At 50.1% G+C, this 57,671-nt stretch carries 53 protein-coding genes and 1 pseudogene (1 of these 54 running past the window's edge); 19 read left to right on the forward strand and 35 right to left on the reverse strand.

Annotated features, from left to right (window positions below):
- Both NTV65_03700 and NTV65_03705 read right to left on the reverse strand, forming a co-directional pair.
- The coding region (locus NTV65_03700; GenBank protein MCX6114309.1) for an AAA family ATPase at nucleotides 1-1,817 on the reverse strand (1,817 nt) is incomplete at its 3' end.
- Nucleotides 1,804-2,979: a DNA repair exonuclease gene (locus NTV65_03705; GenBank protein MCX6114310.1), complete on the reverse strand. Its 1,176-nt coding sequence runs from the start codon at nucleotides 2,977-2,979 to the stop codon at nucleotides 1,804-1,806. The genes NTV65_03705 and NTV65_03700, both read right to left, overlap by 14 nt.
- Before the next feature lie 166 nt (nucleotides 2,980-3,145).
- Between NTV65_03705 and NTV65_03710 the strand changes: the two genes are divergently transcribed.
- Nucleotides 3,146-3,676, forward strand: a complete 531-nt coding sequence (locus NTV65_03710) for a hypothetical protein (GenBank protein ID MCX6114311.1) — start codon at nucleotides 3,146-3,148, stop codon at nucleotides 3,674-3,676.
- Nucleotides 3,677-3,725: 49 nt separating this feature from the next.
- Nucleotides 3,726-4,883 (forward strand): acyl-CoA dehydrogenase family protein, encoded by a 1,158-nt coding sequence (locus NTV65_03715; GenBank protein MCX6114312.1) that lies wholly within the window; start codon nucleotides 3,726-3,728, stop codon nucleotides 4,881-4,883.
- Between the two features lie 14 nt (nucleotides 4,884-4,897).
- Here the strand turns inward: NTV65_03715 and NTV65_03720 are convergent, their stop codons facing one another.
- Nucleotides 4,898-6,304, reverse strand: coding sequence for a hypothetical protein (locus NTV65_03720; protein MCX6114313.1), 1,407 nt, complete (start codon nucleotides 6,302-6,304; stop codon nucleotides 4,898-4,900).
- A gap of 196 nt (nucleotides 6,305-6,500) precedes the next feature.
- Between NTV65_03720 and NTV65_03725 the strand changes: the two genes are divergently transcribed.
- From NTV65_03725 to NTV65_03735, 3 genes are all read left to right on the forward strand, one after another.
- On the forward strand, nucleotides 6,501-8,963 hold the full coding sequence (locus NTV65_03725) for a hypothetical protein (protein MCX6114314.1): 2,463 nt from the start codon (nucleotides 6,501-6,503) through the stop codon (nucleotides 8,961-8,963).
- Nucleotides 8,964-9,119: 156 nt separating this feature from the next.
- Nucleotides 9,120-9,377, forward strand: coding sequence for a hypothetical protein (locus NTV65_03730; protein ID MCX6114315.1), 258 nt, complete (start codon nucleotides 9,120-9,122; stop codon nucleotides 9,375-9,377).
- 164 nt (nucleotides 9,378-9,541) lie between these two features.
- Nucleotides 9,542-11,032, forward strand: coding sequence for a hypothetical protein (locus NTV65_03735; protein ID MCX6114316.1), 1,491 nt, complete (start codon nucleotides 9,542-9,544; stop codon nucleotides 11,030-11,032).
- A 95-nt stretch (nucleotides 11,033-11,127) separates the two neighbouring features.
- On the opposite strand, the pseudogene NTV65_03740 reads toward NTV65_03735, so the two are convergent.
- Together NTV65_03740 and NTV65_03745 are read right to left on the reverse strand one after the other, a co-directional pair.
- Nucleotides 11,128-11,415: pseudogene (locus tag NTV65_03740) on the reverse strand (RNA-binding protein).
- Between the two features lie 525 nt (nucleotides 11,416-11,940).
- Nucleotides 11,941-13,551, reverse strand: a complete 1,611-nt coding sequence (locus NTV65_03745) for a M12 family metallo-peptidase (protein MCX6114317.1) — start codon at nucleotides 13,549-13,551, stop codon at nucleotides 11,941-11,943.
- A 373-nt stretch (nucleotides 13,552-13,924) separates the two neighbouring features.
- On the opposite strand from NTV65_03745, the gene NTV65_03750 reads away from it, so the two are divergent.
- Nucleotides 13,925-15,148 carry a murein transglycosylase A gene (locus NTV65_03750; GenBank protein MCX6114318.1) on the forward strand — a complete coding sequence of 408 codons (1,224 nt, stop codon included), beginning with the start codon at nucleotides 13,925-13,927 and terminating at the stop codon, nucleotides 15,146-15,148.
- A gap of 3 nt (nucleotides 15,149-15,151) precedes the next feature.
- On the opposite strand, the gene NTV65_03755 is transcribed toward NTV65_03750, so the two are convergent.
- From NTV65_03755 to NTV65_03790, 8 genes are all read right to left on the reverse strand, one after another.
- Complete coding sequence (locus NTV65_03755) at nucleotides 15,152-15,655, reverse strand: hypothetical protein (protein ID MCX6114319.1); 504 nt, start codon at nucleotides 15,653-15,655, stop codon at nucleotides 15,152-15,154.
- 339 nt (nucleotides 15,656-15,994) lie between these two features.
- Nucleotides 15,995-16,657 (reverse strand): phosphate signaling complex protein PhoU, encoded by a 663-nt coding sequence (gene phoU / locus NTV65_03760; protein MCX6114320.1) that lies wholly within the window; start codon nucleotides 16,655-16,657, stop codon nucleotides 15,995-15,997.
- Between the two features lie 60 nt (nucleotides 16,658-16,717).
- Nucleotides 16,718-17,488: a phosphate ABC transporter ATP-binding protein PstB gene (gene pstB, locus NTV65_03765; protein MCX6114321.1), complete on the reverse strand. Its 771-nt coding sequence runs from the start codon at nucleotides 17,486-17,488 to the stop codon at nucleotides 16,718-16,720.
- Nucleotides 17,489-17,580: 92 nt separating this feature from the next.
- Nucleotides 17,581-18,495 carry a phosphate ABC transporter permease PstA gene (pstA, locus tag NTV65_03770; protein ID MCX6114322.1) on the reverse strand — a complete coding sequence of 305 codons (915 nt, stop codon included), beginning with the start codon at nucleotides 18,493-18,495 and terminating at the stop codon, nucleotides 17,581-17,583.
- On the reverse strand, nucleotides 18,496-19,395 hold the full coding sequence (pstC, locus tag NTV65_03775) for a phosphate ABC transporter permease subunit PstC (GenBank protein MCX6114323.1): 900 nt from the start codon (nucleotides 19,393-19,395) through the stop codon (nucleotides 18,496-18,498).
- Nucleotides 19,396-19,417: 22 nt separating this feature from the next.
- On the reverse strand, nucleotides 19,418-20,431 hold the full coding sequence (locus NTV65_03780; GenBank protein MCX6114324.1) for a PstS family phosphate ABC transporter substrate-binding protein: 1,014 nt from the start codon (nucleotides 20,429-20,431) through the stop codon (nucleotides 19,418-19,420).
- Between the two features lie 92 nt (nucleotides 20,432-20,523).
- A complete protein-coding gene (locus NTV65_03785; protein ID MCX6114325.1) occupies nucleotides 20,524-21,894 on the reverse strand; it encodes an ATP-binding protein in 1,371 nt (456 codons plus the stop codon).
- Between the two features lie 48 nt (nucleotides 21,895-21,942).
- Entirely contained in the window at nucleotides 21,943-22,626 is a 684-nt protein-coding gene (locus NTV65_03790; GenBank protein MCX6114326.1) for a response regulator, read from the reverse strand.
- Nucleotides 22,627-22,760: 134 nt separating this feature from the next.
- On the opposite strand from NTV65_03790, the gene NTV65_03795 reads away from it, so the two are divergent.
- On the forward strand, nucleotides 22,761-23,159 hold the full coding sequence (locus NTV65_03795; protein ID MCX6114327.1) for a Rid family detoxifying hydrolase: 399 nt from the start codon (nucleotides 22,761-22,763) through the stop codon (nucleotides 23,157-23,159).
- Nucleotides 23,160-23,182: 23 nt separating this feature from the next.
- On the opposite strand, the gene NTV65_03800 is transcribed toward NTV65_03795, so the two are convergent.
- Together NTV65_03800 and NTV65_03805 are read right to left on the reverse strand one after the other, a co-directional pair.
- Complete coding sequence (locus tag NTV65_03800; GenBank protein MCX6114328.1) at nucleotides 23,183-23,863, reverse strand: DUF4397 domain-containing protein; 681 nt, start codon at nucleotides 23,861-23,863, stop codon at nucleotides 23,183-23,185.
- A 1-nt stretch (nucleotide 23,864) separates the two neighbouring features.
- The gene (locus NTV65_03805) at nucleotides 23,865-24,569 is read right to left on the reverse strand and encodes an SGNH/GDSL hydrolase family protein (protein MCX6114329.1); all 705 of its coding nucleotides are present in this window, start codon (nucleotides 24,567-24,569) and stop codon (nucleotides 23,865-23,867) included.
- Between the two features lie 133 nt (nucleotides 24,570-24,702).
- Between NTV65_03805 and NTV65_03810 the strand changes: the two genes are divergently transcribed.
- On the forward strand, nucleotides 24,703-25,443 hold the full coding sequence (locus NTV65_03810) for a metallophosphoesterase (protein MCX6114330.1): 741 nt from the start codon (nucleotides 24,703-24,705) through the stop codon (nucleotides 25,441-25,443).
- Here the strand turns inward: NTV65_03810 and NTV65_03815 are convergent.
- Nucleotides 25,415-26,611, reverse strand: a complete 1,197-nt coding sequence (locus tag NTV65_03815; protein ID MCX6114331.1) for a class I SAM-dependent rRNA methyltransferase — start codon at nucleotides 26,609-26,611, stop codon at nucleotides 25,415-25,417. The genes NTV65_03810 and NTV65_03815 overlap by 29 nt on opposite strands.
- A gap of 215 nt (nucleotides 26,612-26,826) precedes the next feature.
- On the opposite strand from NTV65_03815, the gene NTV65_03820 reads away from it, so the two are divergent.
- From NTV65_03820 to NTV65_03840, 5 genes are all read left to right on the forward strand, one after another.
- On the forward strand, nucleotides 26,827-27,414 hold the full coding sequence (locus tag NTV65_03820; protein ID MCX6114332.1) for a hypothetical protein: 588 nt from the start codon (nucleotides 26,827-26,829) through the stop codon (nucleotides 27,412-27,414).
- A 179-nt stretch (nucleotides 27,415-27,593) separates the two neighbouring features.
- The gene (locus NTV65_03825) at nucleotides 27,594-29,339 is read left to right on the forward strand and encodes a CTP synthase (GenBank protein ID MCX6114333.1); all 1,746 of its coding nucleotides are present in this window, start codon (nucleotides 27,594-27,596) and stop codon (nucleotides 29,337-29,339) included.
- Nucleotides 29,336-30,151, forward strand: coding sequence for a 3-deoxy-8-phosphooctulonate synthase (kdsA, locus tag NTV65_03830; protein MCX6114334.1), 816 nt, complete (start codon nucleotides 29,336-29,338; stop codon nucleotides 30,149-30,151). Before NTV65_03825 ends, kdsA begins: the two co-directional genes overlap by 4 nt.
- Before the next feature lie 9 nt (nucleotides 30,152-30,160).
- The gene (lptC, locus tag NTV65_03835) at nucleotides 30,161-30,793 is read left to right on the forward strand and encodes an LPS export ABC transporter periplasmic protein LptC (protein ID MCX6114335.1); all 633 of its coding nucleotides are present in this window, start codon (nucleotides 30,161-30,163) and stop codon (nucleotides 30,791-30,793) included.
- A gap of 10 nt (nucleotides 30,794-30,803) precedes the next feature.
- Complete coding sequence (locus NTV65_03840; protein MCX6114336.1) at nucleotides 30,804-31,532, forward strand: hypothetical protein; 729 nt, start codon at nucleotides 30,804-30,806, stop codon at nucleotides 31,530-31,532.
- An 18-nt stretch (nucleotides 31,533-31,550) separates the two neighbouring features.
- On the opposite strand, the gene NTV65_03845 is transcribed toward NTV65_03840, so the two are convergent.
- The 3 genes from NTV65_03845 to NTV65_03855 are packed head-to-tail and all read right to left on the reverse strand — an operon-like array spanning nucleotide 31,551 to nucleotide 33,969.
- Nucleotides 31,551-32,570, reverse strand: a complete 1,020-nt coding sequence (locus tag NTV65_03845; GenBank protein ID MCX6114337.1) for a ketoacyl-ACP synthase III — start codon at nucleotides 32,568-32,570, stop codon at nucleotides 31,551-31,553.
- Between the two features lie 58 nt (nucleotides 32,571-32,628).
- Nucleotides 32,629-33,423: an SDR family oxidoreductase gene (locus tag NTV65_03850; GenBank protein MCX6114338.1), complete on the reverse strand. Its 795-nt coding sequence runs from the start codon at nucleotides 33,421-33,423 to the stop codon at nucleotides 32,629-32,631.
- A 48-nt stretch (nucleotides 33,424-33,471) separates the two neighbouring features.
- Nucleotides 33,472-33,969 carry a single-stranded DNA-binding protein gene (locus tag NTV65_03855; protein MCX6114339.1) on the reverse strand — a complete coding sequence of 166 codons (498 nt, stop codon included), beginning with the start codon at nucleotides 33,967-33,969 and terminating at the stop codon, nucleotides 33,472-33,474.
- 170 nt (nucleotides 33,970-34,139) lie between these two features.
- On the opposite strand from NTV65_03855, the gene NTV65_03860 reads away from it, so the two are divergent.
- On the forward strand, nucleotides 34,140-34,697 hold the full coding sequence (locus NTV65_03860; protein MCX6114340.1) for a DUF177 domain-containing protein: 558 nt from the start codon (nucleotides 34,140-34,142) through the stop codon (nucleotides 34,695-34,697).
- 8 nt (nucleotides 34,698-34,705) lie between these two features.
- Here the strand turns inward: NTV65_03860 and NTV65_03865 are convergent, their stop codons facing one another.
- From NTV65_03865 to NTV65_03875, 3 genes are all read right to left on the reverse strand, one after another.
- Nucleotides 34,706-35,719 carry a hypothetical protein gene (locus NTV65_03865; GenBank protein MCX6114341.1) on the reverse strand — a complete coding sequence of 338 codons (1,014 nt, stop codon included), beginning with the start codon at nucleotides 35,717-35,719 and terminating at the stop codon, nucleotides 34,706-34,708.
- Entirely contained in the window at nucleotides 35,685-38,129 is a 2,445-nt protein-coding gene (lon, locus tag NTV65_03870) for an endopeptidase La (protein MCX6114342.1), read from the reverse strand. Before lon ends, NTV65_03865 begins: the two co-directional genes overlap by 35 nt.
- A 201-nt stretch (nucleotides 38,130-38,330) precedes the next feature.
- Complete coding sequence (locus NTV65_03875; GenBank protein MCX6114343.1) at nucleotides 38,331-38,624, reverse strand: hypothetical protein; 294 nt, start codon at nucleotides 38,622-38,624, stop codon at nucleotides 38,331-38,333.
- Nucleotides 38,625-38,792: 168 nt separating this feature from the next.
- On the opposite strand from NTV65_03875, the gene NTV65_03880 reads away from it, so the two are divergent.
- Nucleotides 38,793-40,127, forward strand: coding sequence for an AAA family ATPase (locus tag NTV65_03880; protein ID MCX6114344.1), 1,335 nt, complete (start codon nucleotides 38,793-38,795; stop codon nucleotides 40,125-40,127).
- 65 nt (nucleotides 40,128-40,192) lie between these two features.
- Here NTV65_03880 and NTV65_03885 read toward each other — a convergent pair whose 3' ends face one another.
- Complete coding sequence (locus NTV65_03885; protein MCX6114345.1) at nucleotides 40,193-40,885, reverse strand: DUF2490 domain-containing protein; 693 nt, start codon at nucleotides 40,883-40,885, stop codon at nucleotides 40,193-40,195.
- Between the two features lie 301 nt (nucleotides 40,886-41,186).
- On the opposite strand from NTV65_03885, the gene NTV65_03890 reads away from it, so the two are divergent.
- Together NTV65_03890 and NTV65_03895 are read left to right on the forward strand one after the other, a co-directional pair.
- On the forward strand, nucleotides 41,187-42,356 hold the full coding sequence (locus NTV65_03890) for a Fic family protein (GenBank protein MCX6114346.1): 1,170 nt from the start codon (nucleotides 41,187-41,189) through the stop codon (nucleotides 42,354-42,356).
- 236 nt (nucleotides 42,357-42,592) lie between these two features.
- Nucleotides 42,593-43,342, forward strand: coding sequence for an alpha/beta hydrolase (locus NTV65_03895; GenBank protein MCX6114347.1), 750 nt, complete (start codon nucleotides 42,593-42,595; stop codon nucleotides 43,340-43,342).
- 292 nt (nucleotides 43,343-43,634) lie between these two features.
- On the opposite strand, the gene NTV65_03900 is transcribed toward NTV65_03895, so the two are convergent.
- The 4 genes from NTV65_03900 to NTV65_03915 form a co-directional block, all read right to left on the reverse strand.
- On the reverse strand, nucleotides 43,635-45,533 hold the full coding sequence (locus NTV65_03900; protein ID MCX6114348.1) for a penicillin-binding protein activator: 1,899 nt from the start codon (nucleotides 45,531-45,533) through the stop codon (nucleotides 43,635-43,637).
- Between the two features lie 141 nt (nucleotides 45,534-45,674).
- Nucleotides 45,675-46,811, reverse strand: a complete 1,137-nt coding sequence (gene dnaJ, locus NTV65_03905) for a molecular chaperone DnaJ (protein MCX6114349.1) — start codon at nucleotides 46,809-46,811, stop codon at nucleotides 45,675-45,677.
- 113 nt (nucleotides 46,812-46,924) lie between these two features.
- Nucleotides 46,925-48,835 (reverse strand): molecular chaperone DnaK, encoded by a 1,911-nt coding sequence (dnaK, locus tag NTV65_03910; GenBank protein ID MCX6114350.1) that lies wholly within the window; start codon nucleotides 48,833-48,835, stop codon nucleotides 46,925-46,927.
- A gap of 30 nt (nucleotides 48,836-48,865) precedes the next feature.
- Nucleotides 48,866-49,414 (reverse strand): nucleotide exchange factor GrpE, encoded by a 549-nt coding sequence (locus NTV65_03915; GenBank protein ID MCX6114351.1) that lies wholly within the window; start codon nucleotides 49,412-49,414, stop codon nucleotides 48,866-48,868.
- Nucleotides 49,415-49,526: 112 nt separating this feature from the next.
- Between NTV65_03915 and recO the strand changes: the two genes are divergently transcribed.
- Nucleotides 49,527-50,159, forward strand: coding sequence for a DNA repair protein RecO (gene recO, locus NTV65_03920; GenBank protein MCX6114352.1), 633 nt, complete (start codon nucleotides 49,527-49,529; stop codon nucleotides 50,157-50,159).
- Nucleotides 50,160-50,168: 9 nt separating this feature from the next.
- Here the strand turns inward: recO and NTV65_03925 are convergent, their stop codons facing one another.
- Both NTV65_03925 and NTV65_03930 read right to left on the reverse strand, forming a co-directional pair.
- Nucleotides 50,169-50,558 (reverse strand): zinc ribbon domain-containing protein, encoded by a 390-nt coding sequence (locus NTV65_03925; protein ID MCX6114353.1) that lies wholly within the window; start codon nucleotides 50,556-50,558, stop codon nucleotides 50,169-50,171.
- A 406-nt stretch (nucleotides 50,559-50,964) separates the two neighbouring features.
- On the reverse strand, nucleotides 50,965-51,603 hold the full coding sequence (locus tag NTV65_03930) for a DTW domain-containing protein (protein ID MCX6114354.1): 639 nt from the start codon (nucleotides 51,601-51,603) through the stop codon (nucleotides 50,965-50,967).
- Nucleotides 51,604-51,642: 39 nt separating this feature from the next.
- On the opposite strand from NTV65_03930, the gene NTV65_03935 reads away from it, so the two are divergent.
- Nucleotides 51,643-53,070: a cytosine permease gene (locus tag NTV65_03935; GenBank protein ID MCX6114355.1), complete on the forward strand. Its 1,428-nt coding sequence runs from the start codon at nucleotides 51,643-51,645 to the stop codon at nucleotides 53,068-53,070.
- Here NTV65_03935 and NTV65_03940 read toward each other — a convergent pair.
- The 6 genes from NTV65_03940 to rodA form a co-directional block, all read right to left on the reverse strand.
- Nucleotides 52,986-53,714 (reverse strand): YggS family pyridoxal phosphate-dependent enzyme, encoded by a 729-nt coding sequence (locus NTV65_03940; GenBank protein ID MCX6114356.1) that lies wholly within the window; start codon nucleotides 53,712-53,714, stop codon nucleotides 52,986-52,988. The two genes, NTV65_03935 and NTV65_03940, sit on opposite strands and share 85 nt — an antisense overlap.
- Nucleotides 53,715-53,728: 14 nt before the next feature.
- Nucleotides 53,729-54,298 (reverse strand): Maf family protein, encoded by a 570-nt coding sequence (locus tag NTV65_03945; protein ID MCX6114357.1) that lies wholly within the window; start codon nucleotides 54,296-54,298, stop codon nucleotides 53,729-53,731.
- A complete protein-coding gene (locus NTV65_03950; protein ID MCX6114358.1) occupies nucleotides 54,291-54,698 on the reverse strand; it encodes a hypothetical protein in 408 nt (135 codons plus the stop codon). The genes NTV65_03945 and NTV65_03950 overlap by 8 nt, the downstream gene beginning before the upstream one ends.
- 48 nt (nucleotides 54,699-54,746) lie before the next feature.
- The gene (locus NTV65_03955; protein MCX6114359.1) at nucleotides 54,747-56,258 is read right to left on the reverse strand and encodes an IMP dehydrogenase; all 1,512 of its coding nucleotides are present in this window, start codon (nucleotides 56,256-56,258) and stop codon (nucleotides 54,747-54,749) included.
- A gap of 87 nt (nucleotides 56,259-56,345) precedes the next feature.
- Nucleotides 56,346-57,413 (reverse strand): hypothetical protein, encoded by a 1,068-nt coding sequence (locus NTV65_03960; GenBank protein ID MCX6114360.1) that lies wholly within the window; start codon nucleotides 57,411-57,413, stop codon nucleotides 56,346-56,348.
- Nucleotides 57,414-57,431: 18 nt separating this feature from the next.
- Nucleotides 57,432-57,671, reverse strand: partial view of a rod shape-determining protein RodA gene (gene rodA, locus NTV65_03965; protein ID MCX6114361.1) — the 3' portion only. Its footprint extends 912 nt past the window's final position; the window shows 240 of its 1,152 coding nt (coding positions 913-1,152); its start codon lies off the right edge, out of view — the gene reads right to left on this strand; the stop codon is at nucleotides 57,432-57,434.

The following is a 57,671-nucleotide window of genomic DNA, read 5'->3' on the forward strand; positions in this document are numbered from 1 at the left end:
ACCCGCTTGGCCTCGCCGTCCTCAACTACCGTAGGGGTAAAATCCTCGGCTAATTCAACTGCCGAGTAGCGCCCATCGGTCAGGTCAGCCAAGTATTCACTGGCAAGTTCAGCCATACGGGGCCGAATCGAAGAGTTCACGAACTTTCTAAAGTCGGTCATAACGCGGTCGCACTCATCAAAGATACGAACCTGCCTGCGTAGCCGCTCAACCTCACCGCTGCGCTCATCGAATCGCACGATTTCAGCCCTTGTACGTTGCAGCATCGCCTCGTGCGTGTTCACCTCGCCCTCAAGGCGAACACGTTGCAAACGCTGCACCTCTAACAAGCGTTGCGATACATCGTGCGCGCCTTTCTCCTTTAGATATCCCTCTTCAGAGAAGCGCATAGCCACAAGATTCTCCTGGGCCCGCGCAAGGCTCTCTTCAACTAAGGTAAGATCTACCTTGATAGCCGACTGCTCCCTGCTTAGATCTTCACGCCGTGCTTGAAGTTGTTGGCAGAGATTAAGCTCATGCAGCTTGGCATCTAGATGCTGAATTGATAGTTCAAGCTCACTACGCTCACGAACTAACCTCTCAAGCTCCGCGGGTCGTACTACCTTTTCACTAACCAGGGTATCTAGCTCTTTAACTCTGCGCATGAGCTCACGCTCTTCAGCTGCAAAGTGCGCCTGAACCTGCTCAAATGACTCCCCCAGCGCTTGCCCACAGGTTGGACAATCCCCCCCGGCTTCAAGCGCCTCTGCTTTCTTTACCCGCTTGGCGAGCTGCTCAATCTGCCCTGTAACCGCATCACGTGCCGCCTCAGCTTTAGAGAGGCTACCGCGCCATATTAGCTCTATATCACGGGCTGCTTCTGTTAGCTGTGTAAGCGCCTGGCGCTTTTCAAAGCTTCTGAGCTTTACAGTAGCAAGGGACTCCTCAAGATCTAGCCCCCCTGTAAGGGGCTTAAGCTCGCGTGCCAACTGCTCTTCGGCCAGAGCGCACGCATCGCTTAAGGCACGCAGGCGCTTCTCGCGCTCCTCGCGCCGCACCGTCAGGGCCTGTAGCCCCTCTCTTGATTTTAGAAACTTAGCGCGCAGATCATCATGCTTTACCATGCGCTCACGCAAAGTTGCGAACTCCTGCTCAATTCTTTGAAGCGCTGCGGCAACCTCATCGTGCTTAGATCTAATAGCCAGTAGGCACTCCTGCTCAGTAGAGCTTCGTTGCTCAAGCTCCTGACGGATGCCAAGACTCGCCTCGTAGCCTGTTAGTACAGCACGCTTATCTTTTCTATCTGCCCTTAAGAGATCCTGCATTACCTCGAGGCGATCGTATCCCATCATGCGCAAAATAAACTTCTCTCGCTCTGTAGCGCCCTTCTTTCCACTTAGAAACTCAAGCCCCTTCTGCTCCGTGCAATAAGTTGAGATAAATTCATCGTACGACATTCCAACTATCGTTGCGATTTTCAGGGAGACCTCCCTATTGCCTGACGTCACCGGCGTTGACTCGCCCCCCACATATAGCAGCGCATCAGAGAGGGTACGCTCAATTCGAAAGAGAACACCCTCATGCTCTAGGGTTAGCTCAACGCGCGGCTCCTGTTCCCTCTTTCCCCTGCCACCCTTAGTTGGAGCAAAACGTGTTCGTACATCCTCGATGCGCCCCCTAAGAGCACGTGAGCCAAAGATTGCAAACCCTATCGCTTCAACTATGGTGCTCTTTCCAGCTCCGTTAGGCCCAATAACGCCGATTAGCCCGTCCGGAAACGAGATAAAACTCTCTGTATGCTGTCGAAAGAGGTGCAACGATAGGCTACGAAGCTTCATATTTCGCCTCAACCTTTGAGAGATAGCTCCCTAACACCTCTGAGATCTCATCCGAAGAGACCCCGGGAACCGCACAGCTCTTACTGAACTCAATTAACTGCTCCTTAAGCAGCCCCTTGCCAGGCTTACCTAACCGTTCAAGATCGGGTCGCACGGTTGAAAAAACTATATCAAGGGTTAGGTTAAGCGCCTTGGCGCGCAGTGCCCGGATCTCCCTATGATCGAGATTTCTATAGGTCTCACGCGACACGTTGTGAATAGCAAGACGCACTATCTTACCATCAAGCCCACCCGCCATACTGGCAGAGAGATCGGCTATCCTTGTGCTAAGCGCCTGCGGTTCAAGATCCGTAGCATCGATAGGGGGCAATACAACCACCTCGCGTGGTGAGGTTAGTGGATGAAATGTGCGCTTGGCTCCGGGGAGCCGAACTTCAAGAAAACCTTTGAGCTCGCTGGACTCGCCCCAGATATTAGCGGAGGTGTGCTCAATTGAGCCCGAGTACGCGGCGTTAAGACCAACCGCACGTTGAATATGCACATGCCCTAGTGCGATATAGTCCCACTCATGTGGGGAGAGCGCCTTGAGCTCAAGCTCTGCGCCACCAAAGTCGCTTATCCATTTTTCATTGACCTGTGCATGCACAACCAGCACGTTATGATTAAAGCGATCATCTGCCCGTAATTCGAGCTTGTCGCGCCCTATAATAGCGGCGTGCGGAAGACAGGTTACAGCGAGGCTCTGCTCCTTAAAGGTAAAGGTCTCAAGTGTAGCATCTGCTACATAAACCCCATCTATCTCGCTAAAGAGTTGCAGCACCGAGCCGGTATCAGCCCGCTTCGGGGTTTCGTGGTTACCACCAACGATAACAACCGGCCTGCCGCTCTCTTTTGCGAGGCGACGTAGCTGCCTAAAGCAAAACGTAACAACCGTATTAGATGGACGGACCGCATGAAATAGATCGCCAGCTATAATGGTAACATCTGGCTTCAGGGAGATTATACGGGTAATCGCCTCCTGAAAGGCTACGTTAACGTCAGCCTCACGTTGGTTAATCCCCCCCTTGGAGAGCCTATTATAGCGGCGATACCCGAGGTGCACATCGGCCAGGTGGCAGATACGCAGGGAGGGCTTTATAGGCAGGGGTGGAGGGGAAACCATAGTGCAAAGATCTACCCCAGCGGACTACTAACTTCAATTGGTAACTAGTCAGCATAACGGGTACCTATCAACCTCCTCTACACCCTGGTCTAGAGATTGCACTCGGCAGAGACAATCAACACCTTGAGAACCTGTGTTGCTAAAAATAGCAAGGAGATCAAATACTTTGCAGATATCATCAAAAGGTTTCCAAGGCACAGATACGCAGCTTTTGCAGAGCGGCGCACATATCTTACCTAAAGGGTGCGTACTGCTTGGGGTTTTAAAGTCAATTGAAAATGAGCTGCGCAAACGTGAGATGCTCGGAATTAGCGGGCAACCTACTACACCGCTTTGGTTTCTGGCGGAAACAGAAAGAAATATATTCCTGTGGAGAAGCGGCAAAAGCCTTGATGATCAACGTAATTACTCGTTTTGGATTAACGTTCCAGCTTTAATAAAAAAACGGCGCCACCAGCTTAAAAAACCTCAGGGTCTAAACCCATTTACTAACCCGCTCTGGGGTATAGCTGCGTTTGAATATAAGTTAGTCGATCAGGAGCGGGATTACCTCGACTCATTCGAGGATCTTGCGGACTCTGTGCTCAAGCACGCAGAGGCACTCAGCGTCGCAAGTGAAACTATCCGGAGCGAGGTTGCCCCAGGGAGCCTACAGAGGCCCCCTGTAGTGCTTCCAAGCGTGTTAATTGCTAGATGACAATCTTCTGCTATTCACCCTGAGATACAAGAGGTATTATCTAGATACTATGACCATACAAAGCCCCGATCCCCTTATTATTGAAACCATCGAGCGTGTCTGCCGCGCTGAGATCCATAAGTATCAAGATGAGCGCTTCTATAATACCGTACCGCGCCCCCTCTTTCGGGCCTTTGGCGATGCGGGGCTAGCGGGCCTCTCAGTTCCAGAGAGCTACGGCGGCATCTCAGCCTCTGCAACTACCTGTGCGGCCGCGTTTGAGACGATCTCTCGCTACGATCTGGGGCCTGCTATCTTCCTCTCAGTTCATACGATGGTGTCTAGGCTTATTACAGGTCACGGTACACTACAGCAGAAACAGGAGCTGCTGCCCAAGATCGCTGCGGGCGAGCTGCTGTGCGCATTCGCCCTAACTGAACCGCACGCCGGGTCAGATTCACAGGCCCTTACGACCACAGCAACTAGGAATGGGGACTCCTACCTCCTAACTGGAAGCAAATGCTACATCTCAAGCGCTGGATTTGCTGACCTATATATCGTTTGTGCAAAGACCGCCGATACTGCAGGCTCCGGCATCTCTGCCTTTATAGTGCCTAGCTCAACACCTGGGCTAACGATCGGCAACCCAGAGAGGAAGATGGGGGGTGAGCTTTCACCGATCGCTTCCCTCTTTTTTGATCAAGCGCCCCTGCCGGCCTCCGCTCTCTTGGGCCCCCTGCACCACGGCTTTAAGGTCGCCCTCTCTGGTCTAACAAGTGGGCGAGTCAATATCGCAGCGTGCGCAAACGGACTATCTGCCGCAGCGATCGAAAGCGCGCTCAAGCACCTCAATACGCGTCAACAGTTCGGGCACCCCCTAGCTGACTTTCAGGGGCTACAGTTTATGGTGGCCGATATGTATGTAAAACTTGAGGCGGCAAGGCTCCTCACACTTAAAGCAGCCGAGGATCTTGATGCTACGCATACTGCAGGGGTTAATAATAAGCTTAATACTAAGCTCTCTGCCTCTGTCGCTAAATGTTTTGCTACCGACACTGCAATGGCTATCACGACCGATGCGGTGCAGTTGCTTGGGGGTGCGGGCTACCTCAAGGATTATGCGGTTGAACGCTATATGCGTGAGGCCAAGATGCTGCAGATAGTTGAGGGCACGAACCAGATTCAGCGTATGATTATCGCACAAGAGATCCTGGCCGACACAAATTAAAAGGTGCGCCTACATTAGCATGAGGTGCTATTAACGCACTGATTGGCAGTTATCGGGCCGAAGCAAACTCCACCAAAGTTCATATAAATAGTGGCGCTACCGGTGTTGCGACGTGCCTTATCTGCCACTGCAACTCCATTGAGCGGAGTGCTAATTCCACAACCGATGCCGGCATAGTAACGCGCCTCCCAACCGGCGCCCCTTGCATAGAGCCCAAGCGAGGCCAGCACGTTGCCCTCGGTATCGATAGCCTTAACGCATGATGGGAACGGTCCCCGTGCGCCCTCCTTGAGGATCACTCCTATAGTGTTACGCCTAATATCTGAGAAGTGTGCGGAGCCGATAGTTTTATAGATATGTCCACCTGGCCAGGCAACGATCTGGGAGCACTGCGAAATAGACCCTCCTGAATTGTCTCCATTATCTCCGGAGCCATCATCTGGCGGGGTCGGAGTTGGGGTCGTCCCTACCGTATTTAGATTTATCTCATCAACTGCCACACCACCCAAAAATTCATCCTCTCGCACCTCGGCTGAAATTGGATTAAATATCCCACTCTCCTTTGCGCCCTGAAAGGCTAGCTCGTAGCCATTCCCTTCGATAAAATCCCCCACTACGACCTCACCGCTACCCTCAAAATTGGTAGAGGAGATTAAGCTCCCCGCCAGAGAGAATACCTTGAGCGTGGTGTTCTTGCCCTTACTTACCTGGAACCCCAATAGATCGGCGCCGGACTCCTGACGAATCGGAATGGCGCGCGGCCTAACTCCGGTTGAAGCGAATTTCGGCATCCTGGTAAACTGTCGCACCTCGCCCGTTACGAGGTTCTTCATCCGAGCGATTGAGCGATTACCGCTACCCTTTCTCATCACACCGATCCAGTCCGTAACCTCTTGATCGATACGCGCAAAAAACACCCTATCACCGGTCCGACCAAAGGTAACAGTTTCGGGTGTGCTAGCAGCGTTACTAAAGAGATCATACGAGATCTCCCAAACCGCCTTGCCCGCTGTTAGCCGCACAACTACGGCATCGGTTGCACCATCACCGTTAAAATCACCCCCTGCTATGGCCAGATCTCCGCTCTTACCGAATGTTCGTTCGATCGTGGCTCCTGAAGCCTCGATTATGGTCCATGTAAGCGTATTGTCGGCGGTATTGCTTGTGACCGTCCCGATCTGAGTTGCGCTACCATGCCACTGCCCCATAATAACGTGACTGCCCGAGCTTCCAAGAGAGCCTAACTCCTCACTCTCCCCTGTGGAGGAGAGCTTGGCGGTCCATGTCAAACTCTTGTCATCCTCTATCGTTATCTTTGTTAGATCGGATCTTCCGTCTCCATCAAAGTCGGTTGGAACCTGGGCCTCAAGTACGGAAACAAAGGCGAGGCAAGTGATTGCGATAACGATACATTTATTCATAACCACCAAGATTCCAGACGTTAATTGGATCAGGATATTAGCACCGGATTAAGGCCTGACGAAGTTAAAGATCGCCCGGTTTGCGATTACCTCTGAATCCTAGGGTGTTAACCTTCAAGGGTTATGCCAAAGGCCGGCCCCCATATTTTATGTGAGATACTATTAAGTTCTAAGAATCTCTGCCGATGTTCATTTTATGCAAAATAATGAGCTTTTGAGGATCATTACAAAACATGCGACACTCCTAGGGGCGCTGTTTCTACTTCAAATATCAGCTGCCATGGCTCAAGCTGGGTGTCCAACCACTAGGTGCCGACCAAATCCAATTCCTGGAAATGGTGGCTGGCCGATGATGCATAGCGAGTTTAATGGCTGCCCTAGCAGCCATCCCGTTAATGCGGGACCTCTAAATTTTGGACATGGGCAGGCCTTTTTTCACGTAACGCTCTCTGCAGACTATAATATTATAGGACCAGTGCCCTGCTTTGGTAGAACAGACCTCCCATTCTGTTCCGACCCGGGTAAGAGTGGTTTTATATACGCTACGGATCTAGCTGGTGAACGAATCACCGATGCAGAAGCAGGAACAGCGTCGTTACGCATCTGCTGCAATGGTGTTATCATGACTGGCAATACCTGCCCGGCCCCACCCCAAGCGCCTGCACCACCACCACCTGCAGCACCGGCACCTGCAGCACCTGCACCACCACCACCACCTGCAGCATGTGCAGACGGCTCGGATAATGACGGTGATGGCCTAATAGACATGTCAGACCCAGGTTGCTCCTCGCCGCAGGACAATAACGAAGGTGATGGCACATCCCAGTGTCAGGACCGTTCAGATAACGACGGTGATGGCCTAATAGATCTGCTCGACCCAGGTTGCTCTTCGCCGCAGGACAATAACGAAAGCGATGGCACCTCACAGTGTCAGGACCGTTCAGATAACGACGGTGATGGCCTAATAGATCTGCTCGACCCGGGCTGTTCCTCACCACAGGACAATAACGAAAGCGATGGCACCTCTCAGTGTCAGGACCGTTCAGATAACGACGGTGATGGCCTAATAGATCTGCTCGACCCAGGTTGCTCTTCGCCGCAGGACAATAACGAAAGCGATGGCACCTCCCAGTGTCAGGACCGTTCAGATAACGACGGGGATGGCCTAATAGACATGTCAGACCCAGGTTGCTCCTCGCCGCAGGACAATAACGAAAGCGATGGCACATCCCAGTGTCAGGACCGTTCAGATAACGACGGTGATGGCCTAATAGATCTGCTCGACCCAGGTTGCTCTTCGCCGCAAGACAATAACGAAAGCGATGGCACCTCACAGTGTCAGGATACCTTAGATAACGATAACGATGGAGCTATAGATTTTCCGAATGACTTTAGTTGCACCAGCAGGCAGGACAACGATGAGACTAATATCAAATCGCAGTGCCAGGATGGCCTTGATAACGATACCGACGGCCTAATAGATCTTGTTGATCCTGGCTGCTCTAACGCTCAGGACAACAACGAGAGCGACGAGCCAACACAGATTACAACAGCGGTCGAATGCGTATTTAACAATCAGGACGGAACAAAAACCGCCTACTTTAGCTACACCAACACTACCCAATCTGAGATTACGGTAGTTGCTAATAGTAACGGTTCTACCGTTAATAATTTTATATCAACCGGTGGAATCCCGGCTATTAGCGACTCCAAGCTTACCCTCTTTAAACGGGGCACTGTGAAGGGCGCTGCAAACGCTACCTACCGCGGCGATGCAATAGCTTGGATATTGCGCCCACCTGGAGCTGCTTTATTAATAACAACAACAAAGGCAGACTCTCCAACCTGCCAGCCAGTTGAGCCTAAATTTAACTGCCAGGGCCTAAAGACAGGTGGTATTTTGCGGATTAAGGTCGGATACAGTAATCCAAACCCATTTGAGGTTAGCCTCCCAATAGGTGTACTAAACCGCTTCAGTCCTGGCCCTGCCGATCTGGGACAACCTAACAAACTCTTTGCCGGACTGAACCAGGGCGCCTTTGAGGTAAACCTGAGTCCAGACGTAGCAAGTATACCGGACCCTCTAACATGGAACCTAAACGGTAGCTCCGTCGCCCTCACTACACAGGTACCAGTGTGTACAGGGGAATGTATAGACGCTCCGATTGGAAGTATTAGAGGAGAGCTCAACCAGATCGCGATAAAGCTCGGAGCTTTAACCAAAAAAGCTGCTGCCGTACTCGCTGCTGCCGCAACCAATGATGTGAATAAAATCACTAAAAAGGACACGCGATCGGCAAAAAGCAAGATCCAGTCGGCTGAGAATAACTTTGACGATGCGGAACGATCCGCCATTAAAGCTGATAAATTCATAGAAATCGTACAGACGCTTTTACTTGAGTTCCCAGAGGTATCAAAGAGCTGTCCTGAGGCGCTGCGATTTTGCAAGACCGTAGATAGGCAGCCTACCATAGCTGCGCTCCAGAAGTTATACGGAGATACGCGCAACGCCATAAAACGTATCATGGCCAGAGCAAACTTTAGAAAGAACGGCGAAACATCGCGTAATGACCCCTTGGTTATTAAGGCCAAACAACTAGAAGCATCGGGGCTTGCCGAGTTGGCCAAGATTCCCCGCTTTGCCGAAGATTGCAAGTAGCCTGGGGAGTTGTTCCAGGTACCGATCTGTTCGAGTCTGTATATTTTAGGTGCAAATATCGGCAATCATAATCTCTACAGATAGTACTGATTAACCGTACCACAAAAAGATTACCTATACAGAGCGGTACTGATCTACTACTGTCTGTTCAACGCTATGGTGCACGAGCCGGAAGATACATCAATCGTCCAAAATACATTTACTACCAAAGCTAGCGAACAACGCTACCTTCTGAACGTAGTGGATGCTTGCTTTGAGATGTTCTCAGCCAGGGAGCTACGCAATCCTGGATTAATACTTCCGGAGCTACTTAGCGCATTCCCTGAATTCTCAGAACAGGATCTTTTAAAAGCCGTGGCACTTGCTCTCTCCTGGAAACGCCTCTTACGAGCCGCTGGTAGGCCGATCCACTAGCCCCTAGCAACTTGGATCCTCGCGCCGTTAAATAACCGCCATTATTCAAGTATTTAAAGTTCCAGTTACTGGCATTAAAGTTATTTCTATTACTATCCGATTATACAAACTGAAAGAGAGGAATACTCTCAGTTGAGCAACGAACCAGTTAATGGGTAGTAAAGATGGTTTTTTCAAACGATAAAAGATCCGAAACACGGCTTAATAGAGCCCTAAACCATGTAAATAACCTCTGGTTCCCATTCAATCCAACCGTCATTAGTCAATTGGAAGAGGGCTTTAAGGACGAGGCCTTTAGCGACGATCCAGATCAGTTACTAACTATCCTTAAGCAGGACTTTGCTTTATTTACCTATGTGATTAAAGAGCTAATGCACATAGCAACATCGGAACAAATTGATCCGGTTACTATCTGCAACCCGCTTAAGTTAATTAGATGGGGTGGTCCTACTCGCATCAAGCAAATAGTAGTCTTAAACAAGAAGCTTCCGTCCACTCATGCGCTTAGCTTAAGTGAGAATTTTCAAACCGATCGTCTACGTGAAACGGCCATTATCGCATCGACAGCCGAGGTCTTAAGCGAGAATGCTAATTTGGATCCAGATATGGGATTCTGCCGCGGAGTCATGCGAGAGATCGGTCTTAACTTGATCGCATGGAACTACCCATTACTCTATGCTCGAATCATCAAGGCTATACCTTCTGATTCCAGCCTTGATGATGAGCTCACAAAGGAGCTTGGGTTTTCTCCAATGATGCTTGCTATGCGAATTATGCAACCAACTAACGTAAAGGTGTCGTTGGCAGATATCACAATATTTGAACAAGAGTGGCAAGTTTATGATAAACTCTGCGCTGTCGGTGAAGCTCTTGCGCACGCTAGTAATCCAAATACCTATCCATCGGCGGAACACGATTGGTACATAGCTCAAGAGTATCTCATACGAAACATCGGAGCAGATGGACTTGAGCAGATTAATAAAAAGTCTGCTGATAACTCTACAAGCTATACACAGGCACTGCCCTCAACCTTTGAGGATCTAAAGAATTTAGATCCTCAGGCAAAGATCTTATCTCACACGAATGCGATTAGAGCATGTAACAATAGCTATGTGCGCCAATGCCTGCCTGAGATTCAAGATGCGCTGCGAGCCCTCTATAGCGAGATGCCAATTAACTCCGTTAACAGCACGGCCCTTGAGCACCTGATTAAAGATCTTATCCCTAAGGCTGGTTTTACCGGAGGCTGTGTATTCATAGTTGATCCATCAACATTAACACTCTCTCCTCGCACCATTATCGGACAGGTTGGAGGTCGTAAGATTAATAAAATTATCCTTCGCTCTACCGCAACAAATGTACTGGTCTTGGACTCATCGGTTGAGGATCTACTCGCCGCTGCCATTGGTCACGAAGACGTTATTGCGAATGCATTCGCCTGCGAGCAACCAATTATCATACGAGAACAGGGCAATCTCTCAGATAAACAGGGCTATTTTGAAGATAAGTTAACAACCATCTGCAGCTCTCTAGGACGAAAGCGCCGTATCGGGGTGCTCTATTTAGAGAAACCAGAAAGCACAGATGATTCCAGAACGATAGGAACCTTTAAGGCGCTGCGACAGGCGCTTTGTGATGCGCTCCTACTTGAGTAACACAGACCCAAGAAAAAACGTTAGGAAGGATTTACCCTCTTGGCGTTTCGTTTATACGGTTGTGTTATATAGAGACGACCGTGCTAGCGCCGTCGACCACCACCACTACCACTACCACCACCATCGCGTGGTGGTCGCTCTCGGGCGATATCAACAACTATCGTACGACCCTCTAGCTCCGTGCCATTAAACTTGTCAACAGCCGCCTGAGCCTCTTCATCGCTCGACATCTCAACGAAGCCAAAGCCACGTTTGCGCCCCGTAGCTGGATCCAGCACAACACGAGCTGATGCGACGGTACCAACCTGCGCAAACAGTCTTGAAAGGTCAGGATCCTCTATCGAGAAGGGCAGGTTTCCTACGTATAACTTATTATTGGCCATTTCATTTCTCCACGGCACAAACAATTGAGGTAAGCCGCAGGAACTCAGCATCGATAGCGCACACTACTTACCTTTGCGCTTTGCGCCAGTGTAACTAAATTCACCAGAGCATCCCCGGAGCGGTAACCAGATTAGGTCAATACGATACCAAGCTCTTGACAGGGTGGTCAACGAGAAGTTGATGAAGCACAGGTGCTTAGCTGTAATGTATTGAAACTATAGCAACTATCCACAGCCCCTACGGGGTCGATTTGCGGAGCCCGTCCAGCAGCGCAAGCTGCTGGCGCAGCAATGCGGTGGGGGTGAAAGCAACCCCTCAGGGGTCGATTTGCGGAGCAAATCGGGGGTGACAACGTTAACTGGTCACAAAATCTGCCGTCCCCAATCAGGGGACGACCAATCGAATTACCTATCAAACTTCGCCGTAATCTGAGTAGCTTAAATCTCTACATTAAACTACGGTGACCAGTTACCTTGTTGGTACTTAAACGGACTTAGTCTTGCTGGTATCACTCTGGAATCACGCTAGCTGCGCCTGCGTCCAGAGCTCTTCAACTTTGGACTAGTTTTGCCGAGCCATAGGAAATTTGAGTAGATCTCTCCCCCGATGGTTTCCGCATACATGTAGATCTTTTTGTCTTTGGGAAGTGTTAGCCGAACGAAAAACTTGAAATTTCCCTGCTCGTCACTAACGGCATCCCCAACAGGCTCCCCGGCTGCAAACAGCCTTATCCCGACAGCGCTGATTGGAACCCCCGTATTTGATACAAGCTGGCCTAACATTCTCACCACCGGAGCATTGGCATCGCCAACCCGACTCTTTGTGATAGTGAGCTTCGCCGTATTAAGATCCGGATGCTCGGGTGGAGTTGGCGTTGGAAATCCTGGCGTAATATCTGGTCGCGGTACGACCTGCTCAATGGAGATGCATGAGCCACTCTGTGTAAGGTGCTGATTGATCTCTTGCAAACTAGCCTCAGAGAAATGATCGGAGGGTGGTATCGATATACTTGGGTACATCAAACTACCGCGTGTTGATGTATCGTGATTCGCGCCAAAGTTATGCCCAAGCTCGTGGGCAAATATGCCAGAGTCAGCAGACTCCACATATGATTGAGTAATGCCGTACGAAAGGGTTGGCACTGAACAAACAACCCCTATGTATGCGATCCCGATTACGCTTCCATCGAAATTCTTACCGGTAAAGAGGTGCTTGATATCAACGTCCTGATGAAACGTCGCGGGGGTTTCACTGAGATTATATGGATTTTCAACGTTACCAGTAAACGCATTCAGAAGACGGATCGGCTCAGTTGTATTATATGGTGAGCTTTCTGAATACACATGTTGGCGCACGACTCGGAAGCGAATTCCCAACTGCCTAGCATAGATCGCCTCGGCTGCATTAATGATGGATGCAATCACTGCGTTACTACTATCGCCGTACTTGGCATACCACTCCTGATCAGCATCGGTACTGATCGTAACTACCTTAGAGAGTTCGGCGACACCGTTCTCTTCCTCACTTTTAATGGGTTGTACAATCGGCGCATCATGCTCCTGTGTATTCATACTGTCCGTTGATGCACCACAGGCCCCACGACGCCGCGCCGATGAGGGTATACTGGATATGCGCGCACTAACTAAGATAGCGCCGTCAATGGTCATAGTAATCGTGTAGATCCTCTGCAGGGTTCCCCTCGAACCTTTTGCTCGACCGGGAAACGTAAGCTTTAGCTTACTGCCGATGATTGAGGCAGCTGTAGGCATGATTCGACGACCAGACCTCGTTAAGCCCCCTCCGATCGCTACTGAACCCCGCAGCAATACGGGCTGGAGTTGGTCCTCCTCCTCCCTGCCGTTACGTCGGATAAATGAGCGCCAGGTTTTATTGCGTTTGGTAGTTAGGTGTAGGTCGATATTTCCAGCCGCATAGATCCGCCCCCTAACACGAACGGTTGGAATCTTTTCTAGCTCTGTAGTGGATCTCTCTCTAAGGCTCGGATTATAAATACCTTCTAGCGCAACCATCGCGCGATACGGTGTTATTTTTTGGGCATTTCCGTTTCGACAGGAAACTACCAGGAGAGTAACGAGGACAGCAAAGATGCGCAGGTAGGCGCTAGTACCACTCATACATCACCTCTTAAAACCGAGAGGGATGCCCCCTCTAAAAACCGTTGGAACCTACAGCAACCTTCCTTACGATGCGGAGCTACGGCTTAAGTTTCAAATTTCTTAAAATACTTTGAGGTTCTTCAGGCAATCTTAGTGCCTAGCCAGAAGAGGCTAGGAACTTCGTATAGTTAGCAAATCTGGGCTCTGCTGGTAGGAAGCCGGCTTCCCTTAAAGCTGCAAAAAGTAGCTGATAAAAGGGGATGTTTTGAATTGATTTATGATTTATCGGGAGGGGTCTTTAATCACCGCTATATAGTAGGGTCTTCAATTCTTGTATAAATACTACTTTGAGGCTCTTGCCTCATAACAATAGCCCCCCTACAACTCTTATGTGACAAACAGATCAGGCCTAACATCCTCCAAACAGCTCTTAGCTCTGCTACTCATCTCCTTAGGATCTTTTATCTTAAGCGCCTGTGGTAGAAGTACTGCGCCCAGCCCTGAAACCGCCTTTAGAGCTGTCGCTGCGCCGACCCTCTCTGATGACTTAAACCTAAAAGATCTAGCGAGCGGTATCGCCACTCAGAGATCTGCTCTCAGCAGAAATCCCGACTCAGCCATGCAGTTTGGGCCGGTATCGATCACGCGCGGCAAATACGTACAGGCCCTCGATCGTCTCAGCAGTGAGCTAATAAGCTCGCGTAGCAACTCAGAAAAGTTAGAATATATACGCAATAATTTTTTATTTTATGAGATATACGGCGCGCAAGATTGGGGTGCGATCCTCCTTACGGGTTATTTTGAGCCGCTTATACGTGGAAGCCTGCGGCCAACCTCCGCCCTCTCGCAACCGATCTATCGCCGTCCAGATGACCTTATTACGATCCCTCTCGGAGCATTTTCGCAGCGCTTTAAGGAGGAATCAGCACTCAAGGGAAGGCTCGCTAAGGGGCGAGTAGTTCCGTACTACTCACGAGAAGATATAGATGGAAAGCATACCCTTAAGGGTCGCGGATTAGAGATCTGTTGGGTTGATCCGATCGATGCGTTTTTCCTCCAGATTCAGGGCTCAGGCACAATTGAGCTCAAAGATGGCTCTCAATTTTTTGTTACCTATGCTGAAAAGAACGGACATAAGTACGAGGCGATCGGGAAATTCTTAAAGGAACGGATAGCTCCTGCTGCTATCACGATGCAAAGCATCGTGGCGCTGCTTAAAACTATGCCAGAGAGCGAACGCTCCGAGCTCCTTTTCCGTAATCCGAGCTATGTATTTTTCAATCGCTCGCCGCAACGTGCCATTACATCGCTCGGCATACCAGCAACCTCCGGCCGCACGATTGCAGCAGACCCGAAGTTTGTACCAAAGGGTGCCTTAGCTTTTATTACCTTTAACAAGCCGGTCTTTGATACAGAAGCCGCTCCAAGCGATCTGCCACAAAGTAGCATTGAGGTGGGTCGCTTCGTCCTTGATCAGGATTCCGGGGGCGCCATTACCGGAACCGGTCGGATAGATCTATTCTGGGGACGTGGAGATGATGCAAAACGCTACGCCGGTGTGCTGCAGAGTCCTGCTCGTATCTGGTACTTAGTTCCGAAAGGGTCCATCAACTAACAGCTACTGATCATCCTCTTCAAGATCTAGCGGCTGCGCTATACCTGCCTGGCTACGACCGGGAGGTTGCGGCGGGATCTGATTGGGAGCTAGCTCTATCTGTGCGTTGCGCGACTGTGGAGGCTCTACGTAGGGCGCATCAGCTGCTGCCGGAACCTCGCGCGCAATATCACCCACGATATCTGCGATATCTCCCGCTGGTTTATCCGTTGTTGAGGTTGTAGCCGCTACCTTCTGCTCAGATCTTGGCCCCCGTCCCCGCAGCGAGCGCCAATCAATTACCCGACCATCCTTAAAAAGCACATATGCACCATGCGAATAGCTCCACAGTACCTCACGCTTAACGTTGCGCTCGATCTTCTCTAGCGGCTGACCCCAGCCCTGTATTACTTCAGGCAAAACCGCCCCTATCGTAAGATCTTCATAGGCGTTATCGGCATACGCCGATCCAGACGATAGCCCTAGTAATAGGATCTGTGAAAGAAAGAGGGATCTTAAAGAGCTCATCACTGTTTCCCTGGACTATCCGCAACTATTCACCCCGGTATAAACTTGTCGATGGCTAAAAGAATTCGATCTTGCGATCGGTCCTAAAGACCCACCTTTCTTGACGTCCCCTGATCGGGGACGCTCATTTTAGGGGTGAATAGTTATTGTCTCCACCCCAGTTTGCTCCGCAAACTCGCCCCTTGATAGGGGCTAACGCACACTAATCTGACCCGGTGAATAGTTACAAACTATTTATATAAATAAGATTTCAAACCACATCTCAATGAATAACACACCTATTTAGAACCGGAAACTAGGAACTATTCATTCCAGTACGAAAACTATAAAACTGCGCTCTTATTGCACCTTAGAGTGCCTAACAATTTCGCCACGAATCATGTACAGAACATCTTCGGCGATATTTGTCGCGTGATCGGCTATGCGCTCAAGGTTCTTTGATACCGAAAGTAATATAATAAAGCGCTCGACATCGTTTGGATGCTCACGGGTAGCCTGAATAACCTGCTTGTGGATACTACGATTAATATCGTCTATAGCATCATCGGAGCTGCAGACGCTTTTAGCTATCTCTTCGTTAAGATTCACTAAGGACTCGAGACTACGTCGCAGCATCTGCTGCACCTTTGATTCAAGATCTTGAAAGTCAATTAACGCCTCAGGTTGGGTCTTAATAGCGCTTAATTTTATCGCTCGACTGGCGATATTAACCGCCAGGTCACCGATACGCTCTAGATCGTTGTTAATCTTAAGAACTGCCACGATAAATCGCAGATCAGCGGCAACAGGCTGATGTAGTGCTAGAATTTTAAGGCACTCCTCCTCTACCTCGACCTCTACCATGTCAAGCTGTTGATCCCCCTCTATTACCTCACGCGCCAGCTTTTCGTCTCGTGCTTCAACGGCCTTAACAGCCTTGTATACGCTCTCTTCAACTAGCGCGCTTAATCCAAGGATCCTTTTCTTTAACTCATCTATCTCTCGATGTAGGTGAAATGACATATCTATTCCTTACTGAACTGACTCAACATAGCGCCGTTAATAACTTAAGCACCAAAAACGTTATCCAAAACGTCCGGTAATATAATCCTCTGTGTGTTTCTCCTTGGGCTTTGTAAAGAGCTCCTTTGTGATCCCGAACTCAACTAACTTACCCTCATAAAAGAAGGCCGTACGATTCGAAACTCGCGCCGCCTGTTGCATGTTATGTGTTACAATAATGATGGTGTACTGAGAGCGTAATTCACCGATTAGATCCTCAATCTTTGCAGTCGATCTGGGGTCAAGCGCCGAAGCTGGCTCGTCCATAAGAAGCACCTCTGGGTCTACCGCCAGTGCACGCGCGATACAGAGCCGCTGCTGTTGGCCCCCAGATAGATCAAGGGCGCTACGATAGAGGCGATCCTTTACCTCCTTCCACAGGTCCGCGCGTATTAGGCTCCGCTCGACGATCTCATCAAGCACGGCACGATCTCGCACCCCATGAATACGGGGACCATATGCGACGTTCTCAAAAATACTCTTTGGAAACGGGTTGGACTTCTGAAAGACCATGCCAACCCTCTTTCTGAGCCTAATCAGGTCGATATCGGGAGCATAAAGTTCCTGGCTATCAAGCCTAACTTGCCCCTCTACACGCACACCATCTATCAGATCGTTCATGCGGTTAATGGTTCGAAGAAAGCTAGATTTACCGCAACCGGATGGTCCGATCAGGGCAGTTACCTCCCTGGCAGGTATCTGTATTGAGATCTCGTGCAGGGCCTGGTAGTCCCCATAGAACAGGCTCAGTTTATTTACCTCAATCTTAACCTGATCTTGGGCTGAACTCATCTCACTCCATCCCTCACTACTAATTGCTAACTGACGCGCCACGTTCATCTATTGACCTAAATTAGCTCCTAAACACAACCATCTAGAATACCTTACCTCTGCCTACGCTGAAACTTGGACCGCACGATTATTGCGACCGTATTTATAACCAGCATAATCACGAGCAGAACGGTAATGGCAGCAGCAGCGTTAGCATGAAACTCACTCTGTGGACGCGACAACCAATTAAAGGCTTGAATTGGCAGCGCCGTAAAGGGTGCAAAGATTGAATCTGGCACCTGCGCCACATAGGTAAGAGCCCCGAGGGTCACAAGTGGCGCAGTCTCTCCAATAGCTCTTGAGAACGCTAGGATACACCCGGTTAGAATGCCAGGGAGCGCTACCGGCAACACCTGAGTCCAGGTCGTCTGCCACTTAGTAGCGCCTAGCGCCAAAGCCCCCTCTCGGTAGCCCTTCGGCACCGTCCTTAAAGCCTCCCTTGAGGCCATAATGATTATAGGAAGCACCAGCAGCGCCAGCGTTAGGGCGCCTGAGATTAGGCTCCGATTGAATCCAAGCGTGCGCACAAAGAGCTGTAGCCCTAACAGTCCGTATATAACCGAGGGCACCCCGGCCAAGTTCGCAATACAGAGCTCTATGATCCTCGTTATCCTACCCCTTGTGCTGTACTCCTCAAGATATATCGCTGCACCAACACCAACTGGAAAGGCGAATGAAATCGTAAGTCCGATCAGATAGAGGCTGCCGGTCCATGCCGCAAGGATCCCGGCCTGCTCAGCTTTACGAGATGGGAAGCTCGTAAAGAATTTGAAGCTCAGCCGTTCTACACCATCCCCTATAATATCAACCAGCAGAGCTAGCAGAATAAGCATCGCTGAGTAGATCATAAGGCGTGCGAGAAACACAAAGGCCCGCTCGGTTCCCGGACGAGCTAAGAGCGGCAACCGCACATCTGTGCGCCTCCTTAAGGTGTCATTCTGTGTTGTGGTGGTCAGTACAACTCCCATTTAACGAAACATCCTTTTAAATCTATCGCGTACAGCCATGCTCGCCATATTGAGGGTAAGGGTAAGAAGAAAAAGCATCATCGCAACAGCAAAGAGCGTGTGATACTCAATGGTGCCGTGCGGAGTGTCTCCAAGAGAGACCTGTACTATGTATGCGGTCATGGTCTCCACAGGTTGCAGCGGATTAAAGTGTAGCAGCGGCTGCTGTCCGGCGGCGATCGCAACGATCATCGTCTCTCCAACTGCTCGTGATGCAGCCAGGATAAACGCTGCCGTGATTCCACCGATGGCGGCCGGTAATACACCACCAAAGATCATCTGCAACTTTGAGGCGCCCAGCGCGTAGGCTCCCTCACGCAGGTTCTGGGGTACAGTATAAATCGCATCTTCGCTGAGCGATGCCACCATCGGAAGGACCATAATCCCCATCACTAAGCCGGCACTCAGGGCATTAAAGGAGCCAAGTGCTGGTAAGAATAGTTGTAGCAACGGGGTAATAAATAGAAGTGCGAAGTATCCGTATACGATGGTTGGAATACCAGCCAGGATCTCTAGCACCGGCTTAATAATCTTACGGCTGCGCTCACTGGCGAACTCACTGAGGTAGATAGCGATAATAAGGCCTGCTGGAACCGAGAGCGTAAGAGCGATCACAGAGGTCAGCACCGTTCCGCATATAAGCGGCCAGATACCGAAATGCTTCTCCATGAAAAGCGGGGTCCACTCAGTATCGAAAAAAAACTGGCTCAGCGATACGTTCTCAAAGAACAAAGCGCTCTCGACCACCAGCACCAGGATAATCCCTATCGTTGTAAAGATAGAGAGCGCCCCACACGCCAGCAAGAACGCCTCAATGGCTTTCTCGCCGACGGTTCTTGATGAGCGTGCGAATGAGAACAATGTTACCCCTCCCTACCCTACTCTACTGCTTTAAGATCTGCTCAAGTGTTGCAACACCCGTAACCTTGCCATTAAAGAGTGTGCCAGTTACCGCTCGATCAAGGCGGGACTGCACAAGGCTCATGATACTCTCAGGCAGCGCAATGTACCCCACCTCCTGTGCTAGTAGCTCTACATTCTTAAGGTAGTATGCAACGAATTCACGAACCTCTGGACGCTCAAGCGAGTCTTTTTTTACATAGATAAAAAGAGGGCGTGAAAGGGGTCTGTAGCTACCTTTTGTAACGTTGTCCTTAGTTGGAAACTGTGGGCCGCTGCCATTAGTAGCATCCTCGTCATCGATCGGAACAACCTTTAACTTATCCATGTTGCTATTATAGTAAGCAACGCCGAAGAACCCGAGCGCACCCTCATTACCAGAGACGCCGGTTACTATCACGTTATCATCCTCACTACTTGTATAATCACCGCGACTGGCCTTCTCCTTGCCAACAACCGCCTCGGTAAAGTAGTCAAAGGTGCCGGAATCTGTCCCGGGCCCAAAAAGGTGTAGCGGCTTGTCAGGAAAGCCTGCGCGCACATCGCTCCACTTTGATATCTTGCCACGCGACTCAGGCGCCCAGATGACGGCGAGCTCCTTAACGGTCAACTGCTCTACCCAGGAGTTCTTCTTATTAATCACCACCGACAATGCGTCGTACGCTACAGGCAATTCGATAAAGTTAATGCCGTTCTTAGCCGCTTGCTCCAACTCGATGCTCTTGATTGGTCGCGATGCGTTGACGATATCAACCTCACCTGCAACTAATTTCTTAAAGCCTCCCCCTGTTCCTGAGATACCTACGGTTACATTAATGCCCCGATGCTCAAGTTGAAACTCCTCGGCTACCGCCTCAGAGATCGGAAATACTGTGCTAGATCCATCGATCTTGATTACACCTGGAGACCCCGCAGGAGCTGCGAAGCCCTCCCTTGCTAGCACTATGCTGCTCAGGATCAAAATAGGGGTAAATAATACCTGCAGGATTCGCTCCATGGCAAAGATTCCTTTCAATAAAAAAGATCGACCGAATTGTAACATCCTTAGGCTAGATTACCTACTACTTCACTTTAGAGTTTGGTTAGGTCCTATGCTTTTAAGAGCAGCGAGAAAGTTGTTCCACTCCCAGGAATACTAGCCACCTCGACCCGCCCACCATGAACCTGTGCAATATGTTTCACTATTGAGAGCCCCAACCCCGTGCCACCAATTTGCCGGCTACGCCCCTGATCAATTCGGTAAAAGCGCTCAAATAGGCGCGTGAGATGCTGCTTCTCTATCCCTGGCCCAGTGTCAACAACGGCTATTCTTATAAAACCATCCATCTGTTCGACTTTAATCTCAACCGTGCTACTTGGATCGGAGTACTTAATCGCGTTATCAATTAAATTAACGAGCGCCTGCTCTATAAGGTTGGGCTTGGCCATCACCTTATACCCGCCAGCCTCCTGGATATGCACAAGCGTGCCACGTTCAGATGCGCGGTGCGCGCAGGCCTCTACAGCAGCCAAAACGATCTCCTCTACCGCGCACGATTCAAACTCCAGTTGTCCGCGCTCTCCCCTTGCCTCAAGTTGCGCTAGGGTTAGCAGGTCAGAAACGATCTCATTCAATCGGTCCGCATGTCGCCCAATAATACTGAGGAACTTTTTCAGCGATTCCGGCTCATGCATTGCTCCATCCAAGAGGGTCTCTACGAAGCCTTTAATTGAGGTAATGGGGGTACGGAGCTCATGCGATACGTTAGCGACGAAATCCGTACGTACGTGCTCTAGCCTCTGAATCTGCGTCTTATCGTGAAACACAAACAGCGTTCCAGTAGGGGCGCTACCCTCCTGTATCAGGGGAGATGCGTATACCTCCAGCACCTTTTCATCTATCCCATTGATCGTAATGACCTCAGAGCTAGCCTCTGGCGAGTGCATCACCCGTGAGATAACCCGCTGCAGTCCCGCATGATGAATAACCTCTGGAACAAGTCTATTCTCACACTCCTCAAGTGAAATATCTAGCAATACTCGAGCGGCCTGATTAACACGCTTAATTCGCCCATCACTATCAACGGTTACCACACCCTCAACCATACTGCGCAGGATCGCATCCTGTTCAGCACTTAAGAGCCTCAATCTCTCAAGCCGCTTCTGAATAAGGCTCGCCATAGTATTGAACGACTTTGATAGATCGACCAATTGAGATAGTCGTGGAGGATAGACCCGTGCCGTCAGGTCTCCCTCGGCAAAGCGCTGCGTTACACCCTCAATTCGATCAAGCGACTGCCCGATTCGACCGGCTACCAGGATACTCCCAATAAGGCAGATTACTAAGGAGATAGAGAGCGCAATCAGCAACACAGTACTTAGCCCTCCCTGTATGGTTGCTACGATAAAGATCGGAGCCACGCTAGAAAGGACGAGCAATATGTAACTGGGGGTCAGCCCTGCAAAGAACGTACGAATCATCACAGGGCTAAGTTCTACAGTAGAATGGCGTCGATTGCACGAGAGTAGTTAACCCTTAAATCGGTACCCTACTCCCCGCACCGTTTCGATATGATCCCCATAAATATTGAGCTTTTTACGGAGGCCAACCACCTGAACATCTACGGACCTATCGGTCACAGGATAATCATCCCCATGCACTCCCTCAACTATCTGATCGCGCGTAAACACAACTCCCGGCCGTTGAATCAGGAAGTGCAGCAGCTTAAACTCGGTATTAGTTAACTCTGTAAGAACGTTTTCAATATGAACCTCCCATCTGAGAGGGTTAACAACAAGCCCATCAACTTGAACCACCGCCTGCCGATCAAGCGGCGGCGCCTTACCACGACGCAACACGCTCTTAACCCGCGCCATAAGAACTCGTGGGCTGAACGGCTTGGCGATGTAATCGTCCGCTCCAAGCTCAAGACCAGAGACAACATCGGGCTCCTCGCCGCGCGCACTCACCATAATAATAGGGATACCCTTAAGAAGAGGCTCGCCCTTTAGCCTACGGCAGACCTCTAGGCCATCGATCCCAGGTAACATTAGATCAAGGATGAGGATGTCGGGCCTAACCTTAGCGACGATAGCTAAGCACTCCTCCCCACTCTCGGCACAGGTAACCCGGTAACCATCTTTCGATAGGTTGTACTGAATCAGCTCGCGAATATCCTCTTCGTCATCAACAACTAAAATCGACTCTTTCATAGCTTGCAATCCTAATCTTGGCCTGATAATACCAATTTTTATAACGGATGTACCTCTTTAAATGCACATTCACAGAAAACTAACATCAGAGGGCCCGTCCAATAAAACGCAGCTATTAAACGAGGCTACCTGCTATGAGTAACGCTATTACCCTATACGAATCCTTTCCTGATGCCCCTAAAGCAGTTGGACCATATTCACCAGCGGTACGGGCTGGCGGCATGGCCTTCCTATCAGGGCAGGTTGGGCTTAATCCGCAAACTATGCAACTTGTTGGCGCTGGCATTGAGGAACAAACTGAGCAGGTGTTAAGAAACCTGCTCGCTGTACTATCCGGGATGGGGCTTGCATTCAAGGATGTCGTTAAGACAACCATCTTTCTTACAGATTTGAGTCATTTTCAAACGGTCAACAAGATCTACGGCGAGAGGCTAGAGGGTCATAAACCAGCACGCTCTACGTTTCAGGTAAGCGCCTTACCGCTTGGCGCTATAGTTGAGATTGAGATGACAGCGCTTGATCGAGCTGCATAAGGATACCTAGCTCCGGTAGAGCTTTAGTTATCAGAAAATACTACACCCTTTGCATAGTAACCAACCTCTCCGGCAATTAGCACCGTGTAGGCGCGCCCCTCCTCTACCGTCAGGGCGTTTGTTGTTACGATTGCGCCGTCCAGAGCTACGCGGGACACAACCTGCACTACCCCTGGAGTCGCGTTCACGTACTGAGAGCTTGCTCCAAAGTCAACGGTAAGGCTATCTGTCGGTGTTGAGACCGACAATGCTGCGGCTCCCGTCGCACCATTAACGATCCTAATAAGCCCACCTGTAAAACTCTCTGGTAGTTGATCGTTTAGAAGTTTAGTTTGGGTACCACGGCTCTGATTATCACCGTAAAGCACAATTGAGTGCCGACTATCAGAGCTCACATCTAAATTAAGTGTTGCGATAACCTGGGTGCTATTAAATGCAGTGGTAAGAGATAGAACCTGCGTGCCGCTCGGCAATGAGCGGTATGAGGAGCTTACTGCAAATACAGCTTGCGGAACGATAACGCCCTCCTTTGCGGTCGAAATAACATCAACAGGCACCACATCTATTGCAGCGTGTAGTACACGTATTCCAGTTCCGACCTCTCCTCCAGCACTACTACCGCCGCCGCCACCACCACCTCCACCACAGGCAGTCAACATGCTTGCTAAAATAATCAGGGAACAGAAACTGCTTTTTTTAAACATGCTAATTTCCCGACACCGCAAGCGCCATAGCCTCTGCGATAGCATCGTATCCTAGTGTATTGGGATGCAACCCCTCAGGAATGTTATAATACGAACAGATCGAGAGGTCCGGGCAAGCCTGGTAGAAGGTCTGCTCAATATCTGCCAATGGAAGTGAGTTGATAGCTGCAAGCCGTCGCACCGCTACAGAATATGCGTTCGCAAAAGGTGCGAGCGATGAATGAAACTCCGTCGGTGGGGCTATGGTAGCCAGCACAACATCCTTGTTCTCGGCCCGTGCTACATTGATCGCTCTCTGTAACGTATTGGAGTAAACGCTAGCTGTAACCTGGTGTGCGGCATCATTAACCCCCTCCATGATTATGACGGTATCAGCACTTCCGCCAATTACCAACCCTGGAAAGCGATCGATCCCGGTCCGTATCAACTCCTCTCCAGGTAGCCCCGCATTATCGACTGCAACACCGATTAGAGATGATAGTCTTAAAGGGTATCCACGTGGGGCTCCCGCATCGTAAATCTTCCCAACATAATCCCCCGGAGCGCTTCCATCACCTACGCCATAGGTAATGCTATCCCCGAAGGCTAGGATCTCGACTGCCCCATCTCCGTTACGATCAGAAAGCTTGAAATCTGCCGCGAGGGTCTGTGCGCTATACCCTGCCACTAAAAAGGCACCCAGATAAATTACAGCTCGTCGAACCATACAACGCTCCCTCTCTACGGACCAAGTAATTATATAAGGTAACTATTCATACCCTGTCAATTGCTGCTGGGTACGCCTAGCCCTAACACGCCGAATTGGGTTATCATAGGAGCCTCTAATTAAAATATCCACTATGAACACCACCCCTGGAGAAAAAGGATTCGTCATCTCGGACCTACATATGTTCTCCTGCGTCTCGCTCTATGAGTGCTACCTCCCCGTGCTTGAGGCGGCTGCTGCACATTATAAGGTGGTGGTGCTAAACGGGGACACCTTCGATTTTAAGCGCTCCCGTTTCTCCAATCACGCTACAACGACCCGCCACGCTATCGAATGGCTAACGGCCTGTTTAGAACGGCATCCTAACACGACCTTCTTCTACCTCTTAGGCAATCACGATTGCAACGATCTCTTTGTAGCAGAGCTAACTATCCTCGCGCAGCGTGTTAAGAACGTGACGATCATCGCCGATGTGCTTCAGATCGGCGCATGCCTCTTCCTACACGGAGATGTGTGTGACCTACCTATTGGGGTGCATGACATCTCCCAGGTGCGAAACCGCTATCGCTCAGCGCCCAGAAGTCTTACGAGTATCGTTTTTGCTCAGGTCATCACCCACCTGCGTTTAAATGTAGCAGAGTACCTACGTCATCGACGCCAGACCCTCTCAGAACGTATCATGCAATACCTACGCTCCGTTCATCCTGAAAAGATCGGATCCGTCACATGCATATACTTTGGACACACACATGTGCCCTTCAAAGATTTTGCCTACGATGGAATTAAATTTAACAACACCGGATCGGCCATTCGCGGCTTGCGCCTAAATCCTATGGAGTTCCCGCTTATTCTACGTACAGAACCAACCCCTTAAGATAATCCCCCTCTGGATGAAAGATGCTGGTTGGATGACAGGGCGCCTGATGCAGCACCTCTACAATCCTGACCGACCTTTCAGCTTGGGCCGCCGCCCTCATCACTGCATCTCGAAAGAGCTCACGCGATACGAGTTGCGAGCAGGAGAACGTCACAAGCAAACCGCCCGGCTTAATATGCTTTAGCGCAAGTGCATTTATCGTTTCGTATCCATGTAAGGCGCGCTGAACTGCGCGTTGATGTTTTGCAAATGCCGGTGGATCCAGCACAATAAGATCAAAGGTATCTGGAATCTGCGTAAGATAACTAAAGCAGTCGGCAACCTCTGAGTGGTGCTGCACACTCGCAAAATTAGCGACCACGTTTTGTCGACATAGATCGATCGCTGACTTAGAGGCATCGACCGATACCACCGATTCAGCGCCCCCTGCGAATCCATAAACCGAGAATGCTCCGGTATAACAGAACGCATTGAGCATATGCTTGCCCTTTGCATATCCCCGAATCTTTGCGCGATTTACCCGCTGATCTAGAAAAAATCCCGTCTTTTGTCCGTTTGTAACATCGGCAATAAATCGCAATCCATTTTCAGAAAACGCCACAACCTGCGGTGGTTCAGGGATGAGCATCTCAGGCTGCTTGCCCTCTTCATCGAGATCCAATTGAGCTTCAACACGACGAAAAACTACCTGCTTAATTTTGAGCTGCTGCTCGGCCCGTAAAAGCTCATCTATCGACTCCTTTAGTCTCCACATACCGTGCGAGTGGCCCTGCACAACCGCGGTCTCTCCGTAGAGATCGATCACTAAGCCCGGCAGCTCATCGCCCTCTCCGTGAACAAGGCGAAATCCTGTAGTCTGCGGATCCTCGAGTAGGCCAATTGCGCGGCGAAAATTAATGGCAGAGGTAATCTTCTCCCTGATTAGCAGCAGCTCGTCCTCGGACTCTCTGAACGAAAGCATACGCACGGCGATTCCACGTGTGCCCCAGTGTCCACAACCGAGTAAACTGCCATCCTTTGAACGAACCTCAACCAAACATCCGTTCTGTAGGGTGCCCTGTTTCTCTGCTATGGCACCAGAAAAAACCCATGGATGTCGACGCCTTACGGATATATCTCGGCCTTGGCGTAGCACAACAAGGGGATTGGTACCTTTGGTAGACATGCGATCCTGCTTAAAGAGAAAATACGGTTAAGTCACAGTAGCGGCTAAAAACCCCATATAATGGTATGGGTGAAGTCCTTAGCCTACCCCCCATTCATGTGGGAGTACATCGGTTTTGTACGGCAAGCTAAGAGGCTATCCGCAAAGAAATCAGATCTTAGGGTAGTAACAAACGTAGTTATTCTCGGTTGTTAGTCGTATTAATGAAAGCTTTTATGCGTATTACCGAAGAAAAACGAGCTCCACTTAAAGAAACGAGCCAACTCTCTGGTCCAGTTGGGTTGCCAGCTATCTCACCTCTCACGCTATTAAACGCCGAGATTGATATCCGTCTTAGTCCATGGAAGGGCCTAGTAGGAGGCCGAGACTTACCGATCAATCGCGCTGATGTTACAAAGGCTCTCGCCCTCATCGACCCTGATCTTCGCCCATTTAAAGACCCTAGCCTAATTACCTGTGGGGCCCGTGATAGGGTTTGGAAGAGCCTCTCTCAGGGTGAGGTAAAGGCGGCCCTAATCGCTGCAATGCTCTGTTTTGAGGCGTTCAGTCGCATCTCAAACCTCAAAGAGATCAATAAATTCAACCTCCCATCCTCCGATTTTGTTATCGGGGTTATTGAAAGCACCACTATTGATCCCGATACCAAGGGACTGGCGGTTCTCATCATGCTACAGCAGCAGATAGGCACCCTTGGGATCCAGGCTCTAAGACAATTAAGCTCATTGGGCCAGCCCTCAGAGTTCCTTTCAAGCACCATGGAGGCCGCAACTCGCCGCCTGAATAACGCGCTAAGAGCGGTCTAAATATCGCCTCCCCCTGAAGTCTTACACTACATCCTGTATCCGGCCCTGCAAAGTTGTACATGTGCCGAATATCGTTGCAATAATTCGCACTAAAATCCTACTCTCCTGAATTGTCTTAGCCCTCCATACAGGCGATACTGATCTGGAGTATAAAGCCTGTAAGGATCAGCGTACGCTTTATGGAATCTCGCCCAACTAAATACATCTTTGTCACCGGGGGTGTCGTCTCATCTATCGGTAAGGGACTTACAACTGCCTGTATCGGAGCTCTACTTGAAGCGCGTGGCTTAAAGGCCACCGCCATTAAGCTTGATCCGTACATCAACGTAGACCCCGGCACGATGAGTCCATTTCAACACGGTGAGGTGTTCGTAACGGACGACGGCAGCGAAACCGACCTAGACCTCGGCCACTACGAGCGCTTTATGGGAACCCGCATGTCGAAGCTCAACAACTTCACATCGGGCAAGGTGTACGAGACCGTTATTGCAAACGAGCGCAGGGGTGATTATCTCGGTGGCACCGTTCAAGTTATCCCGCATATTACCGACGAAATTAAACGGCGCATTAAGCTCGCTGCCGAAGGCTTTGATATCTGCCTAGTTGAAGTAGGAGGAACTGTAGGTGACATAGAAAGTCTGCCGTTCCTTGAAGCGATTCGGCAGATGCGCACCGATGTAGGGGCGCAGAACACCCTCTTTGTTCATGTAACCTTAGTTCCATTTATAGCAACGGCTGACGAGTTTAAGACTAAGCCAACCCAACACTCCGTAAAGGAGTTAACTGGATACGGCATTGTGCCGAGCATTATCATCTGCCGATCAGAGGAGAAGCTCGATGAGAAGCTCAAGAATAAGATCAGCCTCTTTTGTAACGTCAGCCCAAACTGCGTTATCAACGCCCCTGACGTTCAGACGATCTACGAGCTACCCCTGGTGCTACACCAGGAGGGGCTCGATCAGCGCTGTGTGGAGTTACTAAATATCTGGACCGGTGCTCCCAAGCTCGAGCCCTGGTCAAAGATCGCAGCCTCACTTACCGATTCAAGCCGTGAAACGATCACTATCGCAATGGTTGGCAAATACGTTGACATGACTGAAAGCTACAAGAGCTTGAGCGAGGCGCTAATCCATAGTGGTGTGGCAAATAATTGTAAGATTAAGATCGTATACGTCGATAGTGAAACTCTCGACACCTCTGAAATAGAAAAATCGTTCCGTCAGGCCAATAATGGCCAGGACATTGATGCAATCCTTATCCCGGGTGGATTCGGGGTGCGGGGCAGTGAGGGCAAGATCGCAACGGCGCGCTATGCGCGTGAAAACAAGGTGCCGTTCTTCGGTATCTGCCTAGGCCTTCAGATCGCGACGATCGAGTACGCTCGCCACATTGCGGGGCTCTCTGGAGCAACCAGCGCTGAATTTGATCCGACCTCTTCGTGTACCGTTATCGACATTATGGATAGCCAGAAGGGGTTGAGCCTAAAGGGCGGCTCGATGCGGCTCGGCGCATACCCGTGCGCTCTTAAGGAGGGCTCAAAGGTCAGAGAGATTTACGGCAAGGCGCTTATCAGCGAGCGTCACAGACACCGCTTCGAGGTCAACAACGCCTACCGCGAAAAGCTTGAAAAGGCTGGATTAGTTTTCTCTGGCACATCACCCGACTCAACGCTCGCTGAGATTATAGAGCTAAAGGATCACCCGTGGTTTATCGGGGTTCAGTTTCATCCTGAGTTTAAATCAACTCCAAGGGCCCCGCACCCACTCTTTAGAGACTTTGTGGCGGCCGCCAAACTGCGCAGATCACAACTCTCAACACTTACGTCCAAGATCGATAAGCAGAGCTCTTCAGCTCCGCAGCTATTATCCGCCACAAAGAGCGCTAGTGACTGCGCTACTACTATTACTATTGGGAGCGAACAGTGATCGTAGAGATATCCCCTTCAGTCAGGGTTGGCGCGGATCAGAAGCTGTTGCTGATTGCAGGGCCGTGCCAAATAGAGTCACGCGAGCACTGTCTTTCAATCGCAGAGTTCCTGCGTAAAGAAACCGAGCGCTTTCCTGTATCACTCGTCTTTAAGTCCTCATTTGATAAGGCTAATAGGACCTCAGTCTCTGGTAAGCGTGGTATCGGGATTGACGAGGGGCTCCGCATCCTTGAAGAGGTTCGTAACACCATCGGCGCTCCGGTACTGACCGATGTTCACACCGAGGAGCAGGCTCGTACCGTAGCCCAAGTGGTAGATGTTCTTCAGATTCCGGCCTTCTTATGTCGACAGACGGATCTTCTGATTGCGGCCGGCGCAACTGGGAGAACGATTCACGTTAAAAAGGGCCAGTTTCTGCACCCTGCTGACATGCAATTTGTGGCTGAAAAGATCGCGAGCACCGGCAATAAAAAGATCCTGCTATGTGAGCGTGGCACAAGCTTTGGGTACCGCGACTTGGTCTTAGATCCAAGAAATCTAATAATCATGCGATCGACCGGCTATCCGGTCGTCTTTGATGCAACCCACTCCGTTCAGCAGCTCGGTGGTAGTGGCGGCAGCTCTGGGGGTTCTCGAACATTCGTTCAAGCATTAGCACGCGCTGCAGTTGCAACAGGCGTGGATGGGGTCTTTGTAGAGTGTCACAACGACCCTGATAATGCCCCCTCTGATGGTCCGTGCATGCTGCCCCTTGAACAGCTATCCCCACTTCTCACCACCCTGTGCCGGATTAGGGAAGCTATTGCTTAGAGGAAGCCTGTGGCGCTCATACTGACCCGTAAACAGAGCATGCGGCTTGGGCTCGGTCTATTAGCCGCGTTCTTTATCGGTAGTGGTGCGATAATCTATTCAAAAAATGCCTCTGATATTCCCGCTTCAAGCGAAACGCCCGCGCAGGTAACGACTGAAAACATCAGCACTCCGAGCCCCAAGGAGCAGCAGCCGATAGGCATCGGCTTTGTATTAAATGACTTTCACCGCAGCTTGGAGCGTGATGGAAAGGTAGTTTGGGATATCGTTGGCAAGCGTGGGCAGTACAATGCCCTCGCAAATTCTGCGCGCATTGAGGAGGCAAGATTAATCGTTGTGCAGGCAGATGGAGAGCTGGTCACACTCACCGCAAAGCACGCAGAGCTCCTGCTTTCAGGTACCGAACTTACTAGAGCGGAGCTCTCTGATGATGTGGTTGTTATCTATAAAGACAACACAACTCTAACAACCTCACGTGCAATTTATGAGGAAAAGACCGGGAGAGTTGAGATCCCTGTGCCGCTCGTACTTGAAAATCCTATGTTCACACTAACAGGCAAGCAGGCCGTTGCTCTTGTTGAGTCCCAGGACGTGACGATTTCAAACGGAGTAAAAACCATGATTAAACCGCGCAAGAAATAAAAGATCCATCATGAGAATCCTATTTACCATTATCTCCATCCTCTCCTTTGCTAGCAACTCGTGGGCACAGGGCTCTCCCCCTAGCACATCACTCGATAAACTCTCAACCAACTCGCTCCTAGATCAGAAAGCCTTTGACAATACCTTCGGCAAACTTCCAACGACCATCACCTCAGACTCGCTTTCTATCAACGCTAAGCAACGCATTTTTACCTACAAGGGCAACGTCGTTGTAACCCAGGGCGACCTGCTCATGACATCTAAGATAATTGAGGGTAGCTACAACGAGAGCAACCAGATCCAAAAGCTGGTGGCAAAGGGGGATGTCGTCATCTCCAAGCAGGAGATTAAGGCAACTAGTCAGCAGGCGATCTACGATGCCACAACCGCTATAGTAACCTTGACCGACAATCCGCAGCTACAACAACAGGGGACCGTTCTCATAGCGGATCGAATTAAGATCTTTCTGAATGAGAATCGTAGTCAGGCCGAGGGCTCCGTACGGGTCACGGTTGTTAACATTAATGATCAGGGAGGCTCGGAGAAAAAGCCGCTCGCAGTCGTAGCGACTCCAGTAGCGACCCCCGTAGCAACCCCCGTAGCAACTCCACTAGCGACCCCAGTAGTAACCCCATCTACAACCCCGACTTCAGCGCAACCAGTTGCGATAAAGAAAAAATCCACTGTAAAGAGTAAGGCCAAATCAGCCTTAAAAAAAAGACGCGCTAACGCAGCCTAATCGCCCCTGGAATAAGCGTTACCAACGGATAAGATTTCCACCCCAGGTAAATCCAGCTCCGAAGGCAAGGGTCATAACGAGCGCCCCCTCTTTAAGAATCCCCTGTTGTTGCGCCTCTGAGAGGCAGATCGGAATAGTAGCAGCGGTCGTATTACCGTAGCGCTGAATATTGTTAAATACCCTCTCTGGCGCAACTCCGAGCTGTTGCCGCACCATCTCATTAATGCGCAGGTTCGCTTGGTGAGGAACGATTAGATCAATCTGCTCTGCGCTCACTCCATTGCGGGTCATTAATACATTGGCACTCTCGAGTAGGCGCGTGACTGCGTTCTTAAACACAACTTTCCCCTCCATCTGCGGATGAACAAGCCCCTGCTCAAGATCTGAAGAGCGCAGAAATCCAGGTATCGCCGTGCCGGGGGCCTTCATACAGAGCACATCCGCTCCACTGCCATCGCTTCCAAGGTATGAGTCTATAATTCCGCGCTGAGAAAGATCGCCGTCGTGCGCAACTTCACACCCTTCGATAGTAAGCGCCCCCGCTCCATCTCCGAAAAGGACAGACATCTCACGCCCTCGGGTAGTTAGATCCAGCACAGGTGATTGCACCTCTGCGCAAACAAGCAGGATCTTTGAAGCCTGTCGACTCTTTACATAGCCATCAACGCAGGAGAGTCCGTAGACGAGTCCACTACACTGCGCGCGAATATCAAGCGCTGGAATGGTGCGGCATCCGAGCCGTTGTTGCAGCATTACGCCAACTCCAGGAAAGTAGTAATCTGGTGAGAGGGTCGCTACCACGATCAGATCAAGATCTTCGGGGGCCCAGCCTGCGAGCTTTAAAGCTCCGCGGGCTGCGATCTCACCAAGTTGCGAGGTGCTGACGCCCTCATGCTCAATAAAACGACGCTCCTTAATCCCGGTACGCTCGGTAATCCAGGCGTCGTTGGTGTCCATACACTTTGAAAGGTCGTCGTTAGTGACACGACGTTCGGGCACATAGTGGCTAACTGATCGGATGATGGAGCGAAGAGCCATAACGCTATCCTTTTGGTAACTATTTATCCCAATAAACTTGTTGGGGATTAAAAAGCTGCTATAGCCTAAGCTCCTTACGCATCACCACCCTACTTAGCGCAAGAAGGAGAGCTCGCGGCACAAACCTAGTACCGTGAACTAGCAGCTTATTCAATGCTCCATCAACAACGATTGCTTTTCTACCTATAGCTGTAAGGGCCGATTCTACAACCTGTTCTGGGCTGCGATACGCACTGTGGTAATCACGCATCCCAGAGCCCGCTTGAAACTCGGTGCTAGTTAACCCAGGTAGAGCCGTCAACACATCCACCCCGCTGCCCTGACACTCCGCATAGAGCGCCTCCCCAAGGTAAAGATCGAAGGCCTTTGTAGCGCTATACACAGCGAACCACGGGGTTGGAATAGCCCCTACAACGCTAGAGATGATAATAATCCCGCCCCTCCTGCGCTCCTTCATGCCGGGCAGGAACTTGCAGGTCAGATCAACCACCGCTCTACAGTTAAGATCGATCATTCCAAGCGCTTTTTCGCGGGGCGCACTATCAAGGCTCCCGAGCGTTCCAAAGCCGGCGTTGTTAATCAGAAGATCAACCTGCAATCCCTGCCCAGTAACGGTTGCAAAGAGGGTGTCAGCAGCCTCACGATCCTGAAGATCTAGGATTATTGGAACTACGGCGCCCTTACCGTAGCCCTCTACCTCTAGACGTAGCTGCTCTAAGCGCTCTCCCCGTCTAGCGACCGCTATAACCGTAAAGCCAAGTGCGGCGAGCTTCTTACAAAACACCGCCCCGATGCCTGAGCTGGCGCCGGTTACGAGCGCAACAGAGCCGTACCTACTTAGACGATCTTTCACGCTAGTCCTTGAACAACAGTTACTGCAATGCAGCGTGGCTCAGCTCTATTAGAACGGTATGTCGTCATCATTGAATGTGACCGGCTCATCCGATGTTGCAGCAGCTCTTGGGCCACCATTAGCTACGCGTGGCAGCGCATCTGCTGTTGGAATCCCGGAGAGAACGTTATCGTTTGATGGCTCGCTACTGAAATCAGCATCACTCGACATCTCGCCCTTACCACCACCAACGAACTGAATAACATCAGCGATGATCTCGGTCGTATAACGATCCTTGCCCTCTTTATCCTGCCACTTATTGGTACGGATACGTCCCTCTACGAAAGCTTGGCGTCCCTTCTTAAGGAACTTCGCGCAGTTCTCTGCGGTACGACCGAAGGTGACTACGTTGTGCCACTCGGTGTGGTCAACCCACTGTCCGCTCTGGTCCTTCTTACGCTCACCTGTCGCTAGTGAAAATCTGCAGATCGCCATCTGCTGCGGGGTGTATTTCACCTCTGGATCTTTGCCTAAATTGCCCAGTAACATGACCTTATTAATACCCATACGAAGCCTCCAAAAAATATACGTAAAAAAATATACGCGGTAGTAATCGCAAGCAGCCCCTAAAAGGTTGCGTGAAGCTCCTCTTTATAACTTACTTTTTAGAGCTCTTAAAGGATTGTTTGCTAACTATTCACAGGGATGCCCTATGTTGCTATGATCTGCCCCCAGCTATGAAGGTCCTAGTTACAACCATCCCCTTTACGGGCATAAAGATCGACGCTCCTATCTCTAAGGAGGCCCTCAATACCCGCCTGGCAGAGGGCTTACAGTACGATCAGGTCACCTTTGACGAGGCCCCTACGGCCAACCTGACCCTCACCCGTATCCACGGCGGAGTAGTAGTAAATGGTGTTATTTCAGGCATATGCCGGCAAGGGTGCGCAACCTGCGCAGACCAGGTGCCTAACGAACTAAACGCCCAGATCAGCTGGGTCCTGCAAACAAGTAGCGACCGTGCGGGCTCAGATGACACCCTCGAGGACCCCGGGGTCATCATCTACGAGGGGGAGCATATCGACCTGGAGGAGCCTCTTCAGGAGGCTCTGATACTTAACATATCCCCCTTCTGGCACCCGGCACGGGACACAAAAGAACTTTGCCTACTATGCAAGCGTGACTGCTCTAAGAGCTCCTGGAAAAGCACTGACGATAGTGGTGCGCAGCAGCCGAGCCCCTCCTCCTCCTTTGGAGCGCTACTTAAGGGGGCTCTCGGCAAAAATAAGAGCTGACCTCCGCATTATGGCTCTAAGAGCTCCTGCATCTCGCGCTCAAGCGTGACCTGATTCCAGCGCAACTCACGCTCCAAGGCCGCACTAAACGAGATACGACTCTCCCTCATCACCTTATAGAGCTGCATTAATCCTGAGATCCCCTTGCGATTTACTATCGCTCTAAACTGCAGCGCTGCAACGGCATAATCTTGAGAGCTTCCGGTAAATGGAGCCGCTCGCCCAACAAATCCATCTTTAGCCAGCGCGGTATAAAATTTGGTAACCTTCCCTTTCGGCATACCCTGCATAAAATCTGCGCTATATTGCTCAAACCAAGTTGCGAATCCCTCGCTACGCCTAGGATCATTTGGTAACTGTTCAGAACCAAGCAGAAGGAATTCGATCACATGCCCTATCTCGTGCAGAAGCACCTGTGCAAGGGTCTCATCAGCTAATAACCCAGCTGCGCAATCAGGGCTTACATAATCAGCGATGATATAGATCTGACTTGGTGGGAGCATAAACCCCGGGTGCCTACCAAGGCTTAGTTCAGCCGGAAACTGTGCGAGCGCCGTGGCTTTATCGGTGAATACGAGCGACCAATCGCGCCGACCCTGCCGTACTTCAGGGGAAAATCTAGCGTTTTTTATGGCTTTATTGGCTGCGGCAGCAGCTTCACTGACGGCGCGTGCCGGACTTTTTCCAAAGCACTCCTCTATCTTTCTGGGCCATCGAACATTCAGTCGTCCAAGCTCGGTCAAGAGCTCAGCTGTGCGAGCTCCGCCCTCTAACTTAACGTCCTGGGGTGCTGCAATCTGCTTGCCTGTCAGATCCTGACATACTGCGCCTGCACGAAAGCTCCTTGGAACATCGCGCATGCTTTTTACCTGCTTGAGAGCCCCGTTCTTTTCGGTATAGATGCAAGACGGCTCAGCCTGCGCAGGAACAACGCATACTAGAAGAGCAAGAGCCGCCGTTATTAGCAGCCTGGTGTGCTGACACCCCTTATGGCCTGAGCGATATCTCCCTTCTTTTTCCACGCTTCCTTGCCCCTACGATCTTTTTGCGCCGTCCAAGGAGTGCAAGTTCAAGGACCTCACTCACATGCTTAACAGGAATAAATTGAATCTGCTTGCGTTGCTCCTCGGGAATCTCCTCAAGGTCCTTTATATTCTCAAAAGGAATAATAATCTTACTAATGCCGTACTGCAGCGCCGCAAGTGCCTTTTCACGCAGCCCCCCTACCGCCAGAATATTCCCACGCAACGTCATCTCTCCGGTCATGGCGAAGTCCTTCGAGACCTTTCGCCCTGAGAGCGCGGAAACAAGCGCCGTCGCGATCGTAATACCGGCGGATGGTCCATCTTTAGGCGTTGCTCCACCCGGCACATGCACATGGATGTCATGCTTTGCATAGAAATCCGCCTCAAGCCCAAGTACCGCCGCGTTCGCGCGCGCATAGAAGAGCGCAGCCTGCGCTGACTCCTGCATGACACTGCCAAGTTGCCCTGTAAGCGTTAGCCCGCCGGTGCCTTTGGCGAGCGACACCTCAATCGGCATAACCTCACCACCATGAGTAGTCCACGCTAAGCCACGTACAAGGCCAATTGCCTCCAGTTGCTCAGTCATCTCGGGATCGTACTTGGTTGGACCAAGGAGCTGCGCTACCCGCTCCTCATCGATTGAACCAACGATCTTTTTGTGTTCTGCCACATCGCGCGCAACCTTACGGAATAGCGCGCCTATCTCGCGTTCAAGTCCACGCACACCCGCCTCTCGTGTATAGCGATCTATAACGAGCTGCACTGCTGGATCTGAGATCTTAATCTTACGGCCCTTAAGTCCCGCCTCTTCGAGTTGTCGTGGAATAATATAGGTGGTGGCGATCTTGTGCTTCTCCTGTGAGGTGTATCCCGGTATGAAGATAATCTCCAACCGATCAACCAGCGCCTCGGGGATCGTATCAACCGTGTTTGCTGTCGCAAGGAAGAGCACGTCTGAGAGATCAAACGGGACGTTTAAATAATGATCTCTAAACTCTGCATTTTGGTGCGGATCAAGCACCTCAAGCAGAGCCGATGCTGGATCTCCCCTAAAGTCTGCGCCAATCTTATCTAATTCATCAAGTATAAAGACTGAGTTCTTACTTCCGCTCTGCTTAAGCCCCTGCAGGATGCGCCCCGGGAGCGCTCCAACATAGGTCCGTCGGTGCCCACGGATCTCAGCTTCATCGCGCATACCGCCGAGCGACATGCGATTAAACTTTCTGCCGAGCGCCCGCGCGATCGACTTACCAAGAGAGGTCTTGCCTACTCCTGGTGGCCCCACGAAACAGAGTATCGGCCCTTTTGATTCAGGATTAAGCGCACGCACGCTCAGATACTCAAGGATCCGATCCTTTACCTTGTCGAGGCCGAAGTGATCTTCATCTAGTATCTTCTTAGCCGCCTTAAGATCAACCTGATCCGTTGTTCTAGTATGCCACGGCAGATCTGTAATCCACTCCAGATAGGTACGCAACAGGGCGAACTCGGCCGACTCAGCGCTCATATGTTCAAGCCGCTTGAGCTGCTTGAAGGACTCCTCTTTGGCCTGCTGCGGAAGCTTCAGAGTAGTTAACCTAGTACGTAAGGCCTGTAGATCATCTGAACCGGTATCAATATCGCCGAGCTCACGCTGAATCTGTTTAATCTGCTCACGCAAATAATATTCGCGTTGATCCTTACTCATCTCGTCGCGCGCTTTATCCTTAATCTTTTCCGTCAGGATAAACTTATTGAGATCCTCCGTAATCGCCACATCGGTCAAACGCAGGCGCTTAAAAGGATCAAGCTCCTCAAGGGCCGCCTGTGCATCCGCAAGTTCAATCTTGTAATGCGCCAGGATAACATCGGCGAGCACCCCTGGATCATGGATCTCCTCGGTAACGATCAGCATCTCCTCAGGCAGATGTTCGTACTCAACTAGCACCTGCAGGTTTTCACGAATGCGGTTCATTATAGCCTGATTCTCGGCTGAGAGTTTGCGCGCGGGTGGTAACGCCAGTGGCTCAATTTTAGTGACGAGGTAGCGCTGTTTTAATTCGTACTTTCGCGCCTGCGCGCGCACAAGTCCCTGCAGCAAAACCTTATAGCGCCCATCTGGAACCTGCAGAGCACGCACAACATGCGCAACAACGCCGACCCTATATAGGTCACGACCAACCGGATCTTCAGCTTCGATATTCTGTTGTGCAACAACAAAGGCCAGGCCATCACCTGCCATGGCCGCCTCCATGGCGCGAATACTGGCTGGACGAGTTAGATAGAGCGACATCATAACACCTGGGAAGGGCACCATGTCTTTAGCTGCCAGTACAGGCAGGGTTTCGGGCACATCGATCGGTTCCGGTGCTGAGACCCCTGAACGCTTGCTCATTCGTTTTTGCTGCTTTGCTTTGCTCTTCGCCATCGTTTCCTCTATTTTACTACTGCGCTCTTATTGCTAAGATTAGATTACAGCGCCCCATAGGTAGGTTCATCCTTAGCGCTAGTGGAGCACACTAGATAACTCCCCCTATCCTTTGACTATAAACTCGTAGTTGCCCCAACAAAACAGCAAATCTTCAGATCTGTGCTGTTTCTTGAACTAAATTAGCAGGTTGCTACTGATTTAATACCTGCTTAATACCTTCTGATCGCCCTCCAGCGGAGCTGTCTCGTCCTCAGCCATACTGGGCGCCGTAATGACCTCGTTATACCCCTCGGTTGCCTGCATCGGCATCTTCTCCTGAAACATAGTTGGCGTAACCTCAACGACATATAGCGCTCGCCGCACCTCACCCTGCGTGTCTATTGATACCGCGCCCGTTACACCATCGTAGGGTGGTAGTTGTGTCAGCGCCTGTGCGAGCGGGATGCGCTCCTGCTTACTGCGCTTAATGGCATTGAAGTAACCCCGTACCAATGATCGTAACCAATGATCGTACCAATGATCCGCAGCTTTCTTAGCCCCAATTATTTTTGACTATTGATATCAATTAGCCTCGACATTTTTCTATATACTACACATAATAGAGTATGTTTTTTACGATCTGAAATAAATTACCAATAAATACAACATGATAGCACGTCAATGCAACGACTAATAAATAGACAGTTAGAAGCCTGGAAATCCTCTCCACAGCGCAAGGTTCTCCTCGTGCGAGGTGCACGCCAAGTTGGGAAAACATATAGCGTTAGAGAGTTTGGGGAAACGTATAATTCATATCTTGAAGTAAACTTTTTAGAGTCAGCAGAAGTTGGTCGCTTCTTTCAGTCGGGAAACTTATCACCACGGTCGCTACTAGAAAAACTACAGATCTATTATGGAAAGACAATTATCCCAGGACAGACGCTGCTCTTCTTTGATGAGATTCAAGCCTGCCCAGAAGCATTAACAGCACTCAGATTCTTCTATGAGCAGATGCCAGAGCTTCACGTTGTGGCAGCAGGATCGTTACTAGAATTCGCACTTCAAGAGATCCCATCGCATGGAGTTGGCAGAATAGAGTCAATTTTCATGTATCCACTCTCATTTAAGGAATTCTTAAATGCAACAGATAATCAGCTATTAGCACAAGCAATCGATGGCGCTACGACAGAGTCAGCACTTGATTTGCCGATTTATGGAAAGGCTGTGGATTTATTTAAAATATATTCGATCATTGGCGGATTGCCCCAGATTGTAAAGGCATTTATAGACACCAAAGATACTTCTATTTGCCTAAGTTTGATTGAAGATCTCTTGCTTGGATACGAAGATGATTTTGCAAAATATAAGACTAGAATTAGCAGTCAAAAATTAAAAGACGTATTAACCTCAAGTGCTCGCCAAGCCGGAGGAAAGTTTGTTTACTCGCATGTCAATCCTGGCAGTAATATCAGTGGCTACGATCAAGCGTTGCAGCTGCTAGAGTTGGCTGGGCTAGTTTATAGAGTTTATAAAACAGCCGCTAATGGAGTTCCTCTTGGGGCGCAGGTCGATCGAAAGAGCTTTAAGGTGATTCCATTTGATCTAGGTATCTATAATAAATTGCTGAACTTAAATCCTTCTCAGATAATTATTGCTGAACCACAATCTTTTGTTCACCTTGGTGCATTGGCTGAAGTTGCTTGCGGCTGCGAATTAATTTCTCATGCTTCGCCTCGACAAAGAGCGGCACTGTATTATTGGAGCAGGGATGTGCGCGGTACAAACGCAGAGGTTGATTATATTATTCAATATAAAGAGCGTTTAGTCCCGATTGAGGTCAAAGCTGGCACCAAGGGCAAAATGCAGAGTCTCTACCGTTTTTTAGATGAGAAACAGGGAGAGCTCGCTATTCGCTGCTCATTAGAAAATTTCTCTCAATATCGCGCCCCCAGCGGCAATTCACTAGTTAAGGTAATTCCGATCTTTGCAATTGGCAGTTGTAAAGAGATCAGCTAGTTACAAAAAACTACCTGACTAAATATCAATAAACTCTCTTTAAAAAAAGTGTAGGTAGTGTTCTCCTAGAAATTAAGAAACGCCATCATCATCATCGCATTGATATAACGCCCGCCGTCTTCATCAAACCTCTGCGAACGTTCGCCAAGGTATCCGATCTCGTATCGACCTGGGCCGTACTTCACATAAGGGCCGAAGAAGAATCGATCTCGATCAAACCCTCCTTGCGGTCCTTTAAATTGGGAATTGAGGTTCACAAAGATCTCGTTGTAACCGGTAAGACCATAGTGGCCCGAATCAGAGAGCGCATAGCTTCCGCGCAGGAGGTATCTGGTTCGATTCGAAGGCCCTGCAGCGTCCTGAATAAATCGTTGCTCTTGGCGCAAGCGATGCTGCCAATCGAGCCCCCATCGGGAATCCTTGATGAGCACCTGTTGCCAGATTCGGCTCTCGTTACGGAAATCCTCCTGGTAGTGGCTGTTCATGAACGTTGGTGTCCATGCGTATCCTAGGAAGAGGGCGATGTTTGGGTTTATGTTGTACCCAATCGCGGGTCGAATCAGAAGTCGTTCTAATCGGGAGATGTCGTCACCAACGCGGGGTTGCGCCTCCATATACGCGAACCACTCCTTATTGAGATTGACCTGCGTGATTACCTGTGTCCAACTTTGGACGTCGGTGTTTTGTGCGAAGGTCTTCGTAAAAGGAATTACATATACCGCTAGTGTAGCGAAAAGAAGTCCTACTAACTTTCTCATAGTATTTTCAACAAAAGGTTTTCTGGGCAGTTATTCCAATGCGGAAGAATATGCCAGCTTTTTGGAGCTTTTTTGAATAGAGATCATTAACCCCGTACCAATGATTCTAAAGGTAACCGAGTACCGCAAGCATGGCAAAACTGACAACTAGTCGGGCGAGACTTGCGTAGTAGCTTGATGTTATTATCTAAACACCTCGGCCTGTTGCGATAACGACACGCCCCACAAGACTATCTTTTGCCGCTTGAAAAAGAAAGTATAGTAGGCTATTCTTTCTTTAGTTGAAAAGCAAAGAAGATTTATGCCTAAAAACAAGCGGTTGGGCACCTACGTTACATCCAGCGTTGCGAGCAAATGTTACCGCGCATTTGTACCACCGCCGCTACCCCCCGAGCCTCCTATCGATCTGAGTTCCCTGGCTGGTCTACTTGCGAAAGCCTCTAAGGCAGCCGGCAGGCTCGACGGTCTGGCAGACATTTTGCCCGACAGCAGCTTGTTCCTCTATTACTACATTCGCAAGGAAGCGGTCCTATCGTCGCAGATTGAAGGTACGCAATCGTCGTTGTCTGACCTACTTCTTTACGAGAGCACTGAAGGGCTTTCAGTCCCTGTTGATGACGTGGAGGAGGTCTCCTCTTACGTCGCGGCGTTCGAGCATGGATTGCGACGTATCCAGAGCGGGTTCCCACTCAGCTTGCGCCTGATTCGGGAGATGCACAAAATTCTGCTCACCAAGGGACGAGGGAGTCATAAGCAGCCCGGCGAATTCCGCACCTCGCAAAACTGGATCGGTGGCTCGCGTCCTGGTAATGCCCGGTTTGTTCCACCTCCTCCTGATCGTCTAGCTGAATGCCTGGATGCTTTCGAGAGATATCTGCATCGCGAAGAAAGACCGTATTCATCCCTGATTGATGCAGGGCTCATTCATGCTCAGTTTGAAACGATCCACCCGTTTCTCGATGGAAACGGCCGCATCGGGCGCCTTCTCATTACATTTTTCCTCATCGTAATGGGGGATATGAAGAAACCCTGGCTTTACCTAAGCCTGTTTTTCAAGAACAACCGCACGGAATACTACGACCGCTTGAATGCTGTACGCCAAAAAGGAGACTGGGAGGGGTGGCTTGATTTCTTTCTGCACGGAGTTGCAGAGACCGCGGACCAGGTCGTGATGACCAGCCAGAAGATTTCTCAACTCTTCGCATCGGATAGGATCAAAATCGCCGCTCTCAAACGTGCCGCTATAAGTGCGACTGAGGTGCATGAGATATTGCGGAAACGAGCGATGATTTCAGCCATCGAGGCTTCCAAGATGCTCGATCTAAGTGTGCCTACCGCGAGGCATGCGCTTCAAAACCTTCAGAAGCTTGGGATTGTGAAAGACATAAGCGGTAGAGGTAAAGAACGAATCTACGTCTATACAGAACTTGTCACGCTACTTGAACAGGGTACTGGGTCAATCGCCGATTAAACCTACTTAACCCGTGGGGCGAAGGTTGCCCTAGCGTCAGTGGATCGTGCTTAATTAATGCAATAGGCCAGTCAGTTAAAATAGTTTAATATCGGGCAGTCAGCGCCCTAACATCCGATAATGATCCATTATCGGAAGTAACGATTCAGCTCACCATTCAAGAATATCTTCGTCAATTGGAAGTGATCTTAATTCTAGTTACACGTAATCTTATTTGCAGTAGCATGAGTCACTCTATGAAAAAGATCGAAGAGACTCTGATTATAACTTCTCCAGATAAAAAGAAGATTTACACTACAATTGGGTATCCCGAGAGAAAATCAAAAACGCTTGTGTTGTTTGTCCATGGATTAGCTTCAACTGAGCTATGGCCAACGATGTTGCTAGGTAGTTGGTACTTTCGAAAGTTAGGATATGCCTACTGCCGGATCAATTTGTATGATTGGCGGCCTGGTGCTCGGAGCCTGATGACCTCAGATCTACTCCAGCATTCTCTTGACGTGGATACCGTAGCGGCAGTATTACAAAAAAAAGGTTTTTCCAAAATATTGGCTGTAGGACACTCTTTTGGCGGTTTAACTCTACTTCAATCAAATACAGCTGCATTCAAAGCGATTAGCTTATGGGATATTTCTTCTTTTATTTCACATCCTCCAAAAAAGAGATTTAAAACGGTTCGTTCTTCTGGAGCTATATACTTGCCTGGGGCGTATGAGTTGTTGATGTCTGATAAATTCCGACAAGGCATGGTTAATTTCCCTAATGAACTTGAGCTGATTTCAAAAATCAAGATACCAACACAGATTTGCTATGCAGCTGGCAAGAATGCTGTGCTAATAGAAAGCAGTAAAAGATATTTTAAGAACCTTCAGACAAAAAAGGAATTGGTGGCTATTCCGAATGCTAGCCATTCCTTTACAGAGGAAGGAAAGTCGGAGCAACTTTTTAAAAAGACAGATCGCTGGTTCCGAAGATTTATTGATTAGCTACCTAAATGAGCTAAAGAAGAGCCTATCTTCCGATAATCTTATCTTATCGACACAGACATGATTGGCCCCTAATTAGTTATGATAAAATATATTATCAATACTAAAAGAATTTAGAAAATTCTATTCTGAAATTCATCTTATTTACAGCAACCGAGTATTCGATACTTGATAACTTGATAAACGGATGTCTTAGAAGATGTGTATGTCTCAGGGTGAAAATCAACCATGTGTTACTCGTTGCACCGTTACCCTTGAGCACGATAAGGCCGTAAAGGAGGTTGCTACAGATCTAATACCCGCTTAATACCTTCTGATCGCCCTCTAGCGGAGCTGTCTCGTCCGCAGCCATATTGGGTGCCGTAATGACCTCGCTATACCCCTCAGTTGCCTTCAAAGGCATCTTCTCCTGAAACATAGTTGGCGTTACCTCAACGACATATAGCGCTCGTCGCACCTCACCCTGCGTGTCTATTGATACCGCGCCCGTTACACCATCGTAGGGTGGTAGTTGTGTCAGCGCCTGTGCGAGCGGGATGCGCTCCTGCTTACTGCGCTTAATGGCATTGATTACAAGCGTTGCGGCATCGAAGCCCTGTGCCGCCAGAAAATTGGGCGCTGTTTTAAACCTGCCGCGATACGATTCAACGAACTGCTGCACAACGGGTCGTGCGCTATTGGCAAAGAACGGAGTAACGAAGATCGCTCGATCAAAAACCGCCTGGGAGTGTGCAATCTTACTTGGATTATCCCAGAGAGCCGTTCCAAGTGGTCTCATCCGTCTCTTTACGGCTGGAGCTATGTTGGAAAGCAGCTTAGTGCTTACCTCTATCGTATCGGGAATAAGCACGGCCTCTGCCGTAGAGCTCTCAAGTCTCTGGACCGCTTCAAGCATCGAGCTCTCATCGCTTGATGAATAGGAGATCTCAAGTATCATTGGTAAGTTTAGCTCTGCTAGCTTTGCACGAAACGCCTCAAGATATTCGCTTCCTGCTGCGGTCTGCGGATAGACGATAGCAAAGCGGGTCAGCTTGTAATCGCCGTAGGCTGCATTCACTAGGGCCTCAATCTGGCTTGTGGTTGTTAGGCCGAGCCTAAACACCCCCTGCCCTGTATTGAAGGACTCGCTCTTTGAGAATGAGAGGATCGGCACACCTAGCTCGCGTGCAGTTCCTGCCGCTGCAACCGAGGCCTCGGTCAGAAGTGGCCCGATAATCATGGCGACGTTTGAACCAGATACCAACTCCCTGACGGCTGCCGATGCGGCCGCGGTATCTACGCCAACATCACGCGCCTCTATTTTAATCTTTGGGGCATCAACATTGGCCTCTAGCGCGAGATCGATCCCCTGGCGGGTATCGCGGCCAAGCGCGCCGAATCGATCGGAGAGGCTCAGGATAACACCAAGCTTTGTTTCCCCGTCGACAACAGCGCTAATTGCGCCCTGCTGCCCCGGCTCATTAATCTCCGCTGCGCCAAGCCAAAACGGTTGCTCAGATCTAATGTCATCCTGATCATAGCCAAGCGCTGCACGGCGCGCGCGTTCACGACCTAGCAACTGATTTACAAACTGATCTGCACGCCATTTGTTGGCCACACTCTCAAATTTATCTGCCGGCAACGAGCGCAGCAGTAGTAGAGCGCCAACCGTAGCGGCGTGCACCCCCCCTGGTATCCTCTGCGCCTGTGTATTGGCCCGTGCAAACCATGCCAGCGACTGGTTGATATCACCGCTACGTCCAAATGAGAAAGCAAGTATAAGTCCGAACTCAAGCCCAACGTTTGCCTCGTTAAGACCGCGCCTACGAAAGTATGCACCGACTGAGCTAAGCGCTTTGTCGGCCTGATCGAGAACGAGGTACTGGCCACTTAATCGTAGCGCTGCGGCCTCGGCCTCGAGCGGAAGCAAGGACTCCTTGGATGCCTTAATGTAGGTATCTAAGGCCGATTTATTCCTGCCGCTTTGACGAAGCTCGTCACCATAGATTAGGGAGCTGTTGCTTAGCTTGTGCCCTTCGAGATCCATAAATGGCCGCCAGATCTCCCACGGTAGCGGCTGTGCTTCGCTGGGCGAAGCCTCCTCACGATAGGTCATATCTGTTACACGCGCAGGCTTTGGCTTTTCACTGGAGGAGAAACAGGCGGAGGTGGCGCTGCAAAGCGCGGCGAGCAGAATGAGTCGAAGTATCATATGTAACTTAAGATCAATGCTGGCGTTAACATCCTTATAGGCAAGCTGCTAGCCTACCTCTCTTAGAAGTCTACTATAGTCATGTAGTGTGGAGGAGCCAACTGAGAAAAACAAAGCTGAGTTGATACTGAGATGAATAGTTTACGAGAAGATATCCTTCATCTTATCAAAAAAGCCCTTGCTGCCGGCCTCATCAACCGCCGTTCCCTGAATTATTGCCAGCTTCTCTAAAAGCTCTCGCTCATCATCAGAGAGCTTCTTAGGGACATGGATAAGGATCCTAACATGTTGATCACCCCTACGCTGTGGGCTGCTACCAAGGATCGGAATACCCTTATTTTTAAGGCGAAAGACCTTCCCTGACTGAGTTCCAGCAGGGATCTTGAGTTTTAACTTGCCCTCGAGTGATGGCACGTCGATCTCGGTTCCAAGCGCTGCTGCGGCATAGCTAATAGGAACCTCACAGATAACCTCGCTCTCCTGACGTTGGAAGATCGTATGCTGCGCAACCTGAATTTGCACATACAGGTCACCGTTTGTTCCGCCACCCGCTCCAGCCTCGCCCTCACCGCGCATCTTAAGCCTTTGGCCATTATCAACTCCGGCGGGTACCTTAATTTTTAGCTTTGACTCCTTCACCTTGAGTCCTGTTCCAGAGCAGCTCTGGCAGGGATTTTTGACTACCTCACCAACCCCAGCACAAATATGACAGGTGCGCGCCAGGGTAAAGAATCCCTGTTGAATTCGAACCTGCCCGACACCTTCACACTGCTTACAACATTCGCGCGAGCTGCCCTTTGATGCTCCGCTACCTGAGCAGCTTTCACACTTGGCACGCCGACCGAGAGTAGCCTCTTTTTCACAACCAAAGGCGGCCTCTTCAAAGGTAATCTCTATATCATAGCGCAGATCGGTGCCGGTTTTGCCACGGCCACCCCTATTATCTCTACCTGCCTGACCACCAAAGAAAGATCCAAATATATCACCAAAAATATCTTCAAATCCTGAGAAGTCACCCCCCTGAGCGCCGCCAGATCCAGCACCATTAGTAAAGGCCGCATGGCCGAACCGATCGTAGCGAACTTTGTCCTCGGCATCACTCAGGACGGAGTAAGCCTCGGTGGCCTCCTTAAAGCGATCCTCTGCCTCTTTATTGTTGGGGTTTTTGTCGGGATGAAACTGAATGGCTTTCTTGCGGTAAGCTTTCTTAACCTCATCAACTGAGGCGCTCTTGGAGATCTCTAAGACTTCGTAAAAATCACGTTTTGCCACAAGAATACCCTACAACTAATAGACCTGCATGTCTCCACTGGCAGGGTTATGAGCGATAAAAGACGGGGCCCCCCTTGCGAGAAAACCCCGTCTTGACTCAAAACAGCCTAGACGCTCGCTTATTTACTATCGCGAACCTCTTCGTAATCGGCATCAACTACATCGTCCTTATCGGTCGACTCAGCTGCTGCTCCGTTACTCTCGGCTTTGCCCTCCTGTGAAGCTGCCGCCTGCTTGTAGGCCTCCTCGGCGAGCTTATGGCTAGCCTTCTCAAGGGTGCTGAAAGCAGACTTCATGGCATCATTCTCGTTCTGCTCAAGCGCCTTCTTAGCGTCCTCAAGCGCCGTCGTTACGCTGCCCTTAGTCTCTGATGAAACCTTATCGGCCAGCTCACTCATAGTCTTCTCTGTCGAGTAAACAAGGCTATCTAGTTTGTTGCGCTCCTCAACTAACTCGCGACGCTTATGATCATCCTCGGCGTGAATCTTAGCATCGTTAACCATACGCTCGATCTCCTCCTTTGAGAGACCTGAACTTGCGGTGATCTTAATCGACTGCTCCTTTTGCGTACCTAGATCCTTGGCATGCACCGAGACGATACCGTTTGCATCGATATCGAAGGTCACTTCAATCTGTGGGATACCGCGAGGCGCTGCTGGTATTCCAACTAGCTCAAAGCGCCCAAGCGTCTTGTTATCGCCCGACATCTCACGCTCTCCCTGTAGAACGTGTATTGATACCGCAGGTTGATTATCAGACGCGGTAGAGAAGCTCTGCGACTTTCTTGTTGGGATCGTTGTGTTTTTGTCGATTAGCTTAGTGAACACTCCACCGTAGGTCTCGATACCAAGACTAAGCGGTGTCACATCTAAAAGAAGCACATCCTTAACATCACCCTGCAGAACTCCAGCCTGTACCGCGGCTCCGATAGCAACAGCCTCATCAGGATTAACGCTCTTGGAAGCCTCCTTACCGAAGATCTCCTTAACGCGTGCCTGAACTGCCGGCATGCGGGTCATACCACCGACCAGAATAACCTCGCCGATCTCGCTTGCCTTGAGCCCTGCATCACGCAAGGCTGTACGGCACGGACCCTCAAGTCTCTTGAGTAGATCTGCGCAGAGCTGCTCAAACTTGGCACGCGAGATCTTAATATTCATGTGCTTCGGCCCAGAAGCATCCGCCGTGATAAACGGTAGGTTAATATCTGTCTCCATTGATGAAGAGAGCTCGTGCTTGGCCTTCTCAGCAGCCTCCTTTAAGCGCTGCAACGCCATCGTGTCCTTACGGAGATCGATGCCCTGCTCCCTCTTAAACTCATCTGCTAGGTATCCGACCAGGATCAGATCGAAGTCCTCTCCACCGAGAAAGGTGTCGCCGTTCGTAGATTTAACTTCGAACACGCCATCACCAAGCTCAAGGATCGAAACATCGAACGTTCCTCCCCCAAGATCGAATACAGCGATAACCTTCTCGTGCTTCTTATCGAGTCCGTACGCAAGCGCTGCTGCTGTAGGCTCATTGATAATACGAAGAACGTTAAGTCCTGCGATCAGTCCTGCGTCCTTAGTAGCCTGGCGTTGTGCGTCATCGAAGTACGCCGGCACCGTAATAACAGCGTCCGTTACCTTTTCGCCGAGGTAGTCCTCTGCAGTTTGCTTCATCTTGGTAAGCACCATAGCCGAAACCTCTTGCGGGCTCTTGGCCTCACCCTTCAGCTTAACCCAGGCATCACCGTTATCTGCTCCAACGATCTCGTAGGGCAGCATATTCTTGGCCTTCTCGATCTCGGGGGTTTGGTACTTACGACCAACTAGTCGCTTTACCGCAAAGATGGTGTTCTTTGGATTCGTTACAGCCTGGCGTTTTGCAATCTGACCGACTAGTCGCTCACCGGCATCATTAACTCCAACAACCGATGGGGTAGTTCTGCCCCCCTCGCTATTTGAGATAACTACCGGGCTTCCGCCCTCCATAACAGCAACGCACGAATTTGTTGTTCCAAGATCAATTCCAATTACTTTTCCCATTTTCTTACTCCTCAACGTAAAATCTATAAACTAAGCGCTCGCCTCATCTGGGCTAACCGCCACAACCACCTCACCTACTCGGATTAACTTATCCTTGTAGAAATAAGCCTTCCTCAATTCAGCAACGATCTCGCCGGGCGTAGCATCCAGGGACGGAACTCGACTAATCGCCGCATGTTTCTGTGGGTCGAAGCTCTTCCCTAATCCGAGCTCCCCACGAATATCCCACTTACCAAGGCACTCAACGAAAAGCTTCTGGGTCATCTCAAGTCCGGTCTTTAGCTGCTCATACTCTGCCGAGCTGTGGGCTAAAGCCAACTCAAGGGTATCGAGCACCTCAAGCAGGTCTACCACGAGACGCTCCCCCTGATATTTAAGCAGCTCAGACTGCTCCTTCAAGGCGCGCTTCTTAAAATTATCGAAATCAGCCATTAGGCGCAGGTAGCGGTCACGGGAATTAGCTAGCTCAAGTGTTAATTTTTCAACCTCACTCGGGCCCGTAAACTCTTGATTAACCTCAACTTCTTCGCTTGCACCCTGATCTTCCGGGGCCTCTGCGTTGTCGTGCTCTTGTGTCATCTGAAATACTACTTATTCTTTCTATATCTTTAGGGGACGAATCAGCGCATTGGCTTAAAAAGCTATCTCCACGCCTAATCCTTAACTCAATGTATGCTATAAACACTTATCTATGGATTTTCAACACCTACCCCCAACAGAAAAGCTAAGAATAGGGCAAGATCTAGCGGTTCCTGCCCTGGTGCTGAGGGTCAGGCCCTATAGGGATAGCGACATAATCGCCCATATGCTCACCCCTTCCCTCGGAAAGATCTCGGCCATCGCCCGCCATGCACGTGGGAGCCGCAAGCGTTTTCCGAGCTCCCTTGACCTCTTTGACCGCGGCACGGTGCGAATTGTTCGAGAGCGCAATGGGGCCCTGGGGATTAAGGAGTTCACGCCCTCCCACTCCCTGCAAAAGTTACGCGGTGATCTGGATAAATTAATCCTGGCCTCGCTGCTCTGTGAGGCGTTTGACCTAATCCTTCAGGAGGATAGCGCCGAGGATTCTACGCAAACATTTGAGGTTTTAGATCTAGCGCTCAACGCCGTTGATGAGGCTACGGAGCTTAAGGGAGCGTTACGTGCCGTATACCTTGCGCTCGTATCGTTAACGCAACAGGGTGGCATTACTAACCTAGGCTCAGCTGCTCCAGGCACTAGGGCGCTTGCACAGCTGCTTGATGCGATTGAAGCGTTCTGTGAAAAGCGGCTGATGACACGCAGCTCGCTAGCACCGATCCTTAAAAGGATTGCGGCTGGGTAGTGTTTTATCCTAATGACAGCCGCATCCAGTTCCGCACCCCTTCTTAGTCTCAGGGGTCTTTTTACTCGAGGACTCACTTGATGAATCGCTTGGCGTTGCACTTGCAGGTGGTGAGCTTGAAGACTCTGCGCTTGACTCGGTGTTCGTCTTTTTGGCGGAATTATTTGATGATCCAGATGCAGACCCAGAGGCAGACCCAGAGGCAGACCCAGAAGCATAGTCGGTCTTATACCAACCACTCCCCTTAAGATGAAATGCGGAGGCAGAGAGCGCCTTGGTAACGGAACTCTTCTTGCCCTTCTCTTTGCAATGAGGGCAAGCTTCTAGCGCCTTATCGCTAAACTTCTGAATGACCTCAAACCGCCCACAGGTAGGGCAATCATATTCGTAAATAGGCATATAACGCTCACAAAACAGACTATTCTTACTATAGTACCCATAAACTAAGGCACTTGTCGCCCTCCTAGCAAACTCCTCCTAGGATAATCACTCCTGGCGCTGTTTTTCAAGCACCGTAACTGGTCACCGTAGTTTAATGTCGCGATTCAAGCTATTGAGATTACGGCGAAGTTTCATAGGTAATTCGATTGGTCGTCCCCTGATCGGGGACGGCAGATTTTGTGACCAGTTAATGTTTTCACCCCCGATTTGCTCCGCAAATCGGCCCCTTAGGGGCTATTGAGTATCATTATCGTATGCGAATATTTCTGGAATATGCTGACTAGTTACCAAGCACCTTACATACTCTATCTGACGCATCCTGATCGGGAATGCTCATTTTAGCGGTGAATAGTGCCCAAAGCGGCTATACTCGCGACTTAGCTTCGGTCCCCATATAAGCGAGCTGTCGCGATATCATCTCGTTAAAAAGTTGAAAGAGCCCCTGGTACGTTGGAATCATGTGCGCGCTGCCCGATCTAACGGCATTAAGCGTTAAGAGGTGCGCAATTGACTCAATAGTACTGAGGTATCCCGCTTTGGGCTGTCTCCTAATTCGATAGGTAGAGGTTAGGGAACGACGGAACGAGACCCGCGGAATGTCGTGCAGGAGAGGATTCCGATACACTATCTTCTGTGCTTCATCCCAAGTTCCATCGATAACGATAACTAGGTGCTGATCTGAGAGCTCAAGCTCTTCACAATCGTGTGAATCATCACCTGGATAAAGCAGATAAGGGCTATACTCACCTAGCGCCTTGCTGAGAGTTTCAACCGGGAAGATAACCCCCCGTAGCAACGCTATATTGGTGATCGCCTGTCGCACAAGCTTTGCAGTTGAATAGTACTTGCGCCACTCATTTGGATGTTGAAGAAGAAGGATGTTGGTATGCGCCGCAAATGATGGGAGATAGCCGCAGACACACTGCGCCTCAGGCCGTAGGCAGGTGTAGCACGTAGCACGGCTCTCTGAGATCTGGTGAGTGTGGCGGCCTCTTTCTCGCATACTAGACGACTAAATTAACCCATTATATCCTTTTATTATATGAAGAACCTCGATTTAATCCCGATACCTACGACTGCAAGGCGCTCGTCTCTAACTATGGGGCTAGTTTGGCTGACGATGGTCACATCTTTTCCAGCCGTACTGATCGGATTTGAGTGGCACAGACAGGGCATTAGCCTTAGCCAGGTCGTTATCTGCTCAATTATGAGCTGCCTAATCCTACTAGCCTACGCCGTACCAGCTAGTCAGCTGGGGGCCAGGACCGGGCTAGGCTTTTGCGCCCTCAGTAGGGTTGTTTTTGGTCGTTGGGGCACCCTTTTAATCACAGCCAACCTACTTTGGATATTTATAGTGTCCTATGGCATGACCGCGGTCCTTATGGCCGAAGCGGTCGAGAGCTTTCTTCACTTAGATATCTCTATCTTATGGATGTCAGTCGGCTGCGCCTTTTTAATGGCTTTTAATAATTTATTTGGCTTCTCCGGCGTAGCTAATTTCGCCCGTTTTTTCGCCGCTCCAGCTTTAATTGCCTGGGTAGGTTATACATTTTTCAAGGCCGCGGTCGCACCTGCTGCTTTATCAACTCTGGCGCCAGATCCTCAATCGATACCTCATCCCCGATCGATTATGTACGCGCTCACTACCACATCTTCATTTATTATCGGCTTTGCTGTGTGGGGCAACGAGATGGACTACTGGAGATTTTCCAAGGTCGGCTCATTAAGGGCCGCGCTACCGCTAGCAGCGGCGCTCCTAATCGGACTAGTAGTTTTTCCAGTTGCTGGCTGGCTTGTCGCACACTCAAGCGGAATAACCGACTCCGCTGCAGCGACTAGCTTTATGAATAGTTACTCCTTTGGTGGATTGGCAATTGTTGGCCTAATAGTACTGTTTGCCGCCTATTTTGCCTCCAATGACTCCAACCTATTTGGAACGTCCGCCGCTATTAAAAGCCTCTGGTCGATTAAGCCTCGCTTAGCGGTATCTCTTCTAGCGCTATGTGGCGCTATTACGGCAGCGTTCCTATCTACGACGGATTCGATCAAGGCGCTCGAAGTGATTGCAGCTCTAAACTGTGTCGTTATGCCAACACCCACCGTAATAATGCTTACCGAATGGTTCTTAAGATCTAAGGTATTCCCAAGATCTATGGATTTTTCTGACGTGCCTGACTTTTCAGATCTACCAGCTTTTCGCTTAGCTTTTCACTGGCCGGCCCTAATTGCGCTGCTCTCTGGTCTCACGGTAGGGATTGCAACATCTGGCTTAATTTCTAGCCTAGAATATCTACATATTGGCATCTGCCCACTACAAGCCTGGCTAACAAGCATGGTTGTATATGCCATTTTGCGTAAACGTAACCATTCAGCAGAAACTAAGCACTATATTAAGGGGTGCTCACGCTCGCCAAAAAGCGCCGCTCCAACTCGAACTATATCGGACCCCTCCTCTACCGCGATCTCATAGTCAGCAGACATGCCCATGCTAAGCAGGATACGGCCATTATAGAACGTATTATCTAATCCCTTTGCGCGTAGAACCTCTCGCAATTCATTCATCTGTCTATAATCTTTGCGCACCCCTTCAGGCTCCTCGTAAATCGGCGTAATCGTCATAAGCCCATCAAGACGCACGGCATCGGTCATGCTAGCGGCATGGCTAACTATCTCTTCAATCTCACCTGGCACAAAGCCCCTTCGGCTTAGATCATGCGCGATATTAATCTGCAAAAAGATCGGTTGAATTTTCCCGAAGCGCCTAGCTGCCGCCGCTATACCTTCAAGTAGCTTGAGGGAGTGCACGGAGTGAATAGCATCCGCCAACTTTACACCCTCCTCTACCTTATTGCTCTGTAAGTGTCCTATCAGATGGAGCTGATATTGAGCTGCAAGCGCTGCACGCTTCCTTTTAAGCTCCTGAACGTAGCTCTCTCCAAAGACTATAGAAACGCCAAGAGTCTGCGCCGCACTGATATACTCATGCATGGCCTCGATAGACTGCGTCTTGCTAACAGCAACGAGCCTTATATCATGAGCGGTCCTGCCGCTTTTCTGGGCAGCCGCACCTATCTTTAGCAGTATCTCTGCCAGTTGTGTGTTGATAGCTGGCATACTGTACTGATCTATTAAATAGCGCCTAGCTCCTGCAGCTTTCTCATCAGGGCGCTGATATTAAGCCCAACAACGTTAGAGTACGATCCTGAAACATTCTCGACAAACTGCAGTCCCAACCCCTGAATGGCGTACGCACCCGCCTTATCCATCGGCTCTCCCGAAGCGGTGTACCAAGCGATCTTCTCTCTGGTCATGCTCGCCATCGTAACCGCAGTAACATGTGACCATGTAACGGTGAGCCCACGCGCACGGTGTACAATTGATACCCCACCCCAAACTTCATGGGTCCGCCCCTGAATGTCACTCAACATTTGGTGCGCCTCAGCTTCTGACTCAGGCTTTCCAATAGCACGCCCATCGATGCATACGGTAGTATCAGCTCCGATCACGAATGAATTTGGATGAAGTAGCGCCACAGCCTGCGCCTTGACCAGCGCTAGCCGCTCTACCATCTCTTGAGCCGACTCACCCGCAACCGGAGTCTCATCGCACCCCGATACAACAACGGTAAAGCTTACGCCCGCCTGTTGTAGCAACTCCAGTCGACGGGGTGACGCTGAAGCAAGTATAACTTTACTCATTGTAGCGCCTCTTATATATGGAGAGCAGCACCTTCAGCAGCGCTTCATGCAACATTCGAGCGCGCTGCGTCTCGATCTCTCCGTTATACTGCGCCTGTACAAGCCATTCGCGCCCATCTTTACGCTCACAGGTTATGCAAGCAGCTCCAAGCTGCTCCATAAGAGCTATGCTTTCATCCACCGATGGGATCCAAAAGAGATGCAAAGCATACTCAGCAGGCAGCGCACTGGTTGTGCCAGCCGTAAGTGATAGCAGCTTCGGGCCGGGTAACACCTGAAACTCCTCGTAGCCTAGATCGGCGAAGCCTCGCACAACGACATCACCTGTCTCACAGCGCGGCTGTAATCCCCACCGTTTAATCTCGTTACAGATCTCAAATTGTTCGCGCGTAAACCACACAGCTACGGTACTCCTGCTTGAGAAATCACCAATTTTCTGGCGAATAATTTAGTCTGCATTCGTCTGCATACGATCCAGCCTCTCGACCGTTGAGGTTCCTCCCTCAACGACGGTCATCTCGGATACCTTGGTAAGCTGCGCCTTCTCATGCATCTCTTTGAGCGATAGAACGCCTACGTTACACATAGTAGATTTTAATTTAACAAGCGATACCTCCATCTTATCAGAGAGTGTGCCGCTGTAGGGAACGTAGGCATCCACCCCCTCTTCAAAGATTAGCTGCTCCGCCTCGCTCTGTTTGTAGCGCTGCCAGTTACGAGCACGATTCGATCCCTCTCCCCAATAAGGCTTGTAGAGTCGGCCCTTGTGGCCGATCTTTGCGGTCGGACTCTCTTCCGTCATCGCAAAATACTTGCCCATCATTACGAAGTCTGCACCCATCGCAAGCGCTATAATCACCTGCGTATCTGAGTTGAGCCCACCATCGGAACAGATCGGTATGTAGGTCCCGTTCTCTTTAAGAAACTTGTCACGCTCACGAGCAACATCCATCACAGCGCTCGCCTGGCCACGCCCGATGCCCTTCTGCTCACGCGTAATACAGATCGAGCCTCCACCGATTCCGACCTTTACGAAATCGACCTCAGCCTCCGTTGCCATGTATCTAAAGGCGTCCGCCGAGACGATATTTCCACCACCCAGGATTATGTTGCTACCATACTTTTTGCGTAGCTGCTTTGCAGCATCGGCCTGCCACTTACTATATCCATCAGATGAGTCGAGGCATAAACAATCGACCCCAGCCTCAAGCAGCGCTGCAGCACGCTCCATATAATCATAGGTATTGAGCGCTGCGCCAACGAAGAGCCGCTTGCGATTATCGGTTAGCTCATCAGGGTATGTTTGGTGATCGTAGTAGTCCTTTCTAAATACTAGCGCCTTTAGGTTGCCGTTCTTATCAACTATCGGCAGGCACTCCTTCTTATTCTTCCAGAGTAGGTTTGTTGCCTGCTCTAGGCTTACCCCTTCTTCGGCCATCACAAGCTTATCTCGCTGGGTAAAGAATCCCTGTATAGGGAGCGAGAGATCATCCTTATACTCCCAGAAGTCCTTACTCGTAAGAATACCGAGCAACTTTGAGTTCCGTTCGCCCCGCTCCGTAATGGCGATGGTCGAATGTCCGGTCTTGCGACGCAGGTTCATCGCATCCTGCAAAGTCGCCGTTGGCGCTAGGTTTGAATCAGATTCAACGAAGCCCGCCTTGTGCTCCTTGACCTGCTTTACCATGGCAGCCTGCGACTCGATCGATTGTGAGCAGTAGATAAAGGCAGAGCCCCCCTTTCTTGCCAGGGCGATCGCTAACTCAGGGCCGGATACAGCCTGCATCGCGGCAGACACAAACGGAGTGTTAAGCGTTGCCTTTAAACCCTCGCTAGGTCGGAAGCGCTGAATGGGGGTCTTAAGAGAGACGTTCCCAGGCACATGCTGCTGGTCGGTCAAGCCCGGCAGGAGCAGGTATTCGTGAAAGGTATGGGATACATCATCGATGATAACGGCCATGCTGCCTCCTTGAACTCGAAACTGTGTCTGTAGGGTCGTGCTTATAAGCTACCTCAGACGGTCGTGAAGTTAAAGTGGCCTATGTAACTATTGAAAGGGTGGTGCCTGCTTATCGTAGGTTGTCCAACTATAGCGCTGTTCTAGTAGGATATAGCACTCCCCTGTGTCCCTCTCGACCCTTAGCCTATTGATTACCAGGTTTACCGGCGAGGGTTCCTCGCTCTTATGAAGATAGCGCAGATGGCTGAAATACTGCCTTCTAATGTAGCCAGCCTTAGTGTGCATCTCAACCAGGCTGACAACGCCCTGCTGCACATCATTAAAGGGTGCAAAACGAAACGGCTCGAACTTAGTTTTCGGAATGTATATGACCGTTGCGCGCGGTAAAGTTGATATCGCATCATCGCGAACTATATCGCTCGTCGGCAGGCCGGCTGAGATCTCCATGTTGACTATCACCCGGCCCTTTTGCCCCGCCGTAGCAAGCGCCCCATCAGCTTTTGCTTCAGCCTCAAAGGATGCCTCAGAGAGCTCATAGGAAGATGGCTTTAGGTCAATAACTCGCCCATGCACTCCAACTCCATATGAGAATTCGCGTGGACAGATATATACACCCCATCCGCTTACATGATCCTGTGCAATTGGTATTGAGATATACATGCCGGACTGTTTACGACCACGAACAAAGGAGGTTCTGGTTGGATCTTGAAGTTTGTCTATGTAGGCGTGCACCCCGTCCAGATCGTGCTTATTTTCAACCTCGCTATGCTGAACCACTACCCTTGCGCCGCGTTGCGATATTACGACCTGGAAATTCTCTAAGAGCGATTCTCCTGAGCTGTCCCCAGTAGCTCCTCGCTCTAAGAGCGCCGCAGTTTTGGGACGAAATTTAAGAGTAATGGGACCAAAATCGCTCGTGACCTTGGTTATACTACCCGCCCAGAGGCCAGATATGTCCCCCTTTACCTGTTGACTCTGATTCTCTTGAGGCACAATCAATGGCACGCTAGAGCGAATAGCGTCCATAAATCGGTCGATCTGATTAATACTGGTAGGCTTGATCAGATCGGTCGCTGCCCCCTGCGCATAGGCTGCTGTAACATGCGCGGCCATGACGATAGCTGAATAGGTAAGCAGGTACGCTAGTATCTTCATAGAACGATAACCCTTCAATCAACCACTTCGAAACATCGAGCGACGCATACTAACCCCCTGCACTATTCCGAGCCCGAACATCAGTGAGAGCAACGCCGACCCCCCATAACTTATAAGGGGCAGAGGGATTCCAACAACCGGCATTAGTCCAACTACCATCCCTATATTAATAAGGATATTGGCAAAAAACTGCGCCGTGATACCAAAAACAACTAAACATGAGAAAAGATCACGACTACGACTAGCGATCCTTAGCAT

The organism is Pseudomonadota bacterium (genome assembly GCA_026390555.1).
In the GTDB taxonomy this organism is placed as follows: domain Bacteria; phylum Bdellovibrionota_C; class UBA2361; order UBA2361; family OMII01; genus OMII01.

Bases quoted from the DNA above. Each gene is read 5' to 3' on its own strand.
- NTV65_03820 (MCX6114332.1), top strand. From the start codon at position 26,827: ATGCGTATTACCGAAGAAAAACGAGCTCCACTTAAAGAAACGAGCCAA.
- NTV65_03840 (MCX6114336.1), top strand. From the start codon at position 30,804: ATGAGAATCCTATTTACCATTATCTCCATCCTCTCCTTTGCTAGCAAC.
- NTV65_03945 (MCX6114357.1), bottom strand. From the start codon at position 54,298: ATGAGTAAAGTTATACTTGCTTCAGCGTCACCCCGTCGACTGGAGTTG.
- NTV65_03780 (MCX6114324.1), bottom strand. From the start codon at position 20,431: ATGGAGCGAATCCTGCAGGTATTATTTACCCCTATTTTGATCCTGAGC.
- phoU (MCX6114320.1), bottom strand. From the start codon at position 16,657: ATGTCATTTCACCTACATCGAGAGATAGATGAGTTAAAGAAAAGGATC.
- NTV65_03810 (MCX6114330.1), top strand. From the start codon at position 24,703: ATGAACACCACCCCTGGAGAAAAAGGATTCGTCATCTCGGACCTACAT.
- NTV65_03860 (MCX6114340.1), top strand. From the start codon at position 34,140: ATGAAGGTCCTAGTTACAACCATCCCCTTTACGGGCATAAAGATCGAC.
- NTV65_03720 (MCX6114313.1), bottom strand. From the start codon at position 6,304: ATGAATAAATGTATCGTTATCGCAATCACTTGCCTCGCCTTTGTTTCC.
- NTV65_03900 (MCX6114348.1), bottom strand. From the start codon at position 45,533: ATGATACTTCGACTCATTCTGCTCGCCGCGCTTTGCAGCGCCACCTCC.
- NTV65_03825 (MCX6114333.1), top strand. From the start codon at position 27,594: ATGGAATCTCGCCCAACTAAATACATCTTTGTCACCGGGGGTGTCGTC.
- NTV65_03940 (MCX6114356.1), bottom strand. From the start codon at position 53,714: ATGCCAGCTATCAACACACAACTGGCAGAGATACTGCTAAAGATAGGT.
- NTV65_03705 (MCX6114310.1), bottom strand. From the start codon at position 2,979: ATGGTTTCCCCTCCACCCCTGCCTATAAAGCCCTCCCTGCGTATCTGC.
- lon (MCX6114342.1), bottom strand. From the start codon at position 38,129: ATGGCGAAGAGCAAAGCAAAGCAGCAAAAACGAATGAGCAAGCGTTCA.
- NTV65_03855 (MCX6114339.1), bottom strand. From the start codon at position 33,969: ATGGGTATTAATAAGGTCATGTTACTGGGCAATTTAGGCAAAGATCCA.
- NTV65_03915 (MCX6114351.1), bottom strand. From the start codon at position 49,414: ATGACACAAGAGCACGACAACGCAGAGGCCCCGGAAGATCAGGGTGCA.
- NTV65_03885 (MCX6114345.1), bottom strand. From the start codon at position 40,885: ATGAGAAAGTTAGTAGGACTTCTTTTCGCTACACTAGCGGTATATGTA.
- NTV65_03895 (MCX6114347.1), top strand. From the start codon at position 42,593: ATGAAAAAGATCGAAGAGACTCTGATTATAACTTCTCCAGATAAAAAG.
- NTV65_03925 (MCX6114353.1), bottom strand. From the start codon at position 50,558: ATGCCTATTTACGAATATGATTGCCCTACCTGTGGGCGGTTTGAGGTC.
- NTV65_03785 (MCX6114325.1), bottom strand. From the start codon at position 21,894: ATGATTCGTACGTTCTTTGCAGGGCTGACCCCCAGTTACATATTGCTC.
- NTV65_03955 (MCX6114359.1), bottom strand. From the start codon at position 56,258: ATGGCCGTTATCATCGATGATGTATCCCATACCTTTCACGAATACCTG.
- NTV65_03735 (MCX6114316.1), top strand. From the start codon at position 9,542: ATGGTTTTTTCAAACGATAAAAGATCCGAAACACGGCTTAATAGAGCC.
- NTV65_03745 (MCX6114317.1), bottom strand. From the start codon at position 13,551: ATGAGTGGTACTAGCGCCTACCTGCGCATCTTTGCTGTCCTCGTTACT.
- NTV65_03845 (MCX6114337.1), bottom strand. From the start codon at position 32,570: ATGGCTCTTCGCTCCATCATCCGATCAGTTAGCCACTATGTGCCCGAA.
- pstA (MCX6114322.1), bottom strand. From the start codon at position 18,495: ATGGGAGTTGTACTGACCACCACAACACAGAATGACACCTTAAGGAGG.
- NTV65_03795 (MCX6114327.1), top strand. From the start codon at position 22,761: ATGAGTAACGCTATTACCCTATACGAATCCTTTCCTGATGCCCCTAAA.
- NTV65_03790 (MCX6114326.1), bottom strand. From the start codon at position 22,626: ATGAAAGAGTCGATTTTAGTTGTTGATGACGAAGAGGATATTCGCGAG.
- pstB (MCX6114321.1), bottom strand. From the start codon at position 17,488: ATGAGTTCAGCCCAAGATCAGGTTAAGATTGAGGTAAATAAACTGAGC.
- NTV65_03805 (MCX6114329.1), bottom strand. From the start codon at position 24,569: ATGGTTCGACGAGCTGTAATTTATCTGGGTGCCTTTTTAGTGGCAGGG.
- NTV65_03930 (MCX6114354.1), bottom strand. From the start codon at position 51,603: ATGCGAGAAAGAGGCCGCCACACTCACCAGATCTCAGAGAGCCGTGCT.
- NTV65_03890 (MCX6114346.1), top strand. From the start codon at position 41,187: ATGCCTAAAAACAAGCGGTTGGGCACCTACGTTACATCCAGCGTTGCG.
- dnaK (MCX6114350.1), bottom strand. From the start codon at position 48,835: ATGGGAAAAGTAATTGGAATTGATCTTGGAACAACAAATTCGTGCGTT.
- NTV65_03880 (MCX6114344.1), top strand. From the start codon at position 38,793: ATGCAACGACTAATAAATAGACAGTTAGAAGCCTGGAAATCCTCTCCA.
- NTV65_03730 (MCX6114315.1), top strand. From the start codon at position 9,120: ATGGTGCACGAGCCGGAAGATACATCAATCGTCCAAAATACATTTACT.
- NTV65_03725 (MCX6114314.1), top strand. From the start codon at position 6,501: ATGCAAAATAATGAGCTTTTGAGGATCATTACAAAACATGCGACACTC.
- NTV65_03935 (MCX6114355.1), top strand. From the start codon at position 51,643: ATGAAGAACCTCGATTTAATCCCGATACCTACGACTGCAAGGCGCTCG.
- NTV65_03800 (MCX6114328.1), bottom strand. From the start codon at position 23,863: ATGTTTAAAAAAAGCAGTTTCTGTTCCCTGATTATTTTAGCAAGCATG.
- NTV65_03755 (MCX6114319.1), bottom strand. From the start codon at position 15,655: ATGAGCTCTTTAAGATCCCTCTTTCTTTCACAGATCCTATTACTAGGG.
- NTV65_03960 (MCX6114360.1), bottom strand. From the start codon at position 57,413: ATGAAGATACTAGCGTACCTGCTTACCTATTCAGCTATCGTCATGGCC.
- NTV65_03715 (MCX6114312.1), top strand. From the start codon at position 3,726: ATGACCATACAAAGCCCCGATCCCCTTATTATTGAAACCATCGAGCGT.
- recO (MCX6114352.1), top strand. From the start codon at position 49,527: ATGGATTTTCAACACCTACCCCCAACAGAAAAGCTAAGAATAGGGCAA.
- NTV65_03815 (MCX6114331.1), bottom strand. From the start codon at position 26,611: ATGTCTACCAAAGGTACCAATCCCCTTGTTGTGCTACGCCAAGGCCGA.